The sequence below is a fragment of the Pseudomonas sp. HMWF032 genome, assembly GCF_003060885.1.
Classification (GTDB): Bacteria; Pseudomonadota; Gammaproteobacteria; order Pseudomonadales; family Pseudomonadaceae; genus Aquipseudomonas.
The window spans coordinates 559,056-606,511 of sequence record NZ_QAIG01000005.1 but is presented as its reverse complement, the minus strand read 5'-3'; the positions used below and the strand labels follow the sequence as shown (position 1 = coordinate 606,511).

Below are 47,456 nucleotides of genomic sequence, written 5' to 3'. Positions count from 1 at the left end.
GTGGTACCTCAGACTTCTCGCTGGTGCGCCTGGCCCCCGAACGACGCCAGATCGCCGACCGCCACAGCGACATTCTTGCCACCGGCGGCGTGCACATCGGGGGCACCGACTTCGACAAGCAGCTCTCGCTGGCCGGCGTCATGCCGCTATTCGGCTATGGCAGCCGGATGAAGAGTGACGCACCGATGCCGACCAGCACCCACCTCAACCTAGCCACCTGGCACACCATCAACGCGGTGTACTCGGCACAGTCGCAGCGCCAGCTGCAGAGCATGCGCTACGACATCGTCGACCCGACCGGCATTGATCGCCTGTTCAAACTGATCGAACGGCGTGACGGCCACTGGCTGGCCATGCAAGTGGAAGACAGCAAAATCGCCCTCACCGAACAGGATGCCCGGCCCATCGACCTCAGCCGCCTGGAAAACGGTCTGGTCGCCGAGCTGACCCGCGCGCTGTTTGAAGGGGCCATCGAGCCGCTGCTGGAGCGCGTACGCGCCAGCGTCACCCAGCTGCTGAGCGATGCCGGCGTCCGTGTTGATCAGGTCGATACGGTGTTCTTTACCGGCGGTTCCAGCGGCATCCCGGCGCTGCGCCAGAGCGTGGCGGCCATGTTGCCCAACGCCCAGCATGTAGAAGGCAACACCTTCGGCAGCATCGGCAGCGGCTTGGCCATCGAGGCATACAAGCGCTACGGCTAAACACTGCAACAGCTCGCGGCTAAAGCCCCCTCCCACCTGGTTTGCCGTGATTGTGGAAGGGGCCGGGCGGCGTTCCGCGTTAGCCGCGACAAACCCGCAAACGCCAGAATAAAAAACGCCAGCACGAAGCTGGCGTTTTTTGTGGCCTGGAGAATCAGCGCGGTACAGGCGGTTTCTTCACCGGCTTTTTACCTTTGCCTTTGGCTGCGTCAGCACGCTCTTTGGCCACCTGCTGGTTACGCGCCTGCGCCGCCGCCTTGGCCTGTTCACGCTTGTCCCACGGGTTGCCACCCGCTGCGCCGGTATCACGCGGTGGCAAACCGGTGTGCTGGGTCAACATCGGTTTGGCCTTGCTCGCCCCGGCGACTTTCTTGCTGCCAGCGGGCGTGGAGTTCTTCCGGCGTGCGCTGTGGTACTCATCAACCTTGGGCTGCACGGCCGGAATCAGCTGATGCTTGCCATTGCCGATCAGGTCGCCACGGCCCATGCGCAGCAGCGCTTCGCGCAGCATCGGCCAGCCTTTCGGGTCGTGGTAACGCAGGAACGCCTTGTGCAGACGGCGCTGAGCCTCGCTCTTGACGATGGTCACGCCGTCACTTTTGTAACTGACCTTGCGCAGCGGGTTCTTGCCCGAGTGGTACATGGCTGTGGCGGTGGCCATCGGCGACGGATAGAAAGCCTGCACCTGGTCGGCACGGAAGCCGTTGCCCTTGAGCCACAGCGCGAGGTTCATCATATCCTCGTCGGTGGTGCCGGGGTGCGCGGCGATAAAGTACGGGATCAGGTACTGCTCTTTACCGGCCTCTTTCGAGTACTTCTCGAACATACGCTTGAACTTGTCGTAGCTGCCAATGCCCGGCTTCATCATCTGATTCAGCGGGCCTTCCTCGGTGTGCTCCGGGGCGATTTTCAGGTAGCCACCGACGTGGTGGGTGACCAGTTCCTTCACATACTCCGGTGACTCGACGGCGAGGTCGTAGCGCAGGCCCGAGGCGATCAGAATCTTCTTCACCCCCGGTAGCGCGCGGGCGCTGCGATAGAGCTGAATCAGGGCCGAATGGTCGGTGTTCAGGTTCGGGCAGATACCTGGGAACACGCACGACGGCTTGCGGCACGCGGACTCGATTTCCGGGCTTTTGCAGGCAATGCGGTACATGTTCGCAGTCGGCCCGCCGAGGTCGGAGATCACTCCGGTGAAGCCCGGCACCTTGTCGCGGATCTCTTCGATCTCGCGGATGATCGACTCTTCCGAACGGTTCTGGATGATCCGCCCTTCGTGCTCGGTGATCGAGCAGAAGGTACAGCCGCCAAAGCAGCCGCGCATGATGTTCACCGAGAAACGGATCATGTCGTAGGCCGGGATCTTCTCCTTGCCATAGGCCGGATGCGGCACGCGCGCATAGGGCATGCCGAACACATAGTCCATTTCTTCGGTGGTCATCGGGATGGGTGGCGGGTTGAACCATACGTCCACCTCGCCGTGCTTCTGCACCAGCGCGCGGGCGTTACCCGGGTTGGTTTCCAGGTGCAGCACGCGGTTGGCGTGGGCGTACAGCACCGGGTCGTTACGTACTTTCTCCATCGACGGCAGGCGGATCACCGTCTTGTCGCGGGTCATGCGCGGGCTGGCGAGAATCTGCACGACCTTCGGCTCGTTCGGGTCTTCCAGCGGCGCTTTGCTCTGCTCAATGGCGCAGGCTTCGGTGTCCTGGGTGTTCACGTACGGGTTGATGATCTTGTCGATCTTGCCCGGCCGGTCGATACGCGTGGAATCCACTTCGTACCACCCCTGCGGCGTGTCACGGCGAATAAAGGCGGTGCCGCGCACGTCGGTGATGTCTTCGATCTTCTGCCCGTAGGACAGGCGCTGCGCCACCTCAACGATGGCGCGTTCGGCGTTGCCGTACAGCAGGATATCGGCGCTGGCGTCGATCAGGATCGAGTTACGTACTTTGTCTTGCCAATAATCGTAATGGGCGATACGGCGCAGCGAGGCTTCGATGCCGCCGAGCACGATCGGCACATGCTTGTAGGCTTCCTTGCAGCGCTGGCTGTACACCAGACTGGCGCGATCCGGGCGCTTACCGGCCAGGCCACCGGGTGTGTAGGCGTCGTCGGAGCGGATTTTCTTGTCGGCGGTGTAGCGGTTGATCATCGAGTCCATGTTGCCGGCCGCGACGCCAAAGAACAGGTTCGGCTCGCCGAGTTTCATGAAGTCGTCTTTCGACTGCCAGTTGGGCTGGGCAATGATGCCCACCCGGAACCCTTGCGCTTCAAGCAGACGGCCGATGATCGCCATGCCGAACGAAGGGTGATCCACGTAGGCATCACCGGTCACAATGATGATGTCGCAGCTGTCCCAGCCAAGCTGATCCATCTCTTCCCGGCTCATCGGCAGGAAGGGCGCAGGCCCGAAACACTCGGCCCAGTACTTTGGATAATCGAATAACGGCTTGGCGGTTTGCATGGACATGGAAGTGACCGGCGTTGGCGAACAGGGATGGAAAATCGCGGGCGCGGAATATAGCACAAAATTTAACCAAACCCGACTTCAACAGTCGGATAAATTGCACATCCAGCGCTAGCAATACAGTAGTGGCTTACGGCTATACTCGGGACACAACATCGGCACCCAAGAGCCGAGAAAGGGAGTTCCTGTGGTTCCGCGCTTAGCCCTCTCATTGCTGTTGCTGCTGAGCCTGCTGCTGACCAGCAGTCTGGCGCTGTCTGCCGTGCAATTGACCGCCGACAGCAGCGGTCTGGCGCTGAATCCGGCGATCGAATTACTCGAAGACAGCAGCGCGCAATTGACCATTGCCGACATGGCCGACCCCGCGGTGCAGAGCCGCTTTCAGCCCGGCAACGGCCGGGCCAGTGTCGGCCAGAGTAAAAATCCCTGGTGGATTAAAGTCACCCTGCAACGCACGGCCGATGCCCCGCGCGACTGGTGGCTGGAGGTCAGCTCTGTCACCCAACTGGACCTGCGTGTGTACCTGCCGGATGAAAACGGTGGTTGGCACGCACGCCAGTCGGGCGAACAGGTCAGCCACCGCGAAGGTCGCGACCGCCCCTCGCGCTACATGGTCTTTAAACTGCCGCCACTGGAGCCGCAGCCACTGACCTTTTATCTACGCACCTACGACCCGGCCGGCAACTCCTTCCCCATGAAAGTCTGGCAACTGGACGACATGATCCAGCAAGCCAGCGAAGAGAACCTCGCCCTCGGCGTGGTCTACGGCATCATCACCGCGCTGCTGTTGTACAACCTGTTCATCTTCCTGAGCCTGCGCGACTCGGCCTATTTCTGGTACGTACTGACCACGGCGGCGGCGTTGGTGATGATCCTCAGCATGAGCGGTCATGGCTTCCAGTACCTATGGCCGAATCATCCGGTGCCGTTCTGGCTGGATCGCGTGACGCTGCCCTCGCTGTGGGGGCTGTGCGCGTGTCGCTTTACCCAATGCCTGATGCAAACCCGCCTTCACGTGCGCTGGGCCCATCACCTGCTGAGCTTCGCCTGTGTCTGCTATGTCATCGCCGTGCTGCTCGAAGGCCTTGGCCAGCGTCACACAGCGGCCTGGATCATTGCCCTGCTGTCACTTACCAGCATTCCGGCAGCCCTCGGTTCGGCGTTGATCCGCTGGCGCCAGGGTTATTTCCCGGCCTTTCTTTACCTGTGCGGCTACGGCCTGATTCTGGGCAGCATCAGCCTGGCGCTGATGCGCGCCACCGGGCTGGTACAACCGGCCGCCTGGAATGCTTACGTATTCCCGCTGTCGGTGGCCGCCGAGTCCATCCTGTTTTCGTTTGCGCTGGCTTACCGCATTCAGACGCTCAAACAGGAAAAAGCCGAAGCCTTGCAACAGGCCGACCGCGAAAAAACCGCGCGCCTGGCTCAGGCGCAAGCCAACGCTGCCGAACTGAAGCACTCGGTAGAGCAGCGCACAGCTGAACTCGCGGCCACCAATGAGCGCTTGCTGCAGCGCGAACGCGAACTGCAACATGCGGCCTTCCATGACCCGCTGACCGAATTGCCAAATCGCCGGTTTCTGGTCGAGCGCTGCGAGACCGCACTGGCCAAAGCCCGCCGGCATAGCGAAGCCACCGCCTTACTGCTGATCGACCTCGACCACTTCAAACCGATCAACGACAGATATGGCCACGACGCCGGCGACCTGATGCTGCAAAGCATCGCTCAGCGCCTGCGCGAACATGTGCGCGCCGGTGACGCGGTGGCGCGCCTGGGGGGCGATGAGTTTGCGGTACTGATCGGCGGAGACGATGCCGAACAGCATGCCCGCGAAATTGCCCGCCGCCTGCTTGCCGAACTGGCTAAACCAGTGATCTACGGAGCCGAACGCCTGACTGTCACCATCAGCATTGGCGTGGCGCTGTACCCCCGACATGCCAGCAATTTCACCACCCTGTACAAAGCCGCCGACGAGATGCTCTACAAGGTCAAGAGCCGCGGCCGCTCTGGCTGGGCGGTCTGTGGCGAAGGTGGCGAACTGAGCAGCGAAACGCGCCTGCAACTGGATGTGCTGAATGTTCCCAGCGGCCTGATCTGAAACAGGTCGTCAGCCATCACCCAACCAACGACTAGTCGCCATCTTCTGTGACCGTCCGTGCACGAGCGCCTATACTCGCGGCAAACGTCACCCGACACAGGAAGTTCGCCGTGCAGCGCCTACTCCTTCTTCTTTTTCTCTTCAGCAGCGCGCTCAACGCCACCCCGATCACCTTGAGCGCCCCCAGCAGCGGCAGCGTGCTCAATGATCGGATCGAACTGCTGGAAGATGTTGGCGGCCAGCTGAGCATTGCCGACATGGCCGACCCTGCCGTGCAAAGCCGTTTTCAACCGGCCGCAGGGCGTACCAGCGTTGGTCAGAGCAGCAATCCCTGGTGGATAAAACTCAGCCTGCAACGCGCCAGTGACGCACCCCAACAGTGGTGGCTGGAAGTCGGCGCGGTCACCCTGCTCGACCTGCAGATCTTCCTGCCCAACGCTGCGGGCCAATGGCAGCTGCGCCAGGCCGGAGAGCGCACCGGCTTTGCCGAAGGCCGCGACCACGATTACCGCCGCGCGGTATTCAGCCTGCCGCCGCTGAGTGAACAGCCGCAAACCATTTACCTGCGCACTTATGATCCGGCCGGCAACTCCTTCCCACTGCGCGTCTGGCAGCTGCATGACCTCGAACAGCTGGCCAAGCGCGAGCACCTGCTACTCGGCCTGATCTACGGGGTGATCCTCGCCCTACTACTGTACAACCTGTTTATCCTGCTGGCCCTGCGCGACCCGGCGTACCTCTGGTACGTGCTGACCATGGCCGCTTCGCTGGTGTTTATCGCCAGTATGAGCGGCCATGGCTTCCAGTACCTCTGGCCCAATGGTCCGGTGCCCACCTGGCTGGATCGCATCACCTTGCCCATTCTGGTCAGCCTCGGCATCCTTCGTTTTGCCCAGGCGCTGCTGTCCACACGCACCACCCTGCGCATTGCCCACACCATCCTCAACGGCTGTATCGCGATCTATCTGCTGGCCCTGGCGGTCAATCTGGCAGGTTATCGCAGTGAAACGGGCATGCTGATCGGGCTAATCCCGATTATTACCGTACCCACCCTGCTGCTCAGTGCCGTCATCCGTTGGAGACAGGGCTTTACCCCGGCACTGTTCTACCTGCTGGGCTATGGCAGCGTACTGCTGAGCTTTGTGATTCTGGTGCTGCGCGCCGCCGGCGTGGTTCAGCCAGGCGAGTCAACCGCTTACCTGTTCCCGCTTGCGGTTGCGGCCGAAGCGATCCTGTTCTCCTTCGCCCTGGCCTACCGCATCCAGATTCTCAAGCAGGAAAAAGCCGATGCCGTGCTCCAGGCCGACCGCGAAAAAACGGCACGTCTGGCCCAGGCCCAGGCCAATGCCGCTGAATTGCAGCACTCGGTCAACCTGCGTACTGCCGAGTTGGCGGCGACCAATGAACGACTGCGGCAACGCGAGCGCGAATTGCAGCATGCCGCGTTCCACGACCCACTGACCGATCTGCCGAACCGCCGCTACTTGGTCGAGCGCTGTGAAACTGCGCTGGCCAATGCACGCCGACACAGTGAAGCAATTGCCCTCCTCCTGATCGACCTCGACCATTTCAAACCGATCAATGACAAACATGGTCACGATGCCGGCGACCTGATGCTACAGAGTATTGCCCAGCGCTTGCGCGAGCACGTGCGCGCCGGCGATACCGTGGCACGCCTGGGGGGCGATGAATTTGCCGTACTGGTATGCGGTGCGGACGCAGAAGAGCACGCGCGGGACATTGCCAAGCGGCTCCTGGCGGAGCTGGCCAAACCCGTGCACTACGGCGCCGAACGCCTGACCGTGACCATCAGCATTGGCGTGGCACTCTACCCGCAACACGCGAACACCTTTACCGCGCTTTACAAGGCGGCAGATGAAATGCTCTATCGGGTCAAGGCTCGCGGCCGTTCAGGCTCGGCGGTGTGCGGTGAGGATGGCGAACTGAGTGACAGCACGCGCCTGCATCTGGACGTACTCAGCGTACCCAGCGGCTTACTCTGACTCAGCCGTGCCGGTAACGACGCGGCACCCTTGCAGTGACCTTGCTGAGCAGTTCGTAACCGATAGTGCCCGCAGCCTGCGCCACCTCATCCACCGGTAATTGCGCCCCCCACAGTTCCACGGCGTCGCCTTCAGCCGCTTGCGGCAAGTCGGTGAGGTCGACTGTCAGCATGTCCATTGACACTCGCCCCACCACCGGCACCCGCTGCCCCAGAATTACCACAGGCGTCCCGGCCGGGGCGTGACGCGGATAGCCGTCGGCATAACCGCAGCTTACGGTACCGATACGTGATGCCCGCTCGGCACGCCAGGTGTCGCCGTAGCCCACCGTTTCACCGGCGGCAATCTCACGACAGGCAATCAGCCGCGCAGTCAGGCTCATCGCCGGACGTAGACCTAGTTCCGCCGCACTCAGGTCAGCAAAAGGCGTCGCGCCATACAACATGATGCCGGGGCGCAGCCAATCCATATGCGCAGCCGGGAGGGTCAGGATCGCCGCCGAATTGGCCAATGAGCGCTGGGAGAAATCCAGATCCAGCAGATCGAGAAACTGCTCCAGCTGCAATTCGGTGGTCTCGCTGCCGCGCTCATCAGCACAGGCAAAGTGGCTGAGCAGATTCAACTCGGCCACCTGCGCAGCGCCCTGCAAACGCCCATACCAGTCACGCACGGCAGCGGCGCTGAAGCCCAGGCGATGCATGCCGCTGTCCAGCTTCAGCCACAGGTTCAGCGGCCGCGCCAGATTGGCCGCGAGCAGTTGCTGCGCCTGCCGTTCACCGTGCAGCACCACATCCAGGCCCAACTGCGCAGCGAACGCGTACTCGTCCGCCTCAAAGCAGCCTTCGAGCAACAGAATCCGCGCTTCACCATGCAACGCACGCACCTCGGCGGCCTCCTCCAGGCTGGCCACGGCAAAACCGTCGGTAACCTCGTGCAAAGCCGTCACCACCTCGCGCACGCCATGCCCATAGGCATTCGCCTTGACCACCGCAAATGCCTGCCGTACCGGCGCACAGCGTTTGGCCACCGCGTAGTTATAGGCAATCGCGGATAAATCAACAGTGGCGACAAGCGGGCGCATGGGGCAAGGTCCTTAAAGCCAAACGGGCGGCCAGTTTAACCACTGGCCGCCCGTTTTTATTGATCTGGCGCGGCAACAAAGCGTGTTGCCCGCAAGCCAGCTACTCGTCGTCGAATTGATAGCTGCCCGGCGCCAGGTTTTCAAAGCGTGAATACTTGCCGAGGAAGGCCAGCCGCGCCGTACCCAGCGGACCGTTCCGCTGCTTGCCGATGATGATTTCGGCGACGCCCTTGTACTCGGTCTCGGGGTGATACACCTCGTCACGGTAGACGAACAGGATGATGTCGGCGTCCTGCTCGATTGCCCCGGACTCACGCAGGTCGGAGTTGATCGGGCGCTTGTTCGGGCGCTGTTCCAGGCCCCGGTTGAGCTGCGACAGGGCAATCACCGGGCAGTTGAACTCCTTGGCCAGGGCCTTAAGCGAGCGCGAAATTTCGGAGATCTCGTTGACGCGACTGTCACCGCTGGAGCCGGGAATCTGCATCAGTTGCAGGTAGTCGACCATGATCAGGCCGATCTCGCCGTGTTCGCGAGCGAGGCGTCGAGAGCGCGCGCGCATTTCCGACGGCGAGATGCCGGCAGTATCGTCGATAAACAGTTTGCGGTCGTTCAGCAGATTGACGGCTGAAGTGAGCCGCGGCCAGTCATCGTCATCCAGACGACCGGCGCGCACCTTGGTCTGATCGATGCGCCCCAGCGAGGCCAGCATACGAATCACGATGGATTCCGACGGCATCTCCAGGGAGTACACCAGGATCGATTTATCGCTGCGCATCAACGCGTTTTCCACCAGGTTCATCGCGAAGGTGGTCTTACCCATGGATGGACGACCCGCCACGATAATCAAGTCAGCCGGCTGCAGGCCGCTGGTTAAATCATCCAAGTCGGAAAAGCCGGTGGACAAGCCAGTGATCGCATCACCGTTATTGAACAGTTCATCAATGCGGTCGATGGCCTTGACCAGAATGTCGTTAATGCCGACCGGGCCGCCGGTCTTCGGCCGCGCTTCGGCGATCTGGAAAATCAGCCGCTCGGCTTCATCGAGGATTTCTTCACCGGTACGACCTTCCGGGGCGTAGGCGCTGTCGGCGATCTCATTGCTGATGCCGATCAGTTTGCGCAAGGTGGCGCGCTCACGAATGATCTGCGCGTAGGCCTTGATGTTGGCCACCGACGGGGTGTTCTTGGCCAATTCCCCCAAGTAGGCCAGACCGCCCACCTGGGACAGCTGCCCTTCCTTGTCCAGCTGCTCGGACAGGGTCACCACGTCAAAGGGGTGGTTGCGCTCGGCAAGCTTGTGCACCGCACGAAAAATCAGGCGATGGTCGTGCCGATAGAAGTCACCATCGGAGACCTGATCCAGCACGCGCTCCCAGGCATTGTTGTCGAGCATCAGGCCACCGAGTACGGCTTGCTCGGCCTCGATCGAGTGCGGTGGCACCTTCAGGGCAGAGGTTTGCAGGTCGTACTGTTCGGGCAGGCTGATGTCGTTCATAGGGCTCTGGGCAAAATTCTGTGTTCACAAAACAAAAGGCACGACATCACTTGCGTAATGTCGTGCCTGATTGTTAGCGGCCCGGCACCTGAGTGCAAGCCCACTTAGTCGCGAGCTGATTAGGCTGCTACGACGACAACCTTGACGGTTGCTTCAACGTCGCTGTGCAGGTGCACGGCTACGTCGTATTCGCCGAGTTGACGAATGGTGCCGTTCGGCAGACGCACTTCAGCTTTGGCCACTTCAACGCCAGAGGCGGTCAGGGCTTCAGCGATGTCGTGAGTACCGATGGAGCCGAACAGTTTGCCTTCATCGCCCGCGGTAGCGGTGATGGTGACTTCCAGTTCAGCCAACTGAGCAGCGCGGGATTCAGCATACGCTTTCTTCTCGGCAGCCAGTTTTTCCAGCTCGGCGCGACGCGCTTCAAACGCAGCAACGTTTGCAGGAGTAGCGGCAGTGGCTTTGCCTTGCGGCAGCAGGAAGTTACGACCGTAACCGGCCTTAACATTCACTTTATCGCCCAGGTTGCCCAGGTTGGCGATTTTTTCCAGCAGGATCAGTTCCATTTGGTAATAACCTCTTAACTTTTAACCTTCACCGTTCGCGGGGCCCGAGCCATGCTTGCGCTCAAAGCGACCACGAAAATCAAACAGACTGTCGACAATGGCCAAAACCACCAGTAACGGATAAGTCAGCTGCATAAACAGCAACAGCGTGATGTACAACCCCACCAGCCAGAACTTCGCCAACCGCCCTTGCGCCACCAGCCCATGCAACAGGGCGATGCCTGCAAACGCCAGCGGTACACTGCACAGCGGTGTCAGCATGGCCATCTGCGGCCCCAGATTGGGCCCCAACAGCATACCGACCAGCAACAGCATCGCCAGCGGAGGCGGGAGGCGCAGCGCGCGAAACTCGCGGCCAAAACCACCCGGGTTATACAACTGCGCCTGCCAGAAGCGCCCAAGGATCAGGCTCAACAGGCTGACTGTCTGCAACAACGCCGCGATCAATCCGGTCAGTACCGGTGCAATCAGGCTATCCAGGCGCGCTCGCTCATCCACCGACATCTGTTGGTGAACCCCATCGAGCATTTGCGGCATCAGCTTTTGCAGCTCAAGCGCCATTGCATCAATGGGTTCGCGGAACACCGCACCCAGGACCAGCCCATACACCAGGCCCAATGCCACACTGCACAGCAGCACACGATTCCAGGACAGGTTGGCGCGTAACAACAACGCCAATCCCAGCGCACCGAGCAACACCAACAGGGTGCGCGGTTCACCGAAATACCACCAGCCAATGGCAGGCAGCAGGGCCCAGGCGAGGATGCCAGCGGCATCACTCCAACCGCGCCGCAGAAGCACCAGGCTTCCAGCGGCAGCACTCAACCAGAACAGCAGCGGCAACGCCGCAGAAACCACCACTACAAGAGTGGCCTGCATACGGCCGCGCATAATGAATTCAGCTAAGGCGCGCATGCAATTTATCCCTTACTTCTTGTCGAACATCCGGTCTCAGCGGCCGTGGCTGTCGGTGTAAGGCAGCAGGGCCAGGAAGCGGGCGCGCTTGATAGCGGTAGCCAGCTGACGCTGATAACGAGCCTTGGTACCGGTGATACGGCTTGGAACGATTTTGCCGGTTTCCGAGATGTAGGCTTTCAGGGTGTTGAGATCTTTGAAATCGATCTCTTTCACGTCTTCAGCAGTGAAACGGCAGAACTTACGACGACGGAAGAAACGTGCCATGAGAGTGGCTCCTCAATAGATCCGTGGATTACTCGTCAGCGTTATCGCTGTCGCTGTTGTCGCTGTCATCGCCATCGGCAGAGTCAGCGCTTTCAGAACGATCACGACGCTCGCGGCGCTCGCTACGATTTTCCTCAGCTTTCAGCATTTCGGACTGTTCGGTAACGGCTTCGTCGCGACGGATGACCAGATTACGGATCACGGCATCGTTGTAACGGAAGTTGTCTTCCAGCTCAGCCAGGGCTTTGCCGGTGCACTCAACGTTGAGCATCACGTAGTGAGCTTTGTGGACGTTGTTGATGGCGTAAGCCAGCTGACGACGGCCCCAATCTTCCAGGCGGTGAATTTTGCCGCCGTCTTCTTCGATCAGCTTGGTGTAACGCTCAACCATGCCGCCGACTTGCTCGCTCTGGTCCGGGTGAACCAGAAAGATGATTTCGTAATGACGCATAAATGCTCCTTACGGGTTGTAGCCTGCCGCCAAACGCGGTCAGGCAAGGAGTGAAGTTCACTTGTTTGTCTTGCCACAACAAAAAGGCGCAAGAGCACCTGCCGTTGCGGCAAGGGGCGACATTCTAGAGAAGCCCCCTGCCACACGCAAGGCAAACTGGTGATTATTTGAACAACCTGAAACCGGCGCAGCCTGGAAGGGCTGCGCACTGCAATAGGCCCATGGACGCAGTGAGCGCCCGATAGTCACTAAGGCTTGCTGCCAGCCTTGCGCTGACGCAGCGCTTCAAACAGACAGACGCCGGTAGCAACCGAGACGTTGAGACTGCTGACACTGCCCGCCATGGGCAGCTTGACCAGGTAATCACAGTGCTCGCGAGTCAGCCGTCGCATGCCTTTACCTTCGGCCCCCATGACCAGCACTGTCGGCCCGGTCAGGTCATGTTCATAGAGTTCCTGTTCAGCCTCGCCGGCCGTGCCAACCACCCACAGACCGCGCTGCTGCAACTTCTCCAAACTGCGCGCCAGGTTGGTCACGGCCACCAACGGAATCACTTCCGCCGCACCGCAGGCCACCTTGCGCACGGTGGCATTCAAGGTGGCGGACTTATCCTTTGGCACAATCACCGCCAGCGCACCTGCGGCATCGGCAGTGCGCAGGCACGCCCCGAGATTATGCGGATCGGTCACACCGTCGAGCACCAGCAGCAGCGGCGCGCCCTCGGCGCGATCCAGCAACTCGTCCAGCATGGCTTCACCCCACACCTGACTGGGACTCACATCAGCCACAACGCCCTGGTGCACGCCCTCGACCCAGGCATCCATCTCGCGACGCTCACACTGACCAATGGTCACCCGCGCATCCGCTGCCAACCCAAGCAGGGCCTGCACCCGTGGGTCATTACGCCCTTCAGCCAGCCAGATCTGCTTGACCCGCTTCGGATGGTGACGCAACAACGCCTCTACCGCGTGCACACCGTAGATTTTTTCCAACTGAGTCATGACTTCGCCTTACGCTTGCGCGGCCCACCACTACTCGGCGCACCACCCGTGGTCCCCTTGCGATGGGCGCTCGGTTTACCCGCCTTGGCAGCCGGCCGGGCACTGTCACCCTTGCCAGCCGCACCACCTTTGGCCGGTTTGCCTTTCGACTCATTGAGCAAGGACTTCTTCAGCGCCCGGCTCTTTTCCACATCGGTGTTTCCCGGCGTTGCACGCTCGCTGCGGCGCCCGGTTTTGCCTGCCGCAGACTCGAAACCACCACGACGCGCCCCCGCCGGCATGGCTGTTTTGCCTTCGGCCAGTTCGAAATCGATCTTGCGCTCGTCAAGGTCAACACGCATGACCTTGACTTCAACGCTATCGCCTAGACGGAAACTACGGCCACTGCGCTCACCCGCCAGACGATGATGCACCGGATCGAAATGGTAGTAGTCGCCCGGCAAGGCAGTGACATGCACCAGGCCTTCGACATAGATGTCCTGCAACTCGACAAACAGGCCAAACCCCGTCACAGCCGTGATCACACCCGGGAACGTCTCGCCAACGCGATCCTTCATGAACTCGCACTTGAGCCAGTTCACCACATCACGGGTCGCCTCGTCAGCGCGTCGCTCGGACATCGAACACTGCTCGCCCAGCTGCTCAAGAATCGCATCATCATAAGGATAGATACGCGCCCGCGGCATTATCGCTGCGCCGGCACGCTTGACGTGCGGCGTATCGAGTTTGGAACGAATCACACTGCGAATCGCACGGTGAATCAGCAGATCAGGGTAGCGACGAATCGGCGAGGTGAAATGCGCATAGGCGTCGTAATTCAGGCCGAAGTGGCCCTGGTTGTCGGCGCTGTACACCGCCTGACTGAGCGAGCGCAGCATCACGGTCTGGATCAGGTGGTAATCCGGACGCTCGCGAATGCTTTCAAGCAGCAACTGGTAATCCTTCGGCGTCGGACCATCCTTGGACTTGCCACGATGCAGCGACAAGCCCAGTTCAGTGAGGAATGCCTTGAGTTTTTCCACGCGTTCCGGTGGCGGACCGTCATGCACCCGATAAAGCGCCGGAATCTCATGCTTCTGCATAAAGGCCGCCGTGGCGACGTTGGCAGCCAGCATGCATTCCTCGATCAACTTATGCGCATCGTTGCGCTGGGTCGGGCGAATCTCGGCGATCTTGCGCCCAGAGCCGAAGATGATGCGGGTCTCCTGAGTCTCAAAGTCGATAGCACCACGCTCATGGCGCGCCGCCAGCAATACCTGATACAGCGAATACAGCTGTTTGAGGTGCGGCAGCACCTCCTTATATTCGCCACGCAGGGCCTTGCCTTCGCTGCTTTTCGGCTGCTCAAGCATGGCGCTGACCTTGTTATAAGTCAGCCGCGCATGGGAGTGGATCACCGCTTCATAAAACTGATAATCGGTCATCTTGCCGGTTTTCGAGATACTGATCTCGCAAACCATGGCCAAACGGTCGACATGCGGGTTCAACGAACACAGGCCATTGGAAAGCTCTTCCGGCAGCATCGGGATGACCCGCTCGGGGAAGTACACCGAGTTGCCACGCACTTGCGCCTCAGCATCCAGCGCCGAATCGATCTTCACGTAGTGAGAAACGTCGGCAATGGCGACGTAAAGCTTCCAGCCTCCGGAAAACAGTCGCCAGTTACTGCCGTTCTTTTCGCAGTACACCGCGTCATCAAAGTCGCGAGCATCTTCACCGTCGATGGTGACGAACGGCAGATGGCGCAGATCAATGCGTTTCTCCTTGTCCTTCTCTTCCACTTCCGGCTTGAGCTTGCGCGCTTCTTTCACCACAGCTTCAGGCCAGACATGCGGGATGTCATAACTGCGCAGGGCAACATCGATTTCCATGCCCGGCGCCATGTAGTTACCGACGACCTCCACCACATCACCCTGCGGCTGGAAACGCGGCGTCGGCCAATGTGTGATTTTCACCTCAACAAACTGACCCTGTTTGGCACCGGCATTACGACCTGGGGTGACCAGCACTTCCTGCTGGATCTTGGGATTGTCGGCAACCACAAAGCCCACGCCGCTTTCTTCGTAGTAGCGCCCCACGATGCTTTCATGGGCACGGGCGATCACTTCAACAATCGCACCTTCGCGCCGCCCACGCCGGTCCAGGCCGGAAACCCGCGCCAGAGCACGGTCGCCATCGAACACCAGGCGCATTTGCGCTGGACTGAGAAACAGGTCATCGCTGCCGTCATCCGGCACCAGAAAGCCGAAGCCGTCACGGTGACCGCTGACGCGTCCGAGAATCAGGTCAAGCTTGTCGACTGGGGCATAAGTGCCGCGCCGGGTGTAGATCAACTGGCCGTCGCGCTCCATAGCACGCAAACGGCGACGCAGCGCTTCAAGCTGCTCATCACTGACCAGGCCGAATTCTTCGGCCAGCTCTTCACGGGCAGCAGCAGAGCCACGCTCGTCCAGGTGCTGGAGGATCAGTTCACGACTTGGAATGGGGTTTTCGTATTTTTCCGCTTCGCGAGCGGCCTCAGGATCGAGGGATTGCCAATCGGCCATTAGAGAGTGTTCGCCTTTTCTATATAGAGTCGGTTTGCCATGTGCCTATTGAAGCGCGAAAAAGCCCTCGGGGTCAGCTTTCCGCAACAATAATTTTTCGCGCTCAGGGCTTTACAAGGTAAAAGGGCGACCGTATAGTTCGCGCCCACAGCGTCGAGCAGACGTTGTAACACGGAAAAGATGAGCAATCATCGATTTCAGTGCCCAGGTGGCGGAATTGGTAGACGCGCTGGTTTCAGGTATCAGTGATCGCAAGATCGTGGAAGTTCGAGTCTTCTCCTGGGCACCAAATTCAAGAATCGAGTCCATAACTTGATTCCTGCAATAAACGGATGCAACGCTCCGTACCGGTAACGGTGAACATTGCTGCAGTGCCCAGGTGGCGGAATTGGTAGACGCGCTGGTTTCAGGTATCAGTGATCGCAAGGTCGTGGAAGTTCGAGTCTTCTCCTGGGCACCAAATTTCAAAAAGCCGAGTCAAGTACTCGGTTTTTTATTGCCTGCGATTTGCTCAGGTGTCCGCTGGCAGAGAACAGCACCCTGCGCCGCTAAACGCGGAACTGGCCCAGACTGGCCTTGAGCTTCTTCGCCAGGCCGTCCAGCACGCGCCCACTGCTGGCCGTTGCGGCCACCGCCTCGGCCGCACGCTGCGCCTCGACATGAATCACCTCAACCCGGCCACGCACCGCATCCGCGCCCTCGGCTTGATGGGCCGCCGCTTCGGTTGCAGCGTTGATCGCTCCATGCACCTCCTCAACCGCCGCCCGCACCGATTGCTGAACCCGCGCGCTTTCGCGCAGTGCGGCCAACCCCTGATCAGCCTGCTTACCAGCCTGACTGATCGCATCAACCGCCTCACGCGCCCCTTGCTGCAAGGCGCCGATATGGGTCTGGATATCACCAGTGGACTGCTGTGTCTTGCTCGCCAGTGCGCGCACTTCATCCGCCACCACAGCAAAGCCGCGCCCACTCTCGCCAGCCCGCGCCGCTTCGATGGCCGCATTCAGCGCCAGCAGGTTGGTCTGCTCGGCAATCGAGCGGATTACCGTCAACACCACCTCGATCTGCTCACTCTGCTTGGCCAGCCGCTCAATCACTGCCGCGCCGGTTTCCACTCGCTGCACCAACTCCTCAATCGAGCCACCCACGCGCAGAGCAATCGCCGCATTATCGTCCGCCGCCTGACGGATTGCCCCAACCCGCTGCAGGGCTTCGCGCATAGCCTGACTTTCGGCCTGAGCCTCACCAGCCATTTCCGCCAGCGCCTGCAGGCTACCGGCCACTTCATCGCGCTGACGCTCGGCCGCCGCCTCCGCCGCCGCACTGCGTGCGGCCAGATTGCCGATCTCCTGCCCAGTGAGTGATGCCACCTCACCCGCCTCACGCACAATCGGCTGCAACTTGGCGACGAAGCGATTGACCGCTGCCGCCATATCGCCAATCTCGTCACGACTCTTGAGTTCGACACGACGAGTCAGATCTCCTTCACCCGCCGCCCAGTCATTCAAAACAGCAATTAAGGTATGCAGCCTGCTGACCACTCGCCGCCCCAGCACCAGCGCCAACACCAACAGAATCAGCAGCGCCACGACCACCAGACCAATGCTGATGTTCCAGCGCAAACCAGACGCCGCCTGCTGAACCACCTGGCGACTGCTCTGTTCCATGTCACCAGCCGCCTCACGCGCCACATTCAGCCGCGCCGCCAGGGCGTCCGCACTGCTGGTGGCCGCACCACTCAAACTATCGGAAACCAGCTGCCCACTGCTGTCGATCAGGCTGACGAAACGCTGATCCAGCCTCGCCAGTTCCTCATCCACCGACGCAGTCGATACCCCCAGCAGGACCTTGCCGATATCCGACCCCATAGGACTGATAGTTGCCTCGGCGATATACACGCCCGAATCATTGGCGGCGGCTTGCAACACCTTATCCAGCGCGCCACCGCCCTCACCCTTGGCCATCAGCACACGGACGCGGGAATCCTGTCGATTGAGGTGACGTGTCAGGCGCTCACCCTGCGCATCAAGGTACACCGCAAACAGCACCGCCGGATTGCGATGCGCACCACGCACTAACTCGGTCAGCGCAGGCACATCGGCGTCCCAGATCGCCTTTGGTGCAACCGCCGAGAGCAGCAGTGCCAACTCATCAGCGGACCGCTTAAGGTTGCTGTCCAGTACACCGCGAATCTGCGCCTGCTCTTCAGCCAACCGCACGGAAAGGCCTTTGGCCAGCTGCGCCTGAGTACTGGCTGATAGACTGTCCAGCCCGCCGCGCACTTCATCACCAGCCTTGGCCAGCTCATCCACCAGACGCGCCGTATCGGCCTGCATGCCTTTGGCCAAATCCGCCTCAAGCGTCGCCACCGTGGCACGGGTCAACGCCACTGCCACGACAACCTGCATCAATAAAGCCACGCCAAGAGCCAAGAACACCGGCAACAACAAACGACTGCGCAGCACTGAAATAATGGCAAACACGGCAGACACTCCTGGCACGGTAATGCCTATAACGGCGGGAACGCTCATTTATAAAGGCTAGCTCGATTTTTTTTACGTGAGCCTTAAACGACAAAGGGTCGCCAATTGGCGACCCTTTGAGCACTTGATGTAACGGCTAGGCAAATGGATGGCGCAGCACAATAGTCTCGTTTCGGTCCGGACCCGTGGAGATGATATCGATCGGCGCACCGACCAACTCTTCCACACGACTAATATAAGCACGAGCAGCGGCTGGCAACTCATCAAGGGTTTTGGCACCCAGCGTGGATTCACTCCAACCCGACATTTCCTCGTAAACCGGCTGCAGGCCCAGATAGCTGTCAGCATCAGTCGGCGCATCAACCAGCACGTCGCCATTCTGGTCTTTATAGCCCACACAGATGCGGATGGTTTCCAGACCATCGAGGACGTCGAGCTTGGTCAGACACAGACCGGAGATGCTGTTGATCTCAATGGCGCGACGCAGGATCACGGCATCAAACCAACCGCAACGACGTGCGCGACCGGTGGTGGAGCCGAATTCGTGACCACGCTTGGCGAGGAACGCGCCAGTTTCGTCGAACAGCTCAGTCGGGAACGGACCGGAGCCTACACGAGTGGTGTAAGCCTTGGTGATACCGAGGATGTAATCCAGGTACATCGGACCAAAACCGGAACCCGTAGCGATACCGCCCGCCGTGGTGTTGGAGCTGGTGACGTAGGGGTAGGTACCGTGGTCAATGTCCAGCAGCGAGCCCTGGGCGCCTTCGAACATGATGTCCTTGCCCTCACGACGCATGTCGTGCAGCACAGCGGTCACGTCGGCCATCATCGGCTTGAGCAGCTCGGCGTATTCCATGCACTCGTCGAGCGTCTTCTGGAAGTCGATGGCAGGCTCTTTGTAGTAATTGACCAGTACGAAGTTGTGATAATCCAGCAGCTCGCCAAGCTTGGCAGCGAAACGCTCACGATGGAACAGATCACCAATGCGCAGACCGCGGCGCGCCACCTTGTCTTCGTATGCCGGGCCGATGCCACGGCCAGTGGTGCCGATCTTGGCATCGCCACGGGCTTTCTCACGCGCCTGATCGAGGGCCACGTGGTACGGCAGGATCAGCGGACAGGACGGACTGATACGCAAACGCTCGCGCACCGGCACACCCTTCTCTTCCAGCTTGATGATTTCACGCATCAGCGCATCGGGTGCAACCACCACGCCGTTGCCGATCAGACACTGCACGTTTTCGCGCAGGATGCCGGAGGGGATGAGGTGCAGAACGGTTTTCTCGCCGTCGATCACCAGGGTGTGGCCAGCATTGTGCCCCCCCTGATAACGCACAACAGCTGCAGCCTGTTCGGTCAGCAGGTCGACGATCTTGCCCTTGCCTTCATCGCCCCACTGGGTACCCAGGACTACGACATTCTTACCCATAACACTAACCCTCTTCGCAAACTTGATGCCGGCCAGAGCCGACGGAAACTTTTCGCACGACCGCTCAGGCTGTCAGCGCAGCCAATTGCCAGCGACCATCACGCAACAGCAGCTGACGATCACAGCCCGCAGCCTCGGCGTCAGCCGCGATCTGACCAGGCAATGCCTGAACCACGCGCTGACCGTCCCGACGCAAGCGCACAATCGCCTGCCACAAAAACACATCGTGGCTATCCGGAGCCCAGATACCAGCAGGCTCTTCCCCCAACTGCATATGCCCCAGGCTTACCAGGGTTTTCAGGTCGGTGGAGAAGCCTGTCGCCGGACGCGCCCGGCCAAAATCGGCACCGATGTCGTCATAACGGCCACCTTGGGCGATGGCATACCCCACGCCCGGGACAAAGGCCGCGAACACCACACCAGTGTGGTAGTGATAGCCGCGCAGCTCACCCAGGTCGAAGTACAGCGGTAATTCCGGGTAGCGCAAGCTAAGCGCATCGGCAATCGCCATCAGGTCATCCAGCGCAGCATGCACGTCGTCCGGCGCATCGATCAGGCAAGCCTGAGCCAGGTCCAGCACCTCACGACCACCGCACAGCTCACTGAGCGCGCGCAACATCTTGCGCAGGTCATCCGGCAGGGTTTCGGTCAGTTCAACGACCTCATCCATCGCCTTACGCTGCAGCGCATCGAACAGCTGCTGCTCGACCTCGCCAGACAGCTCTGCGGCGCGAGCCAGGCCGCGATAGATACCGACATGGCCAAGATCCATGTGCACATCCGGTACCGCCGCCAGCTCAAGGGTGTTGACCAGCAGACTGATCACTTCCACATCGCTGGCCGGACTAGCATCGCCATACAGTTCGGCACCCAGCTGAATCGGACTGCGCGACGTAGTCAGCGCACGCGGCTGGGCATGCACCACACTACCGGCATAGCACAGGCGGCTCGGACCTTCGCGGCGCAGGGTATGCGCATCAATGCGCGCCACCTGCGGCGTGATATCGGCACGAAAGCCCATCTGCCGGCCGGACAGCGGATCGGTTACTTTGAAAGTGCGCAGATCCAAGTCCTGCCCCGCGCCAGTCAGCAGCGATTCCAGGTACTCGATATGCGGAGTGACCACAAATTCATAGCCCCAGCGCTGGAACAGATCCAGCACCTGGCGGCGCGCCACTTCAATACGCCCTGCGTACGGTGGCAGTACTTCTTCGATGCCATCTGGCAGCAGCCAGCGGTCTACCGTTGCCATTTCGCCATTCCCCTCTTGAACCGGGCGGCACAAGCCTTCAGTGAAGCCAATAAAGAACGGTTGTTCCCAGCAGCATGCTGGCCAACCCCAGCAGACGCAGCCGCCTGTCAGACAACTGCATCAGTTGTAAAAGCGTGTCACGCCAACGGCGCGGATACAGGAAGGGCAGGATGCCTTCCAGCACCAGCACAAGACACAACGCGATGCCTAATTCCTGCCACATGCTTCCCACAGACGCAAAAAAGCCGGGATTTTCCCGGCTGCCGCATCATACCACGTTTTGCACAAGGGTCACCCCGACGGCTGCCCGCCGGGGTAACGACTTAGGGTTTTGAGGTTTCCAGATAACGGAAGAAGTCACTCTTCGGATCCAGCACCAGCACATCGCGCTTATCCGCGAAACTTTCGCGATAAGCCCTCAGGCTGCGATAGAACGAATAGAACTCCTGATCCATGCCATACGCCTTGGAATAAATCGCAGCAGCCTGGGCATCCCCCTCACCACGCAACTCTTCCGCCTGGCGATAGGCATCGGCCAGCAACACGCGACGCTGACGATCGGCGTCGGCGCGAATACCCTCGGCCAACTCCTTACCCTTAGCGCGGTGTTCGCGTGCTTCACGCTCACGCTCGGAGCTCATACGATCGAATACGCTACGGTTCACTTCCTTCGGCAGGTCGATGGCCTTGACGCGCACATCCACCACCTCGATACCCAGCTCTTTCTGCGCCGCACGATTCAGAGAAGCTGTCACATCCGCCATCAGTGCATCACGCTCACCCGACACTGACTCGTGCAAAGTACGCTTACCGAACTGGTCGCGCAGCGATGCCTCCAGACGACGCGCCAGACGCTCGTCGGCAATCTGCTTCATACCGGAGGTCGCGGTGTAATAACGCTCAGCATCCAGTACGCGCCATTTCGCAAAGGCATCCACCATCAGCGCTTTCTTTTCCAGCGTCAGAAAACGCGAGCTGGTGGAATCCAGTGTCAGCAGGCGGGCATCAAACTTGCGCACTTGGTTAACGTACGGAATCTTCACATGCAGCCCCGGCTGCACGTCCGGCTGCACGATACGACCGAACTGCAACAGAACCGCACGCTCAGTCTGCGCCACGATATAAAAGCTGTTCCAGGCGACCAAGGCCAAGACCACACCAACAATAAGAGCGATCAGCGATTTATTGCTCATCAGCGGCTCTCCCTTGTACGCAGCTCAACCTGTCGCGGATCGATGGTCACGCGCGCGCTGCTGGCATCAGCAGCACTGGCTGAACCAGAAATCGAGCTTGGCGCAGACGAAGCACGGCCATCAATCATCTTATCCAGCGGCAGATAGAGCAGGTTGTTCTGCCCCTTATCACCAGTCACCAACACCTTACTGGTATTCGTCATAAGCTCCTGCATGGTGTCCAGATAGAGGCGCTCACGCGTCACTTCCGGCGCTTTGCGGTACTCCGCAACCAGCGCAGTAAAACGATCAGCTTCACCCTGGGCACGGGAAACCACTTCATCACGGTAACCGTTGGCGTCTTCAATCAGGCGCTGCGCCTGCCCGCGAGCTTCCGGCACCACGCCATTGGCGTAGGTTTCCGCCTGGTTCTTCTCACGCTGCTCGTCTTCACGAGCGCGTATCACGTCATCGAAGGCTTCCTGCACTTCACGCGGCGCCGCCGCACTCTGCAGGTTGACCTGAGTAACCGCGATGCCTGTGCGGTAGTTGTCGAGGAAACGCTGCAAGCGATCCTTGACCTCACTGGCCATCAGTTCACGACCCTCGGTCAGCACCTGATCCATCTCGGTGGAGCCGACAACATGGCGTACGGCACTGTCAGTGGCATGCTGCAAACTGACCTCTGGCTGATCGACGTTCAGCACGAAGTCCTGCAGGTTGCTGATCCGATATTGCACAGTCAGCGGAACCTCGATGATATTTTCGTCTTCAGTCAACATCTGCCCTTGCTTGCTGTAAGCACGCTCGCGGGTGACGTTTTCCTGATATTTACGATCAATGGGCGGGAAATAGATGTTCAGGCCTGGCCCTACCGTCTCGTAGTATTTGCCGAAGCGCAGCACCACGGCCTGCTCCTGCTCATCAACCACATAGATAGCGCTGTACAGCCAGACTGCGGCCAACAGCCCCAGCCCCACAAACAGCAGGCCGAAACCGCCACCGTTGCCCGAGGAGCTAGCTTCGCCGCCTCGTTTTTTGCCGCCACCGAACAGCCCATTCAGGCTCTCCTGCAGCTTGCGGAAGGCCTCATCGATATCCGGCGGGCCCTTGCGATCACCGTTTTTCCGGCCGCCCCACGGGTCCTGATTATTCGAGTTGCCACCCGGCTCATTCCAAGCCATAGCGCTCTCCATCTGATAAAGCAAAGACGTGCCCACGGCACGCCCGCCAATGCTACAGAATGCATGCAATCAGCGGCAAAGTCGCTGACGCAGGCTTTATTGCAAAGTGTGTTGCTCGATAAATTCCTGCGGTACAAGACCTTCGCGGCTCACCAACCGGTTCAGCTCGATACGCGGCAGACGCACTGCCAACAAACTACAGCCATCTTCAGTGAAAGACTCACTCTGCACCACACCCAGAGCAAAGAACTGCGCCCGCATGCGCCCCAGACGCTGCGGCAACTGCAATGTACCGACAAACAGGTCGTCACCCAACAGCTCTGCAATCGCCTGCCGCAACAGAGGCAAACCGCGCCCATCACGCGCCGAGAGCCAGACCCGCTGTGGTTTGCCATCGGCATCACGCTGAATCTGCGGCTCCACGCCCTCGAGCAAGTCGAGCTTGTTATATACCTCAAGCATCGGCAATTCCTGGGCGCCGATCTCGCCCAGAACAGCCAGCACCTGCTCGATCTGCTGATCGCGCTCGGGCTCGTGAGAGTCGATCACGTGCAACAGCAGGTCAGAGTTGCTCGATTCTTCAAGGGTCGCGCGAAAGGCCTCGACCAGCTTGTGCGGCAGATGACGAATAAAGCCCACGGTATCAGCCAGCACAACCGGCCCCAGATCATCCAGTTCAAGACGACGCAGAGTGGGATCGAGGGTGGCAAACAACTGATCGGCCGCGTAAACGGCCGATGTGGTCAGGGTATTGAACAGCGTCGACTTGCCGGCGTTGGTGTAGCCCACCAATGACACCGAAGGAATATCCGCACGCTGACGACCACGCCGCGCCTGCTCACGCTGGCTGCGCACCTTTTCCAGTTTCTGCTTGATCTGGCGAATCCGGACGCGCAACAGGCGACGGTCGGTTTCCAGCTGGGTTTCACCCGGACCGCGCAGACCGATACCACCTTTCTGCCGCTCAAGGTGTGTCCAGCCGCGCACAAGCCGCGTACTCATGTGATCGAGCTGAGCCAGCTCGACCTGCAACTTGCCTTCATGGGTACGCGCACGCTGAGCAAAAATATCGAGAATCAGACCCGTACGATCCAGCACCCGACACTCAAAAGCGCGCTCAAGGTTGCGTTCCTGACTGGGGGTAAGCACATGGTTGAAGATAACCAGGTCAGCCTCAGCGGCCTTTACCTGATCACGCAGCTCTTCAACTTTGCCGCTACCGATCAGGTACTTGGCGGTCAGCCGATTACTCGGAATGCTGAAAAACGCGACAGTCTCAGCGCCGGCCGAAAGTGCCAGCTCCTGAAACTCCTGCGGGTCTTCGCGCACCTCGGAATTTTGGCCGTCCAGATGAACCAGAATGGCCCGCTCTCCACCTTCATGGCGCTCGAAGAACAATGCAGCCTCCTAAATCAGGCGTTACCCGGTTCAGCGTCAGCTTGCTCGGTTTCGCTTGCGCTCGGCAGACGCACCGGACGGCTAGGCACCACAGTGGAAATAGCGTGTTTGTAGACCATCTGGCTGACAGTGTTTTTCAGCAAAATCACGAACTGGTCGAAGGATTCAATCTGGCCTTGCAGCTTGATGCCGTTGACCAGATAGATGGAAACCGGGACGCGTTCCTTACGCAAGGTATTCAGGTAAGGGTCTTGTAGCGAATGCCCTTTTGACATGTGCCGCACTCCTTTAAGGATCAATTTTCAATATTTTTTAGTAAACCAACGAACGGCTTAGGGCCGTCATACCCCCAAGAGTAGACGGCCAATGGCAAGGTCTCAGGTCAATATGGAGACCGCAGCCAGGCATTTCAAGGCGCGCGGCAGATTGTCGCAAGCTGCACTATCAAACCAATGTATGCCAGGCTGCCAACCCCGTAACCAGGTGAATTGCCGTTTGGCCAGCTGGCGCGTGGCGATAATGCCACGTTCCTGCATCTGTTCGGCACTGAGGTTGCCGTCTAGATAATCCCAAACCTGACGATATCCCACCGCTCGTATAGACGGCAGGCCGACGTGCAAGTCACTTCGTTGACGCAGGCGTTCGACCTCGGCCACCAGCCCCTGCTCCAGCATCGACTTAAATCGCAGAGCAATTCGCTCGTGCAACAACTGCCTCTGTGCCGGCGCAATGGCTAATTGCGCCACAGTATAGGGGAATTGGCGCGCTGCCGATGCGCCAGCCGCAGTATTTTCTGCCGCCTGACGCTGGCGATGAACGGTCATGCTTTGCCCGCTGACACGATAGACCTCAAGGGCGCGAATCAAGCGCTGCGGGTCATTGGGGTGGATACGCGCAGCCGACTCCGGATCGACCGCACGCAACTCGGCATGCAGCACCTCCCAACCTTCGGCCTGGGCGCGCACCTCCAGCTCGGCGCGCAACGCTGCATCGGCACTGGGCATGTCGGCCAGACCGTCAAGCAATGCCTTGAAATACAACATGGTGCCGCCCACCAGCAGCGGAATACGTCCGCGCGCAGTGATTTCGGCCATGGCCGCCAGGGCATCAGCACGAAATTCGGCCGCCGAATAGCTCTCGGCCGGGTCACGAATATCGATTAGGCGATGGGGAAACTCGGCCAGCGTGGCCTTATCCGGCTTGGCAGTACCGATATCCATATCACGGTAGATCAGCGCCGAATCCACGCTAATCAACTCACATGGCAGCACGCGTGCCAACTCGATGGCCAGGTCGGTCTTGCCGGCTGCAGTCGGCCCCATGAGAAAAATCGCCGGAGGCAGGCGCTCGGACATGCTTATAACTCTCTAAATGGCGCGGCGCTTAGCAGGCCGTTAAACATGCAGGCGGGGCAGCCGAGATAAGGCAAAAAACAGGCAAAAAATGAGCTTATTACTGTAAATGAGCATTATGAGCCTGCTTTTAACGCCACATCGGCAACGCTGCTAGCTTTCAACGGACGGCTAGCGGCCGCGCAGGAACAGTTTATCCAGGTCATCCATGCCCATCTGCGCCCAGGTCGGACGCCCATGGTTGCACTGGCCGCTGCGCTCGGTGTGTTCCATATCGCGCAGCAAGGCATTCATTTCCGGCAGGGTCAGGCGCCGGTTGGCGCGCACGGCGCCGTGGCAAGCCATGGTGCCGAGCAGCTCATTGAGGTGTGCCTGAATGCGGTCGGTGGTGCCGTATTCGAGCAGATCCCCCAGTACATCCTGAACCAGACGCGTCGCTTCGGCCTGTTTGAGCAGTGCAGGAGTCTGGCGGATTGCCAAGGTTTCAGGCCCCAGACGCTGCAGTTCAAAGCCGAGTTTCTGGAACAACTCGGCATGCTCTTCGGCGCAATCGGCCTCGCGCTGACTCACGGCAATCGACTCCGGCACCAACAGCGGCTGGCCGCGCAGGCCTTCACTGGCCATGGCCACTTTAAGCCGCTCGTAGGTGATGCGCTCATGGGCGGCATGCATATCCACCACCACCAACCCCTGGACGTTCTCGGCAAGTATATAGATGCCCTTGAGCTGGGCGATGGCATAGCCGAGGGGCGGAATATCGCCCTGCGTATCCGGCAGGGCAGCGGAAACCGGCGCAGTAGCCATCGGCGAGAAAAACTCACGATAGACACCCTGGGCTTCGGCGGCCGGCAAGCCCGCTTCCGCACGAGCGCCTTGATAGCCAGCACCCGGCGACCGCCATACTGAGGCGCTGGGTGCTGGCTGCAATAGACTGGCGGCCAAGCCGATTTCACCCTGCGGGCCAAACTCGCCCGCCGCCTGGCCGGTAGGGCGCAGCATCTCGTTGACCGTCGCAGGGGCCGCCAGCTGATCCTCCGGACGCACCTCGCCTAATGCGCGATGCAGCGTGCCGTAGAGGAAGTCATGAACCATGCGCCCATCACGGAAGCGCACTTCATGCTTGGTCGGGTGCACATTGACATCGACAACCGACGGGTCGATTTCCAGAAACAGCACAAAGGTCGGATGACGACCGTTGAACAGCACGTCGCGATAAGCCTGGCGCACAGCATGGGCGACCAACTTGTCACGCACCATGCGGCCATTCACATAGAAATACTGCAGATCCGCCTGACTACGGGAAAACGTCGGCAAGCCCACCCAGCCCCACAGATGCAGACCATTGCGCTCAATATCGATGGGCAGCGCCTGCTCTAAAAAAGCCGGACCACAAACCGAAGCCACCCGCCGCGCGCGGCTCTGTTCATCCGGTGCCTCATGCAGGCCGAGCACCGTCTTGCCGTTGTGACGCAGATGGAAGGCCACATCGAAGCGCGCCAGGGCCAGGCGCTTGATCACTTCCTGCAGGTGATCGAATTCGGTCTTTTCAGTCTTGAGAAACTTGCGCCGCGCCGGGGTGTTGAAGAACAGGTCGCGCACTTCCACCGAGGTGCCGACCGGATGCGCCGCAGGCTGCACCCGCGGCTGCATATCGCGGCCTTCGGTTTCCACCTGCCAGGCCTGCTCGGCACCCTCGGTGCGTGAAGTCAGGGTCAGGCGTGCAACGGAGCTGATCGACGCCAGTGCCTCACCGCGAAAGCCTAGACTCATCACCTGCTCGAGATCTTCCAGCTCGCGGATCTTGCTGGTGGCGTGGCGGGCCAGCGCCAGGGGCAAGTCATCCGGGGAGATACCGCTGCCGTTGTCGCGCACCTTGAGCAGCTTGACGCCGCCCTGCTCGACATCCACTTCGATGCGCCGGGCGCCGGAGTCCAGGCTATTTTCTAACAGTTCCTTGATTACCGAGGCCGGGCGCTCAACCACCTCACCGGCAGCAATCTGGTTCGCCAGCCGCGGGCTGAGCAGCTGGATACGTGCGGCCTCACTCATGGCTGCGCAGCCAGAGCAGTGGCAGGAATCTGCAAACGCTGACCAACCTTGATCACATCATTTTTCAGTGCATTGGCATTGCGTAATGCCCCCAGGCTGACCTGATAGCGCTGCGCAATCAGCGCCAAGCTTTCGCCAGAGCTGACCACATGCTCGCGCGGGCCGAGGGCAATCTTGCCGTTGTCACGCAGCCAAGCCACGTGAGTGCCTGGCGGTGGGTTTTCATGGAAGAACTGCCGCACGCCCGTGACGATCGAGCGCGCCAGCGCTTGCTGATGGCTGGCGCTGGACAGTTTGCGGGCTTCATTGGGATTGGAGATAAACCCGGTCTCCACCAGGATCGATGGAATATCCGGCGACTTCAGCACCATAAAGCCGGCCTGCTCCACCCGCCGTTTATGCAGCGGCGTCACCCGGCCCATATTGCCCAGCACCTTGTTGCCGACGTTCAGGCTGGATGACAACGACGCCGTCATCGACAGGTCGAGCAGTACCCCGGCGAGCATCTTGTCCTTGTCGTCCAGGCTGACGTTGCCGGCACCGCCGATCAGGTCCGACTGGTTCTCCGCATCGGCCAGCCAGCGCGCGGTCTCCGACGTGGCGCCACGATCTGACAGGGCATACACCGACGCACCGAATGCAGCCGCTCGGGGTGCAGCGTCGGCATGGATGGAAACAAACAGGTCAGCGCCCTTCTTGCGGGCAATCTCGGTGCGTTTGCGCAACGGGATAAAGTAATCACCCGTACGCACCAATTCGGCACGGAAGCCCTTCTCGGCGTTGATCTGCCGCTGCAGTTCCTTGGAGATCGCCAGTGTCACATGCTTTTCATACTGACCTTTGACCGGCGACAACGCACCTGGGTCTTCACCGCCGTGGCCGGCGTCGATGGCAATCACGATATCGCGCTTGCCGTTGGGCACGGGCGTCAGCTTCGGCGGAGCCTGAGTCGGCGTTACCGGCACCTGAGGCGCGGTCGCCACGGTTGTGGCGGGCAGACTGGGTGCCGCGCCGCTGTCCTGATCGAACAAGTCAACCACCAGACGATGGCCGTACTGCTGATTGGGGGCCAGGGTAAAGCTTTTTGGCGTGACCGCTGCTGACAGGTCAATCACCACGCGCAGGTCATCTGGCGTGCGCTGCGCCGAGCGCACGCCGGTGATCGGAGTGTTGCTCAGGGTCAGCTGATCAAAACTGGTGGCCAGCTTGGCGCCGCTGACGTCAATGACAATGCGATTGGGCGCGGACAGTAGGAAAACGCTGTGCTGCACCGGACCGGACAGGTCAAACACCAGGCGGGTGTTGTCCGGCGCACGCCATAGCCGAACGCTGCGCACATCCGAAGCGGCCATTACATCGGCGGCCAAGGCGGCCAATGCCACTCCAATTGCGATGAAACGCGCGCCTATGCGCATAGCCAACCCCATTTCAAATTCATGCCCCGACGGCCAAAGTGGCGCACCAGGCGTTGCCGCGTTCGCCTTGCGCCTGCAAATGCAGCGCCCGGCCGGCTCCATGCGGGCTAATGGTAATGTCCATGTCCGCCTTTGGCAAAACGCCTGCGCCGCGTTGCGGCCACTCGACCAGACACAGTGCATCGCCGTCGAAATAGTCACGAATGCCGAGAAACTCCAGTTCCTCGGGATCAACCAAACGGTACAGATCGAAGTGATAGGCCCGTACTGCACCTAACTCATAGGGTTCGACCAGGGTAAAGGTCGGGCTTTTTACCGCCCCCACATGCCCCAGCCCACGGATGATGCCGCGCGACAAGGTGGTTTTACCGGCACCGAGATCGCCATGCAGGTAGATCACCCCAACGCCGCCGGTCGCCTCGGCGATGCGCGCGCCCAGCGCCAGCATCGCGTCCTCATCGGCGACAAACAGTTCTAATTCAGACATGCAGACTGCTCCTGCAACAATTCACGAATAACCGCACACAAATCACTGGCAGCCAGACCTCGCCCCTGCAGCGCCAACTGCTCACCCGCACAGGCATGCAGATAGACCGCCAACTGAGCCGCCTCCAGCGCAGGCAGACCCTGAGCCAGCAGCGCACCGACCAAACCGGCCAACACATCACCCAAGCCAGCACCGGCCATGGCGGGATGGCCGCGATCACACAACCACAAACCACCATCCGGCGCAGCAATCAGGCTGCCCGCGCCTTTCAGCACGCATACCGTTTGATAGCGCCGCGACAGTGCGCGCACGGCCGCCGGACGATCAGCCTGCACCTCGGCCGCGCTGATACCCAGCAAGCGTGCGGCCTCGCCAGGGTGTGGCGTCAGCACGACGCCCGCCGGTAATTGAACCAGCCCCTGAGCCAACAGATTCAGCGCATCGGCATCCCAAACCTGTGCCCCCGAACTGACCGCTGCAGCCGACAGCAGACTGCGCCCCCAAGCGCCCTGCCCTAGCCCCGGCCCGACTACCCAAACACTGACGTTCGCGCCCAGCGCCAGCAGCTGATTGGCTGAGACCACGCCAGCCGCCATCACTTCGGGCAAGCGCGCCTGCGCCGCAGACAAATGCTCACCACGCGTCGCCAGGCTGACCATCCCGGCCCCGGCGCGCAGCGCGCTTTGCGCCGCCAGCAAGCCCGCACCGGCAAAGCCATGATCGCCCCCCACTACTAGCACATGGCCCAGCTGCCCCTTGTGCACATTGCGCGAACGCGCCGGCAATTGCGGCAAACTGGCCGGTGTCAGGCGGTGTGCGGTAAAGGCCTGAACAGCGACCAGGGCCGCGTCGGCCTGCAGATCATCAAACCGCAACTCGCCTAGATAATCTGCCGACTGCCCGGCAAACAGGCCCAGCTTCAGACCGATCAGGGTAACCGTCAGCTGTGCGCACACGGCGACGCCCAACACCTGACCAGTATCGGCGCAGAGCCCGGACGGAATGTCCACCGCCAGCACCGGCAGGCCACAGGCATTCAACAACCGGATGGCCTGGGCATAGGGTTCACGCACTGCGCCTTGCAAGCCCGTGCCGAGCAGGGCATCGAGCACCACGCCCTGCAGCTCGGCGCATTCGCTCCAGGGCTGCACCACCACCCCGGCGGTCAGCGCCTGATCGCGGGCCAACGCGGCATCGCCCTGCAGCTGCGCGGCATCACCGACCGCCAGCACCCGCACTCGCCAACCCGCACGCAGGGCCAACGCGGCTACCAGGTAGCCGTCACCGGCGTTATTACCGCACCCAGCCAGCACCGTCAGCACGCCCGCATCCGGCCAGCGCCTACGCAGGGCACGCCAGATGGCATGCGCGGCGCGGCCCATCAGTTCGAAACCCGGCGTGCCGGCAGCGATCAATCGCGCATCCAGCTCGCGCACTTGGGCGGCGCTGTACAGCGGCAGAGGAAGATTGTCAGGCGAATGCAGCATGCGTCGGCTCCGATGTCTGGCAGAATTATACCCACCTGCGCCCCGGTTACCCGCCTTCATATGAATACTGACACCCTTGACCTCGCCGCCCTCGCCCAGTCGATCAAAGACTGGGGCCGCGAGCTGGGCTTTCAGCAGGTCGGTATTGCCGATGTGCAACTGGGCGAGCACGAAGCGCACCTGCAGCGCTGGCTGGATGCGGGCTACCAGGGTGAGATGGACTATATGGCCGCCCACGGCAGCAAACGCTCCCACCCGGATGAACTGGTGCCCGGCACCCTGCGCGTGGTGTCGCTGCGCATGGACTACCTGCCCGGCGACACGCAGATGGCTCAGCGCCTCGCCCAGCCGGAGAAGGCCTACGTGTCGCGCTACGCCCTGGGCCGCGATTATCACAAGCTGATCCGCAAACGCCTGCAACAACTGGCCGAACGCATCCAGCAGCAGATCGGCCCGTTCGGCTACCGCGCCTTTGTCGACAGCGCGCCAGTACTGGAAAAGGCCATCGCCGAACAGGCCGGGCTTGGCTGGATCGGCAAGAACACCCTGGTACTCAACCGCAAGGCCGGCAGCTACTTCTTCCTCGGCGAGCTGTTTGTCGACCTGCCACTGCCGGTGGATGAGCCCCATGCCACGGAACACTGCGGGCGCTGCACCGCCTGCATGGATATCTGCCCGACCGCCGCCTTTGTCGGCCCCTATGTGCTGGACGCGCGGCGCTGCATTTCCTACCTAACCATCGAACTCAAGGGGTCTATACCAGAGGAACTGCGCGCACCTATCGGCAACCGGGTATTCGGCTGTGACGACTGCCAGATGGTCTGCCCGTGGAACCGCTTTGCCAAACCCACCGAGCAGAACGACTTCCAGCCGCGCCACAGCCTGGACAATGCCGAGCTGGCCGAACTGTTCGGCTGGAGCGAAGAGGAGTTTCTCAGCCGCACTGAAGGCTCGCCGCTGCGCCGTGCCGGCTACGAGCGCTGGCTGCGCAACCTGGCCGTTGGCCTGGGCAATGCGCCGTCCAGCATCCCGGTGCTGGAAGCACTCAAAGCGCGCCGCGAGCACCCTTCCGAGTTAGTACGTGAGCATGTCGAATGGGCGCTGGCCCGCCACGGCCTGTAACCGGGCAGGTATAAAAAACCCGCAGCGGCGGGCTTTTTAATGCGTCACACTTTGAGGAAGTGCTGGCGGTAATGCTTCAGCTCGGCGATAGACTCGCGGATATCGTCCAGCGCCTGGTGCGTGCCCTGCTTCTGGAACGACTCCTTGACCTGCGGCGCCCACAGGCCAGCAAGAATCTTCAGGGTCGAGACATCCAGATAGCGGTAGTGAAAGTAGGCTTCCAGGTTCTGCATGTATTTGTAGAGGAAGCGCCGGTCCTGGCCAATGCTGTTGCCACAGATCGGTGACTTACCCTTCGGCACCCACTGCTCAAGGAAGGCGATAGTCATGGCCTCTGCTTCAGCCGGACCGATCATGCTTTCGCGCACACGCTGGGTCAGGCCGCTCTGCCCATGAGTGCGGGTGTTCCATTCGTCCATACCGGCAAGCAGCTCATCACGCTGGTGCACAGCAATCACCGGCCCCTCGGCCAGGATGTTCAGATCACTGTCGGTCACGATGGTGGCCATCTCGATGATGACGTCTGTTTCAGGCTCCAGACCGGTCATTTCCAGGTCGATCCAGATCAGGTTATTGGCGTTCTGCATGCACGGCTCCTCAACTAAGGCCGACAGTCTAACAGGCCGCCGAAAAACTACTGCGCCCGACTGACAGCATTGCGCTCAAACCGCGCCACGCATACGCCACAACAGCAGGCGGGACTGCCGCCAGTCATACAACTCAATCTGCTGGTTCGCCGGCTGCCCCGGCACCTCGAAGGTATTGCTGATCAGCAGGCTGCCGGGCGGCATCTGCGCGCAGGCCTTGGCCCACAGCTCGGGCATTGGCGCAGGTGAGAGGAAGCAATACACCACATCAAATAGCGCAAGATCAGTACGCCAGAGGTTTTCATAGCGAATCTGGCAATTGCGCAGCGGCAAGGCGCGCATCCAGGCAATGACAAAGGACAGCGGCGCGGTCTCGACCCCGACAAACTGTGCCTGCGGGAACTGCCGAGCCAGGCTCAACAGCATGCCCCCCGGCCCGCAACCCAGGTCGACAAAGCGAAACGACGGCAGCTGCTCACTTAGCAACGCCCCCAACTGGCGGCACGTGCCGGAACCAGTCAGGTACAACGGCACCCGCTCGCCAAAGCTGTTCCAGTTAAACAGCAGCACCAGCACGAACGCCCCGAGAAACACCCAAGATGGCAGTGGCGCACCATTGGCCAGCAGCAACGCTGGCACAAACAGCAGATTCAGCCCACACCACCAGCGCGACAACCCCAGGTAACGTGCCAGCACGGCGGCAATCAGCCCCTGGCTCAGGCCGACGGCCAGCCAGGTTGGCCGCCAGGGCACCAGCTGCACCGCCAGGTAAAGCGCCAGGCCCACCAACAGTGTGGCGCCCATCTGAGCAGATAACGCCAGCAGTGCCGGATAGTGGCGGACAACACGCAGCATGCAGACTCCTCAAGCGTCCGAGCGATGATGCGCCGCAGTTTAGCTGCGCCAGCAGCTCAATAGGCAGCCCGTGCTAGACTCGCGACCGTTTATTGCGCAATTCAACTCTCGGAAGCCCCATGGCCAAACGCCAACTCAACCGCCGGCAAAACTGGCGTATCGAAAAAATCCAGGGCGAGCGTGCCGCCCGCGCCGCCAAGCGCGAGTCGCAGGCTGTACAGATTCTTGAAGGCGGCGACCTCGGCCCGGAACAGACCGGCCTGGTCATCGCGCACTTCGGCGTACAGGTCGAAGTAGAAGCCCTGGATGGCGAACTGGCCGGCCAGGTATTCCGTTGCCACCTGCGCGCCAACTTGCCAACCATGGTCACCGGTGATCAGGTGGTGTGGCGCGCCGGCAACCAGGGCATTGGCGTGATCGTCGCGCAATTGCCGCGCAGCACCGAACTCTGTCGCCCGGACACCCGTGGCCAGCTCAAGCCGGTGGCCGCCAACGTCGACCTGATCGTGATCGTCTTCGCCCCGCTGCCCGAGCCCCACGCCAACCTGATCGACCGCTATCTAGTCGCGGCCGAGCACGCCGGCATTCGCCCGCTGCTGCTGCTGAACAAGACCGACCTGCTGGATGAGCAGAATGCCGTGGCACTCAACCGCATGCTTGGCGTGTACCGCGAGCTCGGTTATCCGCTGCTGGAAGTGTCCGCCCACGGCGGCGACGGCATGCAACAGCTGCAACAGCAACTCGATGGCCATGTCAGCGTCTTCGTCGGGCAGTCCGGGGTGGGCAAGTCGTCGCTGGTCAACAGCCTGTTGCCGGAAGTCGATACCCGCGTAGGCCCGCTCTCCGAACTGACCGGCAAAGGCACCCACACCACCACCACCGCGCGGTTGTTCCACTTCCCCGGCGGCGGCGAACTGATCGACTCCCCTGGGATTCGCGAATTTGGCCTGGTGCACGTCAGCCGTAATGACGTCGAGGCGGGCTTTATCGAGTTTCATGACCTGATCGGCCAATGCCGCTTCCGCGACTGCAAACACGACCGTGAACCGGGCTGCGCCCTGCTAAAAGCCCTCGAAGAGGGCCGCTTGCACCCGCAGCGCATGGCCAGCTACCGGCATATCCTGGCCAGCCTGCCGGAAGCCGAGTACTGAAAAGAATCGCCGGGAGCGATTTTAAATCGTCGCGCCGCAACGGCCCGCAGGCCATCAACAAAAAAGGCCGCGAACTGTCGCGGCCTTTGCGCGTACACACATCGGTTATTCAGCGGGCTGATCAAACTGCAATACGCCGTCTTCGAAGATATTCAGCCGTTCGCGTAGCGCCGCATCAGGCAGAGGAACCTCTGCTGCACCAGGCGTTGCCGACGTTGCCGCGGGTGCGGCAGCAGGCGCCTCGGCACCCGCAGGCTTATCAGCAGCCGTATCACCCCGCTCACCCTCGATAGCCCGCTGAGCTTTTTTGGTCAAAACCACAATGTCGATACGACGATTAACCGGATTCAACGAATTCTCCCGGTCAAACAACGCCGATGACGAATAACCCACCACCCTCGCCACCTGTTCATCATCATAGCCGCCAGCGACCAGCACGCGCCGTGCGGCATTGGCCCGATCAGCTGACAGCTCCCAATTGCCATAGCCACCGCGGCCGACAAAAGGCGCCGCATCGGTATGGCCACTGACACTGATCTTGTTCGGCACTGCCGCAATGGTGTCAGTCATGGCCAGCAGAATGTCTTCAAAATATGGCTGCAGGCGCGCACTGCCAGAGGCAAACATTGGCCTGTTCTCGGCATCCATGATCTGGATACGCAGACCGTCCTGAGTAATCTCGAAAAGAATTTGATCCTTGAAGTTCTGCAACTGGGGGTTTTCCTCAACCTTGTTCTGCAACTCCTGCAGCAACAATTCAAGACGCTCCCGCTCAACCTCTTCAGCGACAGATTCCGCCTGCTCCTTGCTGATATCGGCCTGATCACTTTCCTCGCTGGGTGTGGCCTCTTCCTTGGGTTCGGGGTTGAGGGTACGATCAGGCGCCGGCGTCGGAGAGCCACCCAGATCAATCACATATGGACTGGCACTCTCGGAAAACCCCACGGGGTCCTGAAAGTACCCGGAAATCAGCTTCTTCTGCTCGGGTGTAGCCACCGTCATCAACCACATCACCAAAAAGAACGCCATCATGGCCGTGGCAAAGTCGGCAAAGGCAATCTTCCAGGCACCGCCATGGTGACCACCGGCAGTCTTTTTGACCCGTTTGACGATAATCGGTTGATTGTTTTCCATGCTATGCCTTAGCCCCCACGCATAGCCTGCTCAAGCTCACTGAAGCTTGGACGATGTGCCGGGAATAGCACCTTACGGGAAAACTCGACAGCCAGCGATGGCGGCATACCGGACGCCGAAGCCACCAAACCGGCCTTGATCGCCTCATACACATTCAGCTCTTCCTTGGCGTCATGCTCCAAGGCCGCCGCTAAGGGGCCGAAAAAGCCATAGGACGCCAAGATTCCGAAAAAGGTACCCACCAGTGCAGTACCCACCTTCTGGCCAATTTCTGCGTTATCCGCCTCCGCAAGAATCGACATGGTAATTACGATACCCAGCACCGCCGCCACGATACCCATGGCTGGCATACCGTCAGCTACTTTTGCGACAGCATGCGCAGGGTGTTCAACTTCTTCCTTGAGGCTGGCAATTTCCATATCGAACAAGCCTTCTAGCTCGTGCGGGGCCATGTTGCCGGAGGACATGATGCGCAGGTAATCACAGATGAACGAGGTCATCTGCTGGTCTTTGAGGATGCCGGGGTACTTACTGAAAATCGGGCTTGCGGCAGGGTCTTCGACGTCAGCCTCGATGGCCATCATGCCTTCACGACGACTTTTATTGAGAATCTCATAAAGCAGCTTGAGCACGTCAAGGTAATAGGCATGCGTGAAGCGCGAGCTGAACATGCTCAACGACTTCTTGAACACATGCATAAAGGCACTACCGGGGTTGGCCTGCAAAAACGCCCCCAGCGCGGCACCACCAATAATCAGGATTTCATAGGGGTGAACCAACGCCATAAACTGGCCACCCGACAGGATGAAGCCGCCCAATACGCAGGCGAATACAACAATGATGCCGATGATTTTTGCCATAAAAAGAGACTAGCCACAGAGGTCAGAAAGGGACGGAGCAAAACAACCCTTCTATTTATCGGAAGTTTTGCGCGAGACTATAGCCAGTTAAGGTCAAAAGCCAGTTTGTCTCAACCCATGCCCAAACCAGCTCACTACCCGCGTACATTGAAAGACTGGCTCAAGCAGCTGGACGAGCAACTATTACCTGCGTCCAGCACAAGCTTGCAGTTGCTGCGCCAGGCACTGGCTGACAGCAATCGGTCACGACGCGAACTGGCCGAGCTGATGCAAAGCTGCCCGGCACTGGCGCTCAGCGTGCTGCGCGAGGCCAACAGCAAGAACGGTGGACTCAATGAGCAAACAGACAGCCTTGAAGCTGCCATCAGCCGACTCGGCCTGAGCCGTACGGAAGCATTGCTCAAGCGCATACCGAGCCTGCCGGAACAGGAGTTGAGCAAGCCGTACAGGCAGATATTGCTCATCAGCCAACATGCCAGCCAACAGGCCAACGGTTTGTTCGCCGGACGCCTGGCGCGTCTTTGGCAGGAGGTAAACTGGGGCAGCCAACTATTTCTTGCCCCGGTCTGGGCCCTGCTGTGCGCTCATCCGGAGTTATTCGATGCCTGGGAACAGCGCGTGTTACTCAAGGGAGAAGCGGCATGCAAAGTGGAACAGGAGTTGCTCGGCGTACCGTTGCTAACGCTGTGCCTAGCGCTCAGCGAACACTGGCGCCTGCCCGAGTGGGTAACCCTAGGCTATCGGCTGCTCGTCAATGATCGGCGCCTGCTGGTCAAGGCACTGCACATCGCACACCACAATGAGCACCCACTGCAACAACAGCAATGCCTGGATGAAGACAGCAATCTGCGCCGCTGGTTGACCCAACCGGCCAACAGTATTTTGCTGGCCAATTGCCTAGCCATCTCCGCGCACTTCGCCTGGAACAGCCTGCATACCCTGCGCTGGCAGCGGCTCACTGGCCTATTCCTGCAGCTGCCGCTGGACAGCGTGCAGCAGCAAATTCACCAGCATGCTGCCAGTAGCGCTCAGCAGCTTTATGACAATGACCTCTGGCACCCGGCCGAATCACTGCTGTGGCCATGGCAAGCGCGCCACCTGCAGCCCCCCGCCGAACCGCCCAAACCTGTCGAGCTCAGTGCGTGGCGCCAGCAATGTGGCCAGCTTCTCGCGCAGCCCAGCGCCTTCAGCAACGTCCTGCAACTAACGGCCTGCGCCAACCAAGCACTGCAAGCCTGTGGCATGCAGCGCGTATTGATTCTCCTCGCAGACCGTAATCACACCCGCCTGATGACCCAGCAGCACACCGGCCTGGACAAATCGGCCGACAGCCTCAGCCTTGACCCGCAGCAAAGCCAACTGCTGCGCCGCCTGCTCAGCACGCCGGCGCAACTGCGCCTAGGCCCGGGCAACATTGCCCAGTTCTCAGCCACGCTGCCTGGCACGCTCAAGAGCCTGTTCCCCAGTGAGCATCTGCTGATTCGCTCGCTGGCCAATAACAACCGGGTGGTCATGCTGATCTTCGCCGACCAGGGTGGCAACGCCTTCAGCGATACCAGCGTGCAGGGTTTCAGTAAAACCGTGCAATGCATTGAGCGGGCACTGAACACCTTTGCCAGCCGCGGGCGATAAGCTTCCGTTACAATCAGCCCCTTTGATACCTGCAAAGAGGCCCGGCATGAATGCCTTCGCTGAGTTGCCCCTGTTGATCGAGCCGGCCCAACTGGCCAGCCGCCTGAACACCCCCGGGATGATCTTGGTCGACCTGACCAGTCCTACGCGTTATGCCACCGGCCATATCCCCGGCGCGCGCTTTGTCGACCCCAAGCGCACCCAATTTGGACAGCCACCAGCGCCGGGCCTGCAACCTGATCGCGCACAACTGGAACACCTGTTCAGCGAACTGGGGCACACTGCGGACGCGGTCTATGTGGTCTACGACGATGAGGGTGGCGGCTGGGCAGGACGCTTTATCTGGCTACTGGATGTCATTGGCCACTCGCGTTACCACTACCTAGATGGCGGCCTCCACGCCTGGCTCGCCGAAGAACGCCCCCTCAGCGACGAGACCCCACCGGCCTGTAACACCCAGGTGGCGCTGACCCTAAACGATGTGCACACCGCGAGCCGCGAATACCTGCAAAGCCGTCTCGGTGCCACCGACCTGGCGATCTGGGATGCCCGCTCCCCTGAGGAATACAGCGGCGTGAAAGTCCTGGCACAAAAAGCCGGGCACATCCCCGGCGCCATCAATTTTGAGTGGACGGCCGGCATGGACAGAACGCGCGCCCTGCGCATACACCAGAACCTGCAGGCAATGCTCGACAACCTGGGCATCACCGCTGACAAAGAAATCATCACCCACTGCCAAACTCATCATCGCTCCGGGTTCACCTACCTGGCCGCCAAGGCCCTGGGCTACCCACGCGTAAAAGCTTATGCCGGCTCCTGGGGAGAATGGGGCAACCACCCCGACACCCCCGTCGAGCGCTAAATGCCCGCATCCACGTAAGGAATTCCCATGAAAGATCGTTTGTTTATCCTCAGCCAGTACCTGCTGCCGCACCATTTGTTGTCACGCCTGATCGGCTGTGCTGCCGAATGCAGGGCTGGCTGGTTCAAGAACCGCCTGATTAGCTGGTTTGCCAAGCAGTACCAAGTCAACATGAGCGAAGCTCAGGTCGAAGACCTGACCGCCTTCGCTCACTTCAATGACTTCTTCACCCGCGCCCTGAAAGACGGCGCGCGCACGCTCGACAACACCCCAGGCGCGGTACTCTGCCCAGCTGATGGTGCAGTCAGCCAGCTCGGCAAGATCGAACAGGGCCGGGTATTCCAGGCCAAGGGCCACAGCTTCAGCGTGATTGAGTTGCTAGGTGGTGACACTGAGCGTGCCGCAGCATTTATGGGTGGCGACTTCGCCACCATCTACCTGTCACCGAAGGACTACCACCGCGTGCACATGCCGCTGGCCGGCACCCTGAAAGAAATGGTCTACGTTCCTGGCCGCTTGTTCTCGGTCAACCAGACCACCGCAGAAAATGTCCCCGAGCTGTTCGCCCGCAACGAGCGCGTGGTTTGCCTGTTCGATACCGAGCGCGGGCCAATGGCAGTCGTACTGGTGGGCGCGATGATCGTAGCGTCAATTGAAACCGTCTGGGCCGGACTGGTCACGCCCCCCAAACGCACGCTGAAAACCGTTAAGTACGATGAAACTGCTCGCGCCCCGATCCACCTGGAAAAAGGCGCAGAACTCGGACGGTTCAAACTGGGCTCAACTGCCATTGTGTTGTTTGGCCCCGAGCAGGTGCAGTGGGTGGCGGAGTTAACCGCCAACAGCGCCGTAAGAATGGGCCAGGGACTTGGCCAACCGTTCGCCGAGTAACACCTCACGGCACGCTCAGCAACGCTGAAGCGTGCCGCACCAACGCATGCTGCGGAACCTTGGCACGCACTCACCAGTCACACCCAGATACCTTGTATGCCGAGTGCACCGGCACTTGGGCCATGGTCATGGCTGCGAGGCCTGCGAGATGCTGCTAGAGTCGAAGTACAACTCCTACGTGTGACCCGCCTTGCCTGTGTGCTGGAGTCCCTGATTTAGATGGATAAACAGAATTCTCACTTGCTACTGCGCGTCACTACGCCAGATAAGCAAAGCCTGTCATTCTGCGACGCCAGCCCACGCGATCTAAAAAAATGGGTGGATGGCCTACCCAAAGCCAACATTGGTGAAACCGCACGCCAGCTTTACCAGGCACTGGTCGAACTCAATCAGTTGCTGACACCCTCGGAAAATCGCCTGCAACTGCTGGAAATAGTCCGTCCGGAAATCTACTTCGTCTGCAAGCAACTGGAAAAACACTTCCTCAACCAGGCCATTGTGCTGGACGAGCGTCCGCGCAAAGTTGCCAACCTATGCCAAGCCTTGCAGAACCATCTGGCGATTGGCTACAAACTGATTGTCGCGCGCCTGGCGCCTCAACCAGGCAAAGAGCGCAACCAGCTCCTGGCGGTAGCTCTGCAGCGCGCCACGCATAGCCTGTGCGGGCCACTGATTCGCGCCAGCCAGCTTTACTGCCCTGTTCCCGAGGGACTTTGGCTGGAGCTTCACCAGCTTTACCGGATCGCCTGCTCAAGTGACGTACAAAAAATATTGGTACGCGATAATCAGGCACGCCACACCCAAGGACTCAGCACCGAACAAAGTTACCTGGTCGCCCTGCTGCTCGGCTGTGCACGGTGCAACCAGATGCGCCAGAACGCCATTGCCCGCCTGGCGGAAGTGCTTGAGCCTTGGAGCTTACTGGCGACATTACAGGCCGGTGATGATCCCTCCAGCTTGTTTGCCGTGGCCCCGCAACTGGATGGACCACCACGTTACATTTCCTTATTCCAGCGCAGCGAACTGCACAATGCAGTCGGTATCGACCCCAGCTTGCTGGTGAACGCAATAAAAGAGCACTTGCAGCTCACCGCCGACAGCCCGACTCAACCTCGCCTGCTGGTGCCAGAAGGTTTTAGCCAAGACATGCTGCAGCACCTGGCCGCGGCCTGGGGCGATATTGCCGAGCGCACCTTCCAGCGCAGCCAGGGCCAGGGCGCACTGACCCTATGCATAGGCATGAGTTCGCTGCACTACCACCTCGCCGGCAAACGCCCGTTCAACGAAGTGCTGAAACTACCGGTAACCACCAATGCCGCCGTCTTCCGACCTGATACCGGCACACCGGATATCTGGTCAAACGCCTTCGATGCCCAGAAAAGCAACCAGTGGGAAAACGGCCTGCCCTTTGAAGAAATTCAATACCAGTCACCGAAAAAAGGTGAATCTGTGGAAGCAGGTAGCAATGAAAGCTACCCGACCTACGCAGTAGCGATTGTCAACATCAGCCCTGGCGGCTACTGCCTGTCATGGCCGAAAGAGGTTCCCAGCCAACTGCAGGCAGGTGAACTACTCGGCGTGCAAAGCACGCCCAAACAGGGCTGGAGCATTGCGGTGGTGCGCTGGATTCGTCAGGTACGGGGCGGTGGCACACAGATGGGCATCGAACTGATTGCGCCGCATGCACAGGCCTGCGGGCTACAACTGGTACGCAAAGCCGAACAGAGCAGCCAATACCTGCGCGCCTTGCTACTGCCGGAAATCAGTGCCATTTCACGCCCGGCTAGCCTGATCACGGCGCGCCTGCCCTTTCAGGAGGGTAATAAAGTCAGCATCAACCTCAATGGCAGCGAGCACCGCGCTGTACTCAGCCGCCGACAAACCAGCACCGGCAGTTTCAACCAGTTCGAGTACCGTAGTATCGGGCAGCCAACCAACGATGACGGGAAGCCTGTCACAGCGCCGAAAAGCCGCGCGCCAGGCGGGGAGGAAGACTTTGACTCACTCTGGAAGTCGCTGTAGATTGCCGTCGCACCTCCTTTTGTCGCCTTTTTGTGCCCGTTCGGCGCAGACCTGATACCACACCATGGCCATTGAAAAAAAAACCATACGGCTACTGATTCTCGAAGACTCGCAGAACGAGGCCGAGCGGCTGGTCAGCCTGTTTCGCAATGCGGGCCGGGCAACTCGCGTGCATCGTCTGACCTCCAGCGATGACCTTAGTGAAGCCCTGCAGCACAGCTGGGACTTGCTGATCTGCGCTCCCAGCAGCGAGCAACTCCCCCCGAGCGAAGCGATTGGCGCAATCCGCCGTCAGGCCAAAGACATCCCGGTCATACAACTGCTCAGTGATAACGACTCCGACAGCATCACCGAAGCCCTGATGCTCGGTGCCCAGGACGCCCTGCCGCAAGGTGAAGATGAGCGCCTGGTGCTGGTCGCCAAACGCGAGCTGGCCAACCTGGAAGAGCGCCGCGCCCGCCGGGCCTCTGAAGTCGCCCTGCGTGAAGCGGAGAAACGCTGCCAGTTGCTACTCGACAGCTCCGTCGATGCGATCACCTATGTGCACGACGGCATGCATATTTATGCCAACCGCGCCTACCTTGAACTGTTCGCCTACGAAGACGCCGACGAACTGGAAGGCATGCCGATGATCGACCTGATCGGTGGCAGCGACCAGTCCAGTTTCAAGGACTTCCTGAAGAACTATCAGAGTGCCGAGGGCAATGCCGAGCTCAACTGCACCGGCATCAAGGCCAACGGCCAGAGCTTCCAGGCGCAGATGAGCTTTTCCCCGGCCACTTACGACAGCGAGCCTTGCATCCAGGTGGTGATTCGTGCAGAAACCGGCAACGCTGAACTGGAAGAAAAACTGCGCGAAATCAGCAGTCAGGATCTGGTCACCGGTTTGTTCAACCGCACGTATTTCCTCGAACTGATGGACAACGCCGCCGAGCGTGCGGTCAACGCCGGCCAGCCGTCCAGCCTGGCCTACATACAGGTTGACCGGTATGCCAGCCTACTGGCCGAAATCGGCCTGGCCGGTATCGACATTCTGCTCACAGATCTGGCCAACCTGCTGCGTGCGCACTTTACGGGCGATGCGCAACTGGCACGTTTCGGCGATGACGTATTTACCGTCCTACAACCTGGCGTCAGCCCAGAGAGCACTCGCGAGCAATTGGCCAACTTGCTTAAGAAGGTCGAGGGTCACTTGTTCGATGTCAGCGGCCGCACCGTGCAGAGCACGCTGTCAATCGGCGTAGCGGGACTCAATGAAAAAACGCCCAAAGCCCAGGAAGTGGTTGATCGTGCGCACCGCTGCGCTGATGAGCTGAGTGACGGTAACGCACTGAAACTGTTCAACCCGGCTGACGAACTGGCTGCCGCCGCCAACCGCGGCAACATCGTCGCCATGATTCAACAAGCACTGGAGACCAACAGTTTCCGCCTGCTGTTCCAGCCGATTATCAGCCTACGCGGCGACAGCTTCGAACATTACGAAGCCCTGCTGCGCCTGATCAGTCCGCAAGGCGAGCAAATTCCGCCGGTAGAGTTGTTCAGCGCCGCCAAAGACGCGGGCCTCGCCGAGAAGATTGATCGCTGGGTCATCCTCAACTCAATCAAACTGCTCGCAGACCACCGCAGCAAAGGCCACAACACCCGCCTCTTCGTCCATCTCTCGAGCGCCAGCCTGCAGGACCAGACTCTGCTGCCGTGGCTCAGTGTGGCCCTGAAGGCTGCACGCCTACCGTCGGACTCTCTGGTTTTCCAGTTCAGTGAACCGGATGCGATTGCCTACCTCAAACAGGCAAAAGTCATCACCCAGGGACTCAATGAGTTGCACTGCAAAACAGCCATGACCCAATTTGGCTGCTCGCTCAATCCGTTCAACACGCTCAAGTACCTGCACGTCGACTTCATCAAAGTCGATAGCTCCTTCTCCCAGGACCTGAGCAAAGCAGAAAACCAGGAAGCGCTGAAAACCCTGCTGGCCAGCCTGCACTCCCAAGCCAAGCTGACCATCGTGCCGTTCGTCGAGAGCGCCAGCGTCCTGGCCACGCTCTGGCAAGCCGGGGTCAACTATATTCAGGGGCATTATCTGCAAGGGCCGAGCCAGTCGATGGATTATGACTTCGCAGCAGACGATGAATAATTCAAACCCATGCCATGAAAAAGCCGCCCTCAGGCGGCTTTTTCATGGCATGGGGATTACGCCTGACCATCGCGATCACGGAACCCCAGCAGGTAAAGAATGCCATCCAGCCCCAGGGTAGAGATCGCCTGTTTGGCTGATTGTTTGACCAATGGCTTGGCGCGGAACGCCACGCCCAGCCCGGCAATCGCCAGCATGGGCAGATCATTGGCGCCGTCGCCCACGGCAATTGTCTGCTCCAGGCGCAGCCCTTCCTTGGCGGCTAATTCGCGCAGCAAATCGGCTTTACGCTGAGCATCGACGATCGGCTCAACCGCCACCCCCGTAACCAGACCATCGACAATCTGCAACTCGTTGGCGAACACATAGTCGATGCCCAGTTTGGCCTGCAGTTGCTTGGCAAAGTAGGTAAAGCCACCGGACAGGATTGCAGTCTTGTAGCCCAGACGACGCAGCTCACTGAACAGCGTCTCGGTGCCCTCGGTCAGGCGCAGCGAGGCACCGATATCGGCCAGCACGGTTTCCGGCAGCCCCTTGAGCAGCGCCAGACGTTCGCGGAAGCTCGCGGCGAAATCCAGTTCCCCGCGCATCGCACGCTCGGTAATCTCGGACACCTGTTCGCCCACACCGGCGGCCTTGGCCAGCTCGTCGATCACCTCGGCCTCAATCAGCGTCGAGTCCATGTCGAACACTGCCAGGCGGCGATTACGCCGGAACAGTGAATCGCGCTGGAAGGCGATGTCGACGTTGAGCTCCTGCGCCACACTGAGGAACTCGGCACGCAAAGCAGCCGGATCGATCGGCTCACCACGTACGGAAAACTCGATGCAACCCTTGCCCTGCTCGGCCGGCATATCCAGCGGCATGCGCCCGGACAGACGGTCGATGTGGTCGATGTTCAAGTCATACCGTGCGGTAATGGCACTGACCCGCTGCAGTTGCTCGGCGGTGACCTTGCGCGTTAGCAGGGTGACAATATGCCGAGCCTTGCCCTGACCGCTGACCCACTGCTGATAATCGGCTTCGGCGACCGGCGTGAAGCGCACCTGCTGATCGAGCTTGTAGGCGGTAAAGAGGATGTCCTTGAGCACCGACGAGGCCCGTTCGGTATCGGGAATCTCAACCAGAATGCCAAACGACAGCGTGTCATGGATCACCGCCTGGCCAATGTCGAGGATATTCACCCCGCCCTGGGCCAGCACGCCGGTGATGGCGGCAGTCAAACCGGGGCGATCTTCGCCGGTGATATTGATCAGGACGATTTCGCGCAAGGCTCGGTCTCCGGGACAGCGTCAAGGACTACGGCGTGTAGAACAGGTCACAAGCCGTGGAAAAGGCACCCATTCTACCCATTTTCACCGGCAAACAGCCACGCACGGCGCTTTGCCCACTGCAGGGGCGCCGCTATACTGCGCGCCATCTACAGTCGACAAGAGCCGAGCTCTGTGAACCGGCCCGCCCCCGTAAAACCCGATAATTTCTTTCTGCTGTTGTTCCAGGCGCTGCGCCAACGACGCATTCCGCTGGCCCTGCGCATTGTCAGTCATAGCCTGTTGCTGGTGGCCCTGGCCTTGGTGATCTATGGCTGGGTGATTGGCATGCAGTTCAAGCATGCCATGCAGCAGCAGGCTGAAGCCCTGGGCACCAGCCTGATTACCCAAACGGCCGCCTCGGCCACAGAACTGCTGGTGTCCAACGACATCCTCAGCCTCAACGTGCTGCTCAACAACCTGGTGCAAAATCCGCTGGTGGCCCACGCCGCCATCTACAGCGTGGACAATCGCATCCTCGCCGAGGCTGGTTCGCGCCCCAGCCAGAGCATGCTGGGGGAAACCGAAGGCTTGTATTCAACGCCGATCACTTTTCAGGAAGTGATTGCCGGGCAACTGCGCATCAGCCTTGATATGCAACAGTTCGAACAACCGATGACCATCAGCCTGCAGAGCATGGGCATCCTCAGCCTGATTCTGCTGGCCCTGACCCTTTCCCTGAGCATGCGCCTGGGCCGGCATATCTCCACACCACTGCTGCAACTGCGTGTCTGGCTGCGTGACCCGGATGATCCCGCGCCTGGCGCAGGCCGTCAGGATGAAATTGGCGATCTGGCGCGCCAGCTGCAAGCACGCCTGGTGCCTGAACAACCAGCTGTGATCGAAGAAGCCCCCTACGCCGCGGCGCCTGATGCCGGTGAAGAAGACGACTACCTTGACGAATCGTTCGACAGCGAACCGGATTTCAGCGTCCCGGATCTGCATGACGATCATTTCGACAGCCCGGATCAGCCGTTAGCCCCCCACGCAAGCGCCAACGATGAATACGGCAGCGCGCTGGATGACCCCTTTGCTGACCTACGCGATCACAGCGAGCCAGCCTCGTTACCACCGCCGGCGGCCCAACAGGCCCTGCCCAGTGCCGTGCTGGCTATTCAGTTGGGCGCTCAGGAACAACTGCGGCGCCTGCCACGTACTCGCCTGATGGAACTGCTGCAACGCTATCGCGACTGCCTGGATCAAGCGGCCAGCCTGTATCAGGGCCAATTGCACACCTTGAGCGACGGCGGCAGCCTGATGTTGTTCCATCAACTGGACTGCGACGAGGACTACCTGACCCATGCCATCTGCTGCGGCGAGTTGATGCGTGCCCTGGGTCATGCCTTGCAGATCGAAGTGGCAGACAGCGGCATCACCCTGCAACTGCAGCTCGGCCTGACCCTCGGGGACAATCTTACCGGACTCAGCCAGGGCGACTTGCTCTTGAGTGAAACCGTGCAAAACGCCTTGGCCCTGTCGCAGCACAGCCGTAATCTGCTGCTGGTCGAGCGCAGCGTCGCCGATGATGCCCTTGTCAGCCAGCGCGCCCGCATCCGCGCCATCGCCAGCCCCCAGGGCGCCTGCTGCGTCG

At 60.3% G+C, this 47,456-nt stretch carries 38 protein-coding genes and 2 tRNA genes; 13 read left to right on the top strand and 27 right to left on the bottom strand.

Features of this window, described 5'->3' with window-relative positions:
- A partial coding sequence (locus DBR00_RS20920) for an Hsp70 family protein (protein WP_256582931.1) occupies positions 1-701 on the top strand: 701 nt, incomplete at its 5' end.
- Positions 702-855: 154 nt separating this feature from the next.
- Here the strand turns inward: DBR00_RS20920 and DBR00_RS05540 are convergent.
- On the bottom strand, positions 856-3,168 hold the full coding sequence (locus tag DBR00_RS05540; protein ID WP_108485742.1) for a YgiQ family radical SAM protein: 2,313 nt from the start codon (positions 3,166-3,168) through the stop codon (positions 856-858).
- Between the two features lie 190 nt (positions 3,169-3,358).
- On the opposite strand from DBR00_RS05540, the gene DBR00_RS05535 reads away from it, so the two are divergent.
- Both DBR00_RS05535 and DBR00_RS05530 read left to right on the top strand, forming a co-directional pair.
- The gene (locus DBR00_RS05535) at positions 3,359-5,269 is read left to right on the top strand and encodes a diguanylate cyclase (RefSeq protein WP_108485743.1); all 1,911 of its coding nucleotides are present in this window, start codon (positions 3,359-3,361) and stop codon (positions 5,267-5,269) included.
- A 110-nt stretch (positions 5,270-5,379) separates the two neighbouring features.
- On the top strand, positions 5,380-7,272 hold the full coding sequence (locus tag DBR00_RS05530) for a diguanylate cyclase (RefSeq protein ID WP_108485744.1): 1,893 nt from the start codon (positions 5,380-5,382) through the stop codon (positions 7,270-7,272).
- Position 7,273: 1 nt separating this feature from the next.
- Here DBR00_RS05530 and alr read toward each other — a convergent pair whose 3' ends face one another.
- The 8 genes from alr to rnr all read right to left on the bottom strand — a co-directional run bounded on the left by alr (position 7,274) and on the right by rnr (position 15,594).
- Positions 7,274-8,353: an alanine racemase gene (gene alr, locus DBR00_RS05525; protein WP_108485745.1), complete on the bottom strand. Its 1,080-nt coding sequence runs from the start codon at positions 8,351-8,353 to the stop codon at positions 7,274-7,276.
- A gap of 100 nt (positions 8,354-8,453) precedes the next feature.
- Positions 8,454-9,848, bottom strand: coding sequence for a replicative DNA helicase (dnaB, locus tag DBR00_RS05520; protein ID WP_108485746.1), 1,395 nt, complete (start codon positions 9,846-9,848; stop codon positions 8,454-8,456).
- 119 nt (positions 9,849-9,967) lie between these two features.
- Positions 9,968-10,414, bottom strand: a complete 447-nt coding sequence (gene rplI / locus DBR00_RS05515) for a 50S ribosomal protein L9 (RefSeq protein WP_090376762.1) — start codon at positions 10,412-10,414, stop codon at positions 9,968-9,970.
- A 21-nt stretch (positions 10,415-10,435) separates the two neighbouring features.
- Positions 10,436-11,329: a hypothetical protein gene (locus DBR00_RS05510; protein ID WP_108485747.1), complete on the bottom strand. Its 894-nt coding sequence runs from the start codon at positions 11,327-11,329 to the stop codon at positions 10,436-10,438.
- Positions 11,330-11,365: 36 nt separating this feature from the next.
- The gene (gene rpsR, locus DBR00_RS05505) at positions 11,366-11,596 is read right to left on the bottom strand and encodes a 30S ribosomal protein S18 (protein WP_003246847.1); all 231 of its coding nucleotides are present in this window, start codon (positions 11,594-11,596) and stop codon (positions 11,366-11,368) included.
- 28 nt (positions 11,597-11,624) lie between these two features.
- Positions 11,625-12,047, bottom strand: a complete 423-nt coding sequence (rpsF, locus tag DBR00_RS05500; protein ID WP_108485748.1) for a 30S ribosomal protein S6 — start codon at positions 12,045-12,047, stop codon at positions 11,625-11,627.
- Between the two features lie 248 nt (positions 12,048-12,295).
- The gene (gene rlmB, locus DBR00_RS05495) at positions 12,296-13,048 is read right to left on the bottom strand and encodes a 23S rRNA (guanosine(2251)-2'-O)-methyltransferase RlmB (RefSeq protein ID WP_108485749.1); all 753 of its coding nucleotides are present in this window, start codon (positions 13,046-13,048) and stop codon (positions 12,296-12,298) included.
- Positions 13,045-15,594, bottom strand: a complete 2,550-nt coding sequence (gene rnr / locus DBR00_RS05490; RefSeq protein ID WP_108485750.1) for a ribonuclease R — start codon at positions 15,592-15,594, stop codon at positions 13,045-13,047. Before rnr ends, rlmB begins: the two co-directional genes overlap by 4 nt.
- Positions 15,595-15,796: 202 nt before the next feature.
- On the opposite strand from rnr, the gene DBR00_RS05485 reads away from it, so the two are divergent.
- Both DBR00_RS05485 and DBR00_RS05480 read left to right on the top strand, forming a co-directional pair.
- A tRNA-Leu gene (locus tag DBR00_RS05485) sits at positions 15,797-15,883 on the top strand.
- An 84-nt stretch (positions 15,884-15,967) separates the two neighbouring features.
- Positions 15,968-16,054: transfer RNA gene (locus DBR00_RS05480), tRNA-Leu, on the top strand.
- A gap of 88 nt (positions 16,055-16,142) precedes the next feature.
- Here DBR00_RS05480 and DBR00_RS05475 read toward each other — a convergent pair.
- The 13 genes from DBR00_RS05475 to DBR00_RS05415 all read right to left on the bottom strand — a co-directional run bounded on the left by DBR00_RS05475 (position 16,143) and on the right by DBR00_RS05415 (position 31,305).
- The gene (locus tag DBR00_RS05475) at positions 16,143-18,077 is read right to left on the bottom strand and encodes a methyl-accepting chemotaxis protein (RefSeq protein WP_108485751.1); all 1,935 of its coding nucleotides are present in this window, start codon (positions 18,075-18,077) and stop codon (positions 16,143-16,145) included.
- A gap of 136 nt (positions 18,078-18,213) precedes the next feature.
- Positions 18,214-19,509: an adenylosuccinate synthase gene (locus DBR00_RS05470; RefSeq protein ID WP_108485752.1), complete on the bottom strand. Its 1,296-nt coding sequence runs from the start codon at positions 19,507-19,509 to the stop codon at positions 18,214-18,216.
- A 64-nt stretch (positions 19,510-19,573) separates the two neighbouring features.
- The gene (locus DBR00_RS05465) at positions 19,574-20,761 is read right to left on the bottom strand and encodes an ATP phosphoribosyltransferase regulatory subunit (protein WP_108485753.1); all 1,188 of its coding nucleotides are present in this window, start codon (positions 20,759-20,761) and stop codon (positions 19,574-19,576) included.
- Between the two features lie 37 nt (positions 20,762-20,798).
- Positions 20,799-20,984, bottom strand: coding sequence for a DUF2065 domain-containing protein (locus tag DBR00_RS05460; protein WP_108485754.1), 186 nt, complete (start codon positions 20,982-20,984; stop codon positions 20,799-20,801).
- A 100-nt stretch (positions 20,985-21,084) separates the two neighbouring features.
- Positions 21,085-21,954: a protease modulator HflC gene (gene hflC / locus DBR00_RS05455; RefSeq protein ID WP_108485755.1), complete on the bottom strand. Its 870-nt coding sequence runs from the start codon at positions 21,952-21,954 to the stop codon at positions 21,085-21,087.
- Entirely contained in the window at positions 21,954-23,117 is a 1,164-nt protein-coding gene (gene hflK, locus DBR00_RS05450) for an FtsH protease activity modulator HflK (protein ID WP_108485756.1), read from the bottom strand. Before hflK ends, hflC begins: the two co-directional genes overlap by 1 nt.
- Before the next feature lie 96 nt (positions 23,118-23,213).
- Positions 23,214-24,515, bottom strand: a complete 1,302-nt coding sequence (hflX, locus tag DBR00_RS05445) for a ribosome rescue GTPase HflX (RefSeq protein WP_108485757.1) — start codon at positions 24,513-24,515, stop codon at positions 23,214-23,216.
- A 14-nt stretch (positions 24,516-24,529) separates the two neighbouring features.
- A complete protein-coding gene (gene hfq, locus DBR00_RS05440; RefSeq protein WP_069519647.1) occupies positions 24,530-24,790 on the bottom strand; it encodes an RNA chaperone Hfq in 261 nt (86 codons plus the stop codon).
- A 102-nt stretch (positions 24,791-24,892) separates the two neighbouring features.
- Positions 24,893-25,870 (bottom strand): tRNA (adenosine(37)-N6)-dimethylallyltransferase MiaA, encoded by a 978-nt coding sequence (gene miaA / locus DBR00_RS05435; protein WP_108485758.1) that lies wholly within the window; start codon positions 25,868-25,870, stop codon positions 24,893-24,895.
- A gap of 168 nt (positions 25,871-26,038) precedes the next feature.
- Positions 26,039-27,916 carry a DNA mismatch repair endonuclease MutL gene (gene mutL, locus DBR00_RS05430; RefSeq protein WP_108485759.1) on the bottom strand — a complete coding sequence of 626 codons (1,878 nt, stop codon included), beginning with the start codon at positions 27,914-27,916 and terminating at the stop codon, positions 26,039-26,041.
- Positions 27,913-29,343 (bottom strand): N-acetylmuramoyl-L-alanine amidase, encoded by a 1,431-nt coding sequence (locus DBR00_RS05425; RefSeq protein WP_371920617.1) that lies wholly within the window; start codon positions 29,341-29,343, stop codon positions 27,913-27,915. The genes mutL and DBR00_RS05425 overlap by 4 nt, the downstream gene beginning before the upstream one ends.
- 7 nt (positions 29,344-29,350) lie before the next feature.
- Positions 29,351-29,818: a tRNA (adenosine(37)-N6)-threonylcarbamoyltransferase complex ATPase subunit type 1 TsaE gene (gene tsaE, locus DBR00_RS05420; RefSeq protein ID WP_108485760.1), complete on the bottom strand. Its 468-nt coding sequence runs from the start codon at positions 29,816-29,818 to the stop codon at positions 29,351-29,353.
- The gene (locus DBR00_RS05415) at positions 29,806-31,305 is read right to left on the bottom strand and encodes an NAD(P)H-hydrate dehydratase (protein ID WP_108485761.1); all 1,500 of its coding nucleotides are present in this window, start codon (positions 31,303-31,305) and stop codon (positions 29,806-29,808) included. Before DBR00_RS05415 ends, tsaE begins: the two co-directional genes overlap by 13 nt.
- Positions 31,306-31,365: 60 nt before the next feature.
- Here DBR00_RS05415 and queG point away from each other — a divergent pair, with 60 nt between their 5' ends.
- Positions 31,366-32,427, top strand: coding sequence for a tRNA epoxyqueuosine(34) reductase QueG (gene queG, locus DBR00_RS05410; protein ID WP_108485762.1), 1,062 nt, complete (start codon positions 31,366-31,368; stop codon positions 32,425-32,427).
- A 44-nt stretch (positions 32,428-32,471) separates the two neighbouring features.
- On the opposite strand, the gene orn is transcribed toward queG, so the two are convergent.
- Positions 32,472-33,014, bottom strand: a complete 543-nt coding sequence (gene orn, locus DBR00_RS05405; protein WP_108485763.1) for an oligoribonuclease — start codon at positions 33,012-33,014, stop codon at positions 32,472-32,474.
- A gap of 75 nt (positions 33,015-33,089) precedes the next feature.
- A complete protein-coding gene (locus DBR00_RS05400) occupies positions 33,090-33,869 on the bottom strand; it encodes a trans-aconitate 2-methyltransferase (RefSeq protein WP_108485764.1) in 780 nt (259 codons plus the stop codon).
- 119 nt (positions 33,870-33,988) lie between these two features.
- On the opposite strand from DBR00_RS05400, the gene rsgA reads away from it, so the two are divergent.
- Positions 33,989-35,020, top strand: coding sequence for a small ribosomal subunit biogenesis GTPase RsgA (gene rsgA, locus DBR00_RS05395; protein ID WP_108485765.1), 1,032 nt, complete (start codon positions 33,989-33,991; stop codon positions 35,018-35,020).
- Positions 35,021-35,125: 105 nt separating this feature from the next.
- Here the strand turns inward: rsgA and motB are convergent, their stop codons facing one another.
- Both motB and motA read right to left on the bottom strand, forming a co-directional pair.
- Complete coding sequence (gene motB, locus DBR00_RS05390) at positions 35,126-36,154, bottom strand: flagellar motor protein MotB (protein ID WP_108485766.1); 1,029 nt, start codon at positions 36,152-36,154, stop codon at positions 35,126-35,128.
- An 8-nt stretch (positions 36,155-36,162) separates the two neighbouring features.
- Positions 36,163-37,014 carry a flagellar motor stator protein MotA gene (gene motA / locus DBR00_RS05385; RefSeq protein WP_108485767.1) on the bottom strand — a complete coding sequence of 284 codons (852 nt, stop codon included), beginning with the start codon at positions 37,012-37,014 and terminating at the stop codon, positions 36,163-36,165.
- Between the two features lie 117 nt (positions 37,015-37,131).
- Between motA and DBR00_RS05380 the strand changes: the two genes are divergently transcribed.
- From DBR00_RS05380 to DBR00_RS05365, 5 genes are all read left to right on the top strand, one after another.
- Entirely contained in the window at positions 37,132-38,646 is a 1,515-nt protein-coding gene (locus DBR00_RS05380; protein ID WP_108485768.1) for an HDOD domain-containing protein, read from the top strand.
- A 46-nt stretch (positions 38,647-38,692) separates the two neighbouring features.
- Positions 38,693-39,508, top strand: a complete 816-nt coding sequence (locus DBR00_RS20915) for a rhodanese-like domain-containing protein (RefSeq protein WP_108485769.1) — start codon at positions 38,693-38,695, stop codon at positions 39,506-39,508.
- Positions 39,509-39,535: 27 nt separating this feature from the next.
- Positions 39,536-40,399 carry an archaetidylserine decarboxylase gene (gene asd / locus DBR00_RS20910; RefSeq protein WP_108485770.1) on the top strand — a complete coding sequence of 288 codons (864 nt, stop codon included), beginning with the start codon at positions 39,536-39,538 and terminating at the stop codon, positions 40,397-40,399.
- A gap of 219 nt (positions 40,400-40,618) precedes the next feature.
- On the top strand, positions 40,619-42,421 hold the full coding sequence (locus DBR00_RS05370) for a molecular chaperone (RefSeq protein WP_108485771.1): 1,803 nt from the start codon (positions 40,619-40,621) through the stop codon (positions 42,419-42,421).
- A gap of 64 nt (positions 42,422-42,485) precedes the next feature.
- Positions 42,486-44,555 carry an EAL domain-containing protein gene (locus DBR00_RS05365; protein WP_108485772.1) on the top strand — a complete coding sequence of 690 codons (2,070 nt, stop codon included), beginning with the start codon at positions 42,486-42,488 and terminating at the stop codon, positions 44,553-44,555.
- Positions 44,556-44,611: 56 nt separating this feature from the next.
- Here the strand turns inward: DBR00_RS05365 and serB are convergent, their stop codons facing one another.
- Positions 44,612-45,826, bottom strand: coding sequence for a phosphoserine phosphatase SerB (serB, locus tag DBR00_RS05360; protein ID WP_108485773.1), 1,215 nt, complete (start codon positions 45,824-45,826; stop codon positions 44,612-44,614).
- Positions 45,827-46,000: 174 nt separating this feature from the next.
- On the opposite strand from serB, the gene DBR00_RS05355 reads away from it, so the two are divergent.
- The coding region (locus tag DBR00_RS05355) for an AhpA/YtjB family protein (protein WP_108538047.1) at positions 46,001-47,456 on the top strand (1,456 nt) is incomplete at its 3' end.

What these genes read in the sequence shown, in the direction of transcription:
- queG (WP_108485762.1), top strand. Translation starts at nt 31,366, where the DNA reads ATGAATACTGACACCCTTGACCTCGCCGCCCTCGCCCAGTCGATCAAA.
- DBR00_RS05370 (WP_108485771.1), top strand. Translation starts at nt 40,619, where the DNA reads ATGGATAAACAGAATTCTCACTTGCTACTGCGCGTCACTACGCCAGAT.
- DBR00_RS05425 (WP_371920617.1), bottom strand. Translation starts at nt 29,343, where the DNA reads ATGGGGTTGGCTATGCGCATAGGCGCGCGTTTCATCGCAATTGGAGTG.
- rlmB (WP_108485749.1), bottom strand. Translation starts at nt 13,048, where the DNA reads ATGACTCAGTTGGAAAAAATCTACGGTGTGCACGCGGTAGAGGCGTTG.
- rplI (WP_090376762.1), bottom strand. Translation starts at nt 10,414, where the DNA reads ATGGAACTGATCCTGCTGGAAAAAATCGCCAACCTGGGCAACCTGGGC.
- mutL (WP_108485759.1), bottom strand. Translation starts at nt 27,916, where the DNA reads ATGAGTGAGGCCGCACGTATCCAGCTGCTCAGCCCGCGGCTGGCGAAC.
- DBR00_RS05460 (WP_108485754.1), bottom strand. Translation starts at nt 20,984, where the DNA reads ATGTGGCAGGAATTAGGCATCGCGTTGTGTCTTGTGCTGGTGCTGGAA.
- DBR00_RS05510 (WP_108485747.1), bottom strand. Translation starts at nt 11,329, where the DNA reads ATGCGCGCCTTAGCTGAATTCATTATGCGCGGCCGTATGCAGGCCACT.
- hflK (WP_108485756.1), bottom strand. Translation starts at nt 23,117, where the DNA reads ATGGCTTGGAATGAGCCGGGTGGCAACTCGAATAATCAGGACCCGTGG.
- DBR00_RS05540 (WP_108485742.1), bottom strand. Translation starts at nt 3,168, where the DNA reads ATGCAAACCGCCAAGCCGTTATTCGATTATCCAAAGTACTGGGCCGAG.
- hflC (WP_108485755.1), bottom strand. Translation starts at nt 21,954, where the DNA reads ATGAGCAATAAATCGCTGATCGCTCTTATTGTTGGTGTGGTCTTGGCC.
- motA (WP_108485767.1), bottom strand. Translation starts at nt 37,014, where the DNA reads ATGGCAAAAATCATCGGCATCATTGTTGTATTCGCCTGCGTATTGGGC.
- DBR00_RS20915 (WP_108485769.1), top strand. Translation starts at nt 38,693, where the DNA reads ATGAATGCCTTCGCTGAGTTGCCCCTGTTGATCGAGCCGGCCCAACTG.
- DBR00_RS05380 (WP_108485768.1), top strand. Translation starts at nt 37,132, where the DNA reads ATGCCCAAACCAGCTCACTACCCGCGTACATTGAAAGACTGGCTCAAG.
- rpsR (WP_003246847.1), bottom strand. Translation starts at nt 11,596, where the DNA reads ATGGCACGTTTCTTCCGTCGTCGTAAGTTCTGCCGTTTCACTGCTGAA.
- DBR00_RS05365 (WP_108485772.1), top strand. Translation starts at nt 42,486, where the DNA reads ATGGCCATTGAAAAAAAAACCATACGGCTACTGATTCTCGAAGACTCG.
- asd (WP_108485770.1), top strand. Translation starts at nt 39,536, where the DNA reads ATGAAAGATCGTTTGTTTATCCTCAGCCAGTACCTGCTGCCGCACCAT.
- rpsF (WP_108485748.1), bottom strand. Translation starts at nt 12,047, where the DNA reads ATGCGTCATTACGAAATCATCTTTCTGGTTCACCCGGACCAGAGCGAG.
- motB (WP_108485766.1), bottom strand. Translation starts at nt 36,154, where the DNA reads ATGGAAAACAATCAACCGATTATCGTCAAACGGGTCAAAAAGACTGCC.
- rsgA (WP_108485765.1), top strand. Translation starts at nt 33,989, where the DNA reads ATGGCCAAACGCCAACTCAACCGCCGGCAAAACTGGCGTATCGAAAAA.
- DBR00_RS05400 (WP_108485764.1), bottom strand. Translation starts at nt 33,869, where the DNA reads ATGCTGCGTGTTGTCCGCCACTATCCGGCACTGCTGGCGTTATCTGCT.
- DBR00_RS05415 (WP_108485761.1), bottom strand. Translation starts at nt 31,305, where the DNA reads ATGCTGCATTCGCCTGACAATCTTCCTCTGCCGCTGTACAGCGCCGCC.
- miaA (WP_108485758.1), bottom strand. Translation starts at nt 25,870, where the DNA reads ATGTCCGAGCGCCTGCCTCCGGCGATTTTTCTCATGGGGCCGACTGCA.
- alr (WP_108485745.1), bottom strand. Translation starts at nt 8,353, where the DNA reads ATGCGCCCGCTTGTCGCCACTGTTGATTTATCCGCGATTGCCTATAAC.
- rnr (WP_108485750.1), bottom strand. Translation starts at nt 15,594, where the DNA reads ATGGCCGATTGGCAATCCCTCGATCCTGAGGCCGCTCGCGAAGCGGAA.
- tsaE (WP_108485760.1), bottom strand. Translation starts at nt 29,818, where the DNA reads ATGTCTGAATTAGAACTGTTTGTCGCCGATGAGGACGCGATGCTGGCG.
- DBR00_RS05465 (WP_108485753.1), bottom strand. Translation starts at nt 20,761, where the DNA reads ATGGCAACGGTAGACCGCTGGCTGCTGCCAGATGGCATCGAAGAAGTA.
- orn (WP_108485763.1), bottom strand. Translation starts at nt 33,014, where the DNA reads ATGCAGAACGCCAATAACCTGATCTGGATCGACCTGGAAATGACCGGT.
- DBR00_RS05470 (WP_108485752.1), bottom strand. Translation starts at nt 19,509, where the DNA reads ATGGGTAAGAATGTCGTAGTCCTGGGTACCCAGTGGGGCGATGAAGGC.
- dnaB (WP_108485746.1), bottom strand. Translation starts at nt 9,848, where the DNA reads ATGAACGACATCAGCCTGCCCGAACAGTACGACCTGCAAACCTCTGCC.
- hfq (WP_069519647.1), bottom strand. Translation starts at nt 24,790, where the DNA reads ATGTCAAAAGGGCATTCGCTACAAGACCCTTACCTGAATACCTTGCGT.